Origin of the sequence: Bacillus daqingensis, from assembly GCF_042654445.1 — a bacterium.
Classification (GTDB): Bacteria; Bacillota; Bacilli; order Bacillales; family Salisediminibacteriaceae; genus Alkalicoccus; species Alkalicoccus luteus.
In genome coordinates this window covers 510334-567065 of the sequence record NZ_JBHSGK010000013.1, presented here as the reverse complement: position 1 = coordinate 567065, position 56732 = coordinate 510334, and the positions used below count along the sequence as shown (strand labels likewise).

62 protein-coding genes and 1 tRNA gene (2 of these 63 only partly in view) are annotated in these 56732 nt (G+C 50.3%); 44 read left to right on the top strand and 19 right to left on the bottom strand.

The window, feature by feature from the left end; translation table 11 throughout:
• From ACFO4L_RS14025 to ACFO4L_RS14015, 3 genes are all read left to right on the top strand, one after another.
• Positions 1–1389: the 3' portion of a long-chain fatty acid--CoA ligase gene (locus ACFO4L_RS14025; RefSeq protein WP_377910306.1), read on the top strand. It extends 225 nt beyond the left edge of the window; the window shows 1389 of its 1614 coding nt (coding positions 226–1614); its start codon lies off the left edge, out of view; its stop codon occupies positions 1387–1389.
• Between the two features lie 68 nt (positions 1390–1457).
• On the top strand, positions 1458–2630 hold the full coding sequence (locus tag ACFO4L_RS14020; RefSeq protein ID WP_377910305.1) for a ComEC/Rec2 family competence protein: 1173 nt from the start codon (positions 1458–1460) through the stop codon (positions 2628–2630).
• Positions 2631–2779: 149 nt separating this feature from the next.
• On the top strand, positions 2780–3073 hold the full coding sequence (locus tag ACFO4L_RS14015; RefSeq protein WP_377910303.1) for a DUF3006 domain-containing protein: 294 nt from the start codon (positions 2780–2782) through the stop codon (positions 3071–3073).
• A 162-nt stretch (positions 3074–3235) separates the two neighbouring features.
• Here ACFO4L_RS14015 and ACFO4L_RS14010 read toward each other — a convergent pair.
• Together ACFO4L_RS14010 and ACFO4L_RS14005 are read right to left on the bottom strand one after the other, a co-directional pair.
• A tRNA-Ala gene (locus ACFO4L_RS14010) sits at positions 3236–3311 on the bottom strand.
• 67 nt (positions 3312–3378) lie between these two features.
• Positions 3379–3537: a hypothetical protein gene (locus ACFO4L_RS14005; RefSeq protein ID WP_377910302.1), complete on the bottom strand. Its 159-nt coding sequence runs from the start codon at positions 3535–3537 to the stop codon at positions 3379–3381.
• A 105-nt stretch (positions 3538–3642) separates the two neighbouring features.
• Here ACFO4L_RS14005 and ACFO4L_RS14000 point away from each other — a divergent pair, with 105 nt between their 5' ends.
• The 9 genes from ACFO4L_RS14000 (at position 3643) to ACFO4L_RS13960 (ending at position 12148) form a co-directional block, all read left to right on the top strand.
• On the top strand, positions 3643–4257 hold the full coding sequence (locus ACFO4L_RS14000; protein ID WP_377910301.1) for a class I SAM-dependent methyltransferase: 615 nt from the start codon (positions 3643–3645) through the stop codon (positions 4255–4257).
• A 53-nt stretch (positions 4258–4310) separates the two neighbouring features.
• On the top strand, positions 4311–6149 hold the full coding sequence (locus ACFO4L_RS13995) for a UbiD family decarboxylase (RefSeq protein WP_377910299.1): 1839 nt from the start codon (positions 4311–4313) through the stop codon (positions 6147–6149).
• Positions 6146–6334: a hypothetical protein gene (locus ACFO4L_RS13990; RefSeq protein ID WP_377910298.1), complete on the top strand. Its 189-nt coding sequence runs from the start codon at positions 6146–6148 to the stop codon at positions 6332–6334. Before ACFO4L_RS13995 ends, ACFO4L_RS13990 begins: the two co-directional genes overlap by 4 nt.
• A gap of 3 nt (positions 6335–6337) precedes the next feature.
• Positions 6338–6658 (top strand): peroxiredoxin family protein, encoded by a 321-nt coding sequence (locus tag ACFO4L_RS13985; RefSeq protein ID WP_377910329.1) that lies wholly within the window; start codon positions 6338–6340, stop codon positions 6656–6658.
• Positions 6659–7057: 399 nt separating this feature from the next.
• Entirely contained in the window at positions 7058–7411 is a 354-nt protein-coding gene (locus ACFO4L_RS13980) for a hypothetical protein (RefSeq protein ID WP_377910297.1), read from the top strand.
• A 131-nt stretch (positions 7412–7542) separates the two neighbouring features.
• The gene (locus tag ACFO4L_RS13975; protein ID WP_377910296.1) at positions 7543–8136 is read left to right on the top strand and encodes a DJ-1/PfpI family protein; all 594 of its coding nucleotides are present in this window, start codon (positions 7543–7545) and stop codon (positions 8134–8136) included.
• Positions 8137–8141: 5 nt separating this feature from the next.
• Positions 8142–8765 (top strand): fumarylacetoacetate hydrolase family protein, encoded by a 624-nt coding sequence (locus ACFO4L_RS13970; RefSeq protein WP_377910295.1) that lies wholly within the window; start codon positions 8142–8144, stop codon positions 8763–8765.
• A gap of 96 nt (positions 8766–8861) precedes the next feature.
• Positions 8862–10502 carry a gamma-glutamyltransferase gene (gene ggt, locus ACFO4L_RS13965; RefSeq protein ID WP_377910293.1) on the top strand — a complete coding sequence of 547 codons (1641 nt, stop codon included), beginning with the start codon at positions 8862–8864 and terminating at the stop codon, positions 10500–10502.
• 35 nt (positions 10503–10537) lie between these two features.
• Positions 10538–12148, top strand: a complete 1611-nt coding sequence (locus ACFO4L_RS13960) for an L-lactate permease (RefSeq protein WP_377910292.1) — start codon at positions 10538–10540, stop codon at positions 12146–12148.
• A 94-nt stretch (positions 12149–12242) separates the two neighbouring features.
• On the opposite strand, the gene ACFO4L_RS13955 is transcribed toward ACFO4L_RS13960, so the two are convergent.
• The 7 genes from ACFO4L_RS13955 to ACFO4L_RS13925 all read right to left on the bottom strand — a co-directional run bounded on the left by ACFO4L_RS13955 (position 12243) and on the right by ACFO4L_RS13925 (position 20229).
• Positions 12243–12908, bottom strand: a complete 666-nt coding sequence (locus ACFO4L_RS13955; RefSeq protein ID WP_377910328.1) for a 3'-5' exonuclease — start codon at positions 12906–12908, stop codon at positions 12243–12245.
• Between the two features lie 36 nt (positions 12909–12944).
• Positions 12945–14861 (bottom strand): DUF294 nucleotidyltransferase-like domain-containing protein, encoded by a 1917-nt coding sequence (locus tag ACFO4L_RS13950; RefSeq protein ID WP_377910291.1) that lies wholly within the window; start codon positions 14859–14861, stop codon positions 12945–12947.
• A complete protein-coding gene (locus ACFO4L_RS13945) occupies positions 14842–16503 on the bottom strand; it encodes a sodium:solute symporter family protein (RefSeq protein WP_377910290.1) in 1662 nt (553 codons plus the stop codon). The genes ACFO4L_RS13950 and ACFO4L_RS13945 overlap by 20 nt, the downstream gene beginning before the upstream one ends.
• A 45-nt stretch (positions 16504–16548) precedes the next feature.
• Positions 16549–16854: a DUF4212 domain-containing protein gene (locus tag ACFO4L_RS13940; RefSeq protein WP_377910289.1), complete on the bottom strand. Its 306-nt coding sequence runs from the start codon at positions 16852–16854 to the stop codon at positions 16549–16551.
• Between the two features lie 80 nt (positions 16855–16934).
• A complete protein-coding gene (locus ACFO4L_RS13935; RefSeq protein WP_377910288.1) occupies positions 16935–17189 on the bottom strand; it encodes a hypothetical protein in 255 nt (84 codons plus the stop codon).
• A 19-nt stretch (positions 17190–17208) separates the two neighbouring features.
• Positions 17209–17391 carry a hypothetical protein gene (locus tag ACFO4L_RS13930; RefSeq protein WP_168008238.1) on the bottom strand — a complete coding sequence of 61 codons (183 nt, stop codon included), beginning with the start codon at positions 17389–17391 and terminating at the stop codon, positions 17209–17211.
• Positions 17392–18870: 1479 nt separating this feature from the next.
• Entirely contained in the window at positions 18871–20229 is a 1359-nt protein-coding gene (locus ACFO4L_RS13925; protein WP_377910287.1) for a sodium-dependent transporter, read from the bottom strand.
• Positions 20230–20439: 210 nt separating this feature from the next.
• Here ACFO4L_RS13925 and ACFO4L_RS13920 point away from each other — a divergent pair, with 210 nt between their 5' ends.
• From ACFO4L_RS13920 to ACFO4L_RS13900, 5 genes are all read left to right on the top strand, one after another.
• Positions 20440–22176, top strand: coding sequence for a PucR family transcriptional regulator (locus ACFO4L_RS13920; protein WP_377910286.1), 1737 nt, complete (start codon positions 20440–20442; stop codon positions 22174–22176).
• A 230-nt stretch (positions 22177–22406) separates the two neighbouring features.
• On the top strand, positions 22407–23615 hold the full coding sequence (locus ACFO4L_RS13915; protein WP_377910285.1) for a M24 family metallopeptidase: 1209 nt from the start codon (positions 22407–22409) through the stop codon (positions 23613–23615).
• 23 nt (positions 23616–23638) lie between these two features.
• Positions 23639–24841, top strand: a complete 1203-nt coding sequence (locus ACFO4L_RS13910) for a cystathionine gamma-synthase family protein (protein WP_377910284.1) — start codon at positions 23639–23641, stop codon at positions 24839–24841.
• Between the two features lie 24 nt (positions 24842–24865).
• Positions 24866–25915 carry a homoserine dehydrogenase gene (locus tag ACFO4L_RS13905; protein WP_377910283.1) on the top strand — a complete coding sequence of 350 codons (1050 nt, stop codon included), beginning with the start codon at positions 24866–24868 and terminating at the stop codon, positions 25913–25915.
• Positions 25916–25937: 22 nt separating this feature from the next.
• Positions 25938–27389 carry an aldehyde dehydrogenase family protein gene (locus tag ACFO4L_RS13900; RefSeq protein ID WP_377910282.1) on the top strand — a complete coding sequence of 484 codons (1452 nt, stop codon included), beginning with the start codon at positions 25938–25940 and terminating at the stop codon, positions 27387–27389.
• 206 nt (positions 27390–27595) lie between these two features.
• Here ACFO4L_RS13900 and ACFO4L_RS13895 read toward each other — a convergent pair whose 3' ends face one another.
• Positions 27596–28507, bottom strand: coding sequence for a DMT family transporter (locus ACFO4L_RS13895; RefSeq protein ID WP_377910281.1), 912 nt, complete (start codon positions 28505–28507; stop codon positions 27596–27598).
• 148 nt (positions 28508–28655) lie between these two features.
• Between ACFO4L_RS13895 and ACFO4L_RS13890 the strand changes: the two genes are divergently transcribed.
• The 17 genes from ACFO4L_RS13890 (at position 28656) to dcd (ending at position 43463) form a co-directional block, all read left to right on the top strand.
• Positions 28656–28832, top strand: a complete 177-nt coding sequence (locus ACFO4L_RS13890) for an antitoxin VbhA family protein (RefSeq protein WP_377910280.1) — start codon at positions 28656–28658, stop codon at positions 28830–28832.
• Positions 28825–29433 carry a Fic/DOC family protein gene (locus ACFO4L_RS13885; protein WP_377910279.1) on the top strand — a complete coding sequence of 203 codons (609 nt, stop codon included), beginning with the start codon at positions 28825–28827 and terminating at the stop codon, positions 29431–29433. The genes ACFO4L_RS13890 and ACFO4L_RS13885 overlap by 8 nt, the downstream gene beginning before the upstream one ends.
• A 356-nt stretch (positions 29434–29789) precedes the next feature.
• Entirely contained in the window at positions 29790–30566 is a 777-nt protein-coding gene (locus ACFO4L_RS13880) for an alpha/beta fold hydrolase (RefSeq protein ID WP_377910278.1), read from the top strand.
• Positions 30563–32158 (top strand): UDP-N-acetylmuramoyl-tripeptide--D-alanyl-D-alanine ligase, encoded by a 1596-nt coding sequence (locus tag ACFO4L_RS13875; protein WP_377910276.1) that lies wholly within the window; start codon positions 30563–30565, stop codon positions 32156–32158. Before ACFO4L_RS13880 ends, ACFO4L_RS13875 begins: the two co-directional genes overlap by 4 nt.
• Before the next feature lie 21 nt (positions 32159–32179).
• A complete protein-coding gene (locus tag ACFO4L_RS13870) occupies positions 32180–33385 on the top strand; it encodes a D-alanine--D-alanine ligase family protein (RefSeq protein ID WP_377910275.1) in 1206 nt (401 codons plus the stop codon).
• A 258-nt stretch (positions 33386–33643) separates the two neighbouring features.
• On the top strand, positions 33644–34867 hold the full coding sequence (locus tag ACFO4L_RS13865) for a PQQ-dependent sugar dehydrogenase (RefSeq protein ID WP_377910274.1): 1224 nt from the start codon (positions 33644–33646) through the stop codon (positions 34865–34867).
• A 201-nt stretch (positions 34868–35068) separates the two neighbouring features.
• Positions 35069–36100 carry a sensor histidine kinase gene (locus ACFO4L_RS13860; protein WP_377910273.1) on the top strand — a complete coding sequence of 344 codons (1032 nt, stop codon included), beginning with the start codon at positions 35069–35071 and terminating at the stop codon, positions 36098–36100.
• Positions 36075–36707: a response regulator transcription factor gene (locus tag ACFO4L_RS13855; protein WP_377910272.1), complete on the top strand. Its 633-nt coding sequence runs from the start codon at positions 36075–36077 to the stop codon at positions 36705–36707. Before ACFO4L_RS13860 ends, ACFO4L_RS13855 begins: the two co-directional genes overlap by 26 nt.
• Entirely contained in the window at positions 36704–37795 is a 1092-nt protein-coding gene (locus tag ACFO4L_RS13850; protein ID WP_377910271.1) for an HD-GYP domain-containing protein, read from the top strand. Before ACFO4L_RS13855 ends, ACFO4L_RS13850 begins: the two co-directional genes overlap by 4 nt.
• A gap of 159 nt (positions 37796–37954) precedes the next feature.
• Complete coding sequence (locus tag ACFO4L_RS13845; RefSeq protein WP_377910270.1) at positions 37955–38476, top strand: signal peptidase I; 522 nt, start codon at positions 37955–37957, stop codon at positions 38474–38476.
• Between the two features lie 26 nt (positions 38477–38502).
• On the top strand, positions 38503–39186 hold the full coding sequence (locus tag ACFO4L_RS13840; RefSeq protein WP_377910269.1) for a hypothetical protein: 684 nt from the start codon (positions 38503–38505) through the stop codon (positions 39184–39186).
• 60 nt (positions 39187–39246) lie between these two features.
• Positions 39247–40035, top strand: coding sequence for a hypothetical protein (locus ACFO4L_RS13835; RefSeq protein ID WP_377910268.1), 789 nt, complete (start codon positions 39247–39249; stop codon positions 40033–40035).
• 148 nt (positions 40036–40183) lie between these two features.
• On the top strand, positions 40184–40705 hold the full coding sequence (locus ACFO4L_RS13830; RefSeq protein ID WP_377910267.1) for a GNAT family N-acetyltransferase: 522 nt from the start codon (positions 40184–40186) through the stop codon (positions 40703–40705).
• Positions 40702–41739, top strand: coding sequence for a S66 family peptidase (locus ACFO4L_RS13825; protein ID WP_377910266.1), 1038 nt, complete (start codon positions 40702–40704; stop codon positions 41737–41739). Before ACFO4L_RS13830 ends, ACFO4L_RS13825 begins: the two co-directional genes overlap by 4 nt.
• Complete coding sequence (locus ACFO4L_RS13820; RefSeq protein WP_377910265.1) at positions 41726–42277, top strand: nucleotidyltransferase family protein; 552 nt, start codon at positions 41726–41728, stop codon at positions 42275–42277. Before ACFO4L_RS13825 ends, ACFO4L_RS13820 begins: the two co-directional genes overlap by 14 nt.
• On the top strand, positions 42274–42924 hold the full coding sequence (locus ACFO4L_RS13815) for an HAD family hydrolase (RefSeq protein ID WP_377910264.1): 651 nt from the start codon (positions 42274–42276) through the stop codon (positions 42922–42924). The genes ACFO4L_RS13820 and ACFO4L_RS13815 overlap by 4 nt, the downstream gene beginning before the upstream one ends.
• Complete coding sequence (gene dcd / locus ACFO4L_RS13810) at positions 42924–43463, top strand: dCTP deaminase (RefSeq protein ID WP_377910263.1); 540 nt, start codon at positions 42924–42926, stop codon at positions 43461–43463. Before ACFO4L_RS13815 ends, dcd begins: the two co-directional genes overlap by 1 nt.
• On the opposite strand, the gene ACFO4L_RS13805 is transcribed toward dcd, so the two are convergent.
• Positions 43456–43665: a hypothetical protein gene (locus ACFO4L_RS13805; protein ID WP_377910262.1), complete on the bottom strand. Its 210-nt coding sequence runs from the start codon at positions 43663–43665 to the stop codon at positions 43456–43458. The genes dcd and ACFO4L_RS13805 overlap by 8 nt on opposite strands.
• A 100-nt stretch (positions 43666–43765) precedes the next feature.
• Between ACFO4L_RS13805 and aac(6') the strand changes: the two genes are divergently transcribed.
• A complete protein-coding gene (gene aac(6') / locus ACFO4L_RS13800) occupies positions 43766–44206 on the top strand; it encodes an aminoglycoside 6'-N-acetyltransferase (protein ID WP_377910261.1) in 441 nt (146 codons plus the stop codon).
• On the opposite strand, the gene ACFO4L_RS13795 is transcribed toward aac(6'), so the two are convergent.
• Together ACFO4L_RS13795 and ACFO4L_RS13790 are read right to left on the bottom strand one after the other, a co-directional pair.
• Positions 44175–44429 (bottom strand): hypothetical protein, encoded by a 255-nt coding sequence (locus ACFO4L_RS13795; protein ID WP_377910260.1) that lies wholly within the window; start codon positions 44427–44429, stop codon positions 44175–44177. The genes aac(6') and ACFO4L_RS13795 overlap by 32 nt on opposite strands.
• Before the next feature lie 14 nt (positions 44430–44443).
• Positions 44444–44971: a sigma factor-like helix-turn-helix DNA-binding protein gene (locus tag ACFO4L_RS13790; protein ID WP_377910259.1), complete on the bottom strand. Its 528-nt coding sequence runs from the start codon at positions 44969–44971 to the stop codon at positions 44444–44446.
• A gap of 177 nt (positions 44972–45148) precedes the next feature.
• Here ACFO4L_RS13790 and ACFO4L_RS13785 point away from each other — a divergent pair, with 177 nt between their 5' ends.
• The 7 genes from ACFO4L_RS13785 to ACFO4L_RS13755 all read left to right on the top strand — a co-directional run bounded on the left by ACFO4L_RS13785 (position 45149) and on the right by ACFO4L_RS13755 (position 49753).
• Positions 45149–45289: a hypothetical protein gene (locus ACFO4L_RS13785; protein ID WP_377910258.1), complete on the top strand. Its 141-nt coding sequence runs from the start codon at positions 45149–45151 to the stop codon at positions 45287–45289.
• A 12-nt stretch (positions 45290–45301) separates the two neighbouring features.
• Complete coding sequence (locus ACFO4L_RS13780) at positions 45302–45820, top strand: MogA/MoaB family molybdenum cofactor biosynthesis protein (protein WP_377910257.1); 519 nt, start codon at positions 45302–45304, stop codon at positions 45818–45820.
• Positions 45817–46443, top strand: a complete 627-nt coding sequence (locus ACFO4L_RS13775) for an HAD family hydrolase (RefSeq protein WP_377910256.1) — start codon at positions 45817–45819, stop codon at positions 46441–46443. The genes ACFO4L_RS13780 and ACFO4L_RS13775 overlap by 4 nt, the downstream gene beginning before the upstream one ends.
• A gap of 110 nt (positions 46444–46553) precedes the next feature.
• On the top strand, positions 46554–46757 hold the full coding sequence (locus ACFO4L_RS13770; protein ID WP_377910255.1) for a hypothetical protein: 204 nt from the start codon (positions 46554–46556) through the stop codon (positions 46755–46757).
• A gap of 1 nt (position 46758) precedes the next feature.
• Entirely contained in the window at positions 46759–47232 is a 474-nt protein-coding gene (locus ACFO4L_RS13765; RefSeq protein WP_377910254.1) for a hypothetical protein, read from the top strand.
• Positions 47233–47607: 375 nt separating this feature from the next.
• Positions 47608–49020 carry an LVIVD repeat-containing protein gene (locus ACFO4L_RS13760; RefSeq protein ID WP_377910253.1) on the top strand — a complete coding sequence of 471 codons (1413 nt, stop codon included), beginning with the start codon at positions 47608–47610 and terminating at the stop codon, positions 49018–49020.
• A 175-nt stretch (positions 49021–49195) separates the two neighbouring features.
• A complete protein-coding gene (locus tag ACFO4L_RS13755; protein ID WP_377910252.1) occupies positions 49196–49753 on the top strand; it encodes a tetratricopeptide repeat protein in 558 nt (185 codons plus the stop codon).
• Positions 49754–49803: 50 nt separating this feature from the next.
• On the opposite strand, the gene ACFO4L_RS13750 is transcribed toward ACFO4L_RS13755, so the two are convergent.
• The 6 genes from ACFO4L_RS13750 to ACFO4L_RS13725 form a co-directional block, all read right to left on the bottom strand.
• Positions 49804–49992 carry a hypothetical protein gene (locus ACFO4L_RS13750; protein WP_377910251.1) on the bottom strand — a complete coding sequence of 63 codons (189 nt, stop codon included), beginning with the start codon at positions 49990–49992 and terminating at the stop codon, positions 49804–49806.
• A gap of 68 nt (positions 49993–50060) precedes the next feature.
• The gene (gene tatC / locus ACFO4L_RS13745; RefSeq protein WP_377910250.1) at positions 50061–50807 is read right to left on the bottom strand and encodes a twin-arginine translocase subunit TatC; all 747 of its coding nucleotides are present in this window, start codon (positions 50805–50807) and stop codon (positions 50061–50063) included.
• Positions 50794–51021 carry a twin-arginine translocase TatA/TatE family subunit gene (tatA, locus tag ACFO4L_RS13740; RefSeq protein ID WP_377910249.1) on the bottom strand — a complete coding sequence of 76 codons (228 nt, stop codon included), beginning with the start codon at positions 51019–51021 and terminating at the stop codon, positions 50794–50796. The genes tatC and tatA overlap by 14 nt, the downstream gene beginning before the upstream one ends.
• Positions 51022–51048: 27 nt before the next feature.
• The gene (locus tag ACFO4L_RS13735; RefSeq protein WP_377910248.1) at positions 51049–52788 is read right to left on the bottom strand and encodes a GMC family oxidoreductase; all 1740 of its coding nucleotides are present in this window, start codon (positions 52786–52788) and stop codon (positions 51049–51051) included.
• A 15-nt stretch (positions 52789–52803) separates the two neighbouring features.
• A complete protein-coding gene (locus ACFO4L_RS13730; protein WP_377910247.1) occupies positions 52804–53577 on the bottom strand; it encodes a gluconate 2-dehydrogenase subunit 3 family protein in 774 nt (257 codons plus the stop codon).
• A 117-nt stretch (positions 53578–53694) separates the two neighbouring features.
• Positions 53695–54417 (bottom strand): hypothetical protein, encoded by a 723-nt coding sequence (locus tag ACFO4L_RS13725; protein WP_377910246.1) that lies wholly within the window; start codon positions 54415–54417, stop codon positions 53695–53697.
• Positions 54418–54569: 152 nt separating this feature from the next.
• Here ACFO4L_RS13725 and ACFO4L_RS13720 point away from each other — a divergent pair, with 152 nt between their 5' ends.
• Complete coding sequence (locus ACFO4L_RS13720; RefSeq protein WP_377910245.1) at positions 54570–56321, top strand: methyl-accepting chemotaxis protein; 1752 nt, start codon at positions 54570–54572, stop codon at positions 56319–56321.
• A gap of 35 nt (positions 56322–56356) precedes the next feature.
• A protein-coding gene (locus ACFO4L_RS13715; protein ID WP_377910244.1) for an MOSC domain-containing protein crosses the window boundary here: on the top strand, positions 56357–56732 show its 5' portion. It continues 335 nt past the right edge of the window; 376 of the gene's 711 nt are visible here — the first part of the coding sequence; its start codon is at positions 56357–56359; the stop codon falls past the right edge of the window.

The following is a 56732-nucleotide window of genomic DNA, read 5'->3' as shown; positions in this document are numbered from 1 at the left end:
TACTTTGCTCTTCCGGCAGTTGGAGCGGTTGTACATACGATCAACATCCGTCTTTCACCGGAGCATATCGTCTATATTATCAATCACGCAGAAGACGAGCTTCTATTCGTAGATGCTGACATTCTGCCGCTCGTGGAAGCTGTCTATGACAAACTGACGACAGTAAAAGCAGTAATCGTCATGACGGACGAAGCCCTTCCTGAAACAAATATAAGCCCGGTTTATTCGTATGAGGAATGGATTGCGGACGGAGATCCGGAGTTTTCATTTCCAGACGATATTAAAGAAACAGATCCAGCCGGGATGTGCTTTACATCAGCTACGACCGGCAATCCAAAAGGCGTTGTCTATACGCACCGCTCCACCGTTTTGCACAGTATGAGCCTGTCGCTTGCTGATTCTGCAGCGCTGTCCGAATCGGACACCCTTTTGCCGGTTGTGCCAATGTTTCACGTCAATGCATGGGGACTGCCTTATGCATCGACATGGATGGGCGCAACACAGGTACTGCCGGGACCGCGTTTTACACCGGGTCTGTTAGCAGGAATGCTGCAGGACGAACAGGTCACTGTGACGGCTGGTGTGCCGACCATTTGGCTCGCTCTGCTGAAGGAGCTGGATGAAGGAAACTATGATGTTTCAGCGCTCCGGGCCGTCATTTGCGGCGGGTCCGCAGCTCCAGCCGGCATGATCCGTACATTCGAGGAAAAGTACGATGTCCCGTTCTTGCACGCATACGGAATGACGGAGACAAGTCCGCTCGTTACCGTATCACGATTAAAGAGCTATCAGCAGGATTTAACCGGAGACGACAGACTTGCCGTTCGGGCGAGACAAGGCCTGCTGGTTCCCGGCGTAGAAATGAAGGTGGTCGGCAGCGGAGGGACAGTCGCCTGGGATGATGAGGAAATGGGCGAACTGCTGCTGCGCGGGCCTTGGATCGCTGATTCCTATTACAAAGATGATCGATCAGATGATACGTTCCGGGACGGCTGGCTTCATACCGGTGACGTGTGTACGGTCGATAAGGAAGGGACGATTAAAATTGTCGACCGGACAAAGGATTTGATTAAGAGCGGAGGAGAATGGATCTCTTCTGTTGATCTGGAAAATGAGCTCATGGCCCATGAGGATGTGTTTGAAGCCTCTGTGGTGGCCGTACCAGATCCACAGTGGCAGGAGCGTCCGGTTGCATGCGTCGTGCTGCACGAAGGACGAGAGGAAAATAAAGAGGTACTGCTGCATCATTTGGAACAGCGTTTTGCAAAGTGGTGGCTTCCGGATGACGTGCTGTTCATGGAAGAGATTCCAAAAACGTCCGTCGGAAAGTTTTTAAAGCGGGAACTGCGCGACCAGGTCCAGCAGCGCTTAGAGGCAAAACGACGATAAAGCCGTCATTGGTCGGGCTGCCGTGGTACACTGAAGCCTACTAACCTATCGAAGGGGGAAGCGCAGACGTGGTTCGTTCATGGATCTTCTATTCAGCGTGTATACTGATAGCGGCAGGATGTGGAACGGAACAGCAAGGAGTAGAAGAAACGGACAATGCAGCTGAGGCAGAAAACGAAGACGTGCAGGCAGAAGAAGAAGCAGACAACGAATCCGAAGAAAATACAGACGAAGAAGCAGAGAACATAGCGGAAGAAAAGACAGACGACGAAACAAACAGCGGCGAAGGAAACGGAGACCTTGCAGAAAACAACTCAGCTGAGGAGGAGCATGAAGCGGATGACGGAGCACCGCCTGAACCAGCCGGAGAGCTTTCCATTCATTTTATCGATGTCGGCCAGGCGGATGCCACTCTCTTCAGCCATGAATACGACGGTGAAGCGTACCATGTCCTGTTTGATACCGGCGACTGGAACCGGTCGGATGCTCTTCATTATCTGCAGGAACAGCAGGTGGACGAGCTGCAGGTGATGATAGGTAGTCATCCGCACGCCGATCACATCGGACAGATGGACAAAATATTGGAGAGTGGTATTGCGGTAGAGGAAGTGTGGATGTCTGGAGATGAAGCGACCTCGGATACGTTTTTACGAGTGATGGATGCGATCGAACGGCACGTACCGGTTTATGATGAGCCGCGGGCAGGGGACTCCTTCGATATTGGAGCGCTGCAGGTGGACGTGCTTCATCCAGCGGAGCTGACCGGAGATCTGCACGACGGGTCTCTCACCGTCCACGTCACATATGGGGACGTTTCGGTCCTGTTAACCGGTGATGCAGAGGACAGCGCCGAGCAGATGATGCTGAATCGGGATGAAGACGTAGAAGCTGATATTCTGCAGCTGGGGCATCACGGATCAGATACATCGACGACGCAGCCCTTTTTAGAGGCAGTAGACCCGGAGACGGCTATTTATTCTGCTGGAGCAGCGAACAGCTATGGGCACCCGCACGACGAGGTGCTGCAGCGCGTGGAAGATCATGGGGCCGATGTATACGGCACCGATGTAAACGGTACGATTATTGTTACAACCGACGGAGAAACGTACGAGCTGGAAACGGAAAAAGACGGAGAGCCGGAAGCTGCTCCTGAAGAAGAAGCGGACACAGCTAATGAAACTGGAGACGAAACAGCCCCTGCAGATGGATGTATAAACATTAATGAAGCTGATTCGGAATAGCTGGAGGAGATTGTCCATATCGGACCGGAAAGAGCCACAGAACTGATTGAAAAACGGCCATTTTCGTCCCTGGAGGAGCTGGAGCAGATTAATGGCATTGCAGCCGGCAGACTGGCTGATATTAAAGAGGAAGGGTTGGCGTGTGTGCCATGACACTAACATGCAGAGGTGTTCTAGACCGCATTGTTGATGATAGAACGGCTGTTATCCTGCTGGAAGAGCAGCAGAGGCAGCTGAATCTGCCGCTTTTGCACCTGCCGGCAGGTGCAAAAGAAGGCGACAGGCTGCTCGTTGATCTGTCAGAGGCAGACGGCAGCGCAGGCCGGATAACCCTTGATCATGAAGCGACAAAAGCTTCCCGGGTGACCGCCTCTAAAGCGCGGAAGCGGCTGCTGAAAACGAAAGAGCGAAGCCGTTTTAAACGAAAGCAGACCCGGTCTTAACGGGTGCCGCCATTCTGACTGCTGGATAACGGAAGTCAGAATGGCTTATTTGTGTCTTTGTCACAGGGGCGGAAACGAACAAGACGTGCGCTCATAAAAGCGGTATGGCCATAAAAAAACAGAATTTCCACTGAAGGAAATCCTGCTTTAATAACGTATGTATGGTGGAGCATAGCGGGCTCGAACCGCTGACCTCCACGCTGCCAGCGTGGCGCTCTCCCAGCTGAGCTAATGCCCCTTGTTTTGCTCACAAAAATGATTATACGTCAGAAGCTTCAGCGGATGCAAGCCTTTTTTCATTTTTATTAAAAGATCACGAAAAGAATATACCAGACGATACCCGCGACGATGGAAGCAATCAGCCCGGAAATGACGTTTTCTTTCATCAGCTTCTTATGCTTAATGTAATCAAACAGCGTCCAGCCGATAAACATCGTAATTGTAAATATGAATGCACCAAGCATTTCATCAGCTCCTTTTAACTCTGCCGCCTATTTTAGCAGAAATCACCTGTAAAGGACAGACTGCAGGAATCTGGTATACTGGACGACAGAGAGGGGGGCGTCAGCGTGGCGATATTTGCGAAAGTGTACGATTTCATCATGCAGCCTGCAGATCAACTCATCGTGAAGGAGCTGCGAAAACGGCTCGTGAACCAGGCGGCTGGCCGTGTGCTTGAAATCGGCTCAGGAACAGGCCTGAACTTTGCCTACTATCCATCAGATCTGCAGGTAACGGCACTGGAGCCGGATGACGACCTCCGCAATCAATCGTTAAGCAGAATGATTAAAGCAGATGCGGACGTGAGCGTAGCGGCCGGAAAAGCAGAAGAGCTTCCGTTTGCATCTGCCAGTTTTGACACCGTCGTCTGTACCCTTGTGTTATGTACCGTTGAAAATCAGCCCCGGGCGGTCCGGGAAATCAGGCGGGTCTTGAAGCCAGAAGGAACATTGCTGCTCCTGGAGCATGTGCTGCCAGAGGACAAAGTAAGAAAATACGTCTTTACTCAAGCTGCACCGGTTTGGGAGAAAATGTGCGGGGGATGCAGACTGGACCGGCCGACAGAGAAGGTACTGGAGACATATGGATTTGAACCCGTTTCAAAACGGACGTTTGCAAGAGGGCTGGTGGTCGAGATGGCTGCAAAACCTGTAACGAAATTGTCGCAGGTAAAGAGCGGCTGATGCGCGGAAATCCGTTAAACTAGAAAGCAGAGAGAACAGAAAGGGGAGACAGCATGTATCAAAGCATGGAAGACGCTGTTCTTGATTTAGAAAAGCACGGACACTTAGTCCGGATTAAAGAAGAAGTAGATCCAAATCTGGAGATGGCATCCATCCACCTGAAAGTGTTTGAGCAGGGTGGCCCTGCTATTTTATTTGAACGTGTAAAAGGCAGTCCGTTTCCGGCGGTTTCCAATATGTTTGGAACGATGGAGAGGTGCCGGTTTTTGTTTCGCAGCACGCTCGGAAGCGTGCAGAACGTCATGCAGGTCCGTCATGATCCAGCGGCTGCTCTGAAAAAGCCGTGGAAGCATGTGACGTCGGGAATCGCTGCGACAAATGCGCTTCCACTGAAGCGAAAAACGCTTGAGCCAGTCGGATTTCAGAAAATCTCTATAGATGAGCTTCCGCTGATTCGCCATTGGCCGGAGGATGGCGGAGCTTTTGTCACGTTGCCGCAGGTGTACTCGGAGGATCCTGAACAGCCAGGGATTATGAACGCAAATCTCGGCATGTACCGGGTACAGCTGAGCGGAAATGAGTTCGAGTTGAATAAAGAGGCAGGCATGCATTATCAGATTCATCGTGGAATCGGGGTGCATCAGTCGAAGGCTGTAAAGAAAGGCGAACCGCTTAAAGTTAGTATTTTTATCGGCGGACCTCCGGCACATACACTTTCTGCCGTGATGCCTTTGCCGGAAGGCCTGAGTGAAATGACGTTTGCAGGACTGCTTGCAGGCAGGCGGTTCCGCTACAGCTACGACAGCGGTGGATATGCTATCAGCAATGACGCTGATTTTGTCATTACCGGAGATATTTTTCCGGATGAAACGAAGCCGGAGGGGCCGTTTGGCGATCATCTCGGCTATTACAGCCTGACTCACGACTTTCCGCTGATGCGTATTCAAAACGTCTATGCACGCGAGAATGCCATCTGGCCGTTTACCGTCGTCGGACGACCGCCGCAGGAAGATACGGCGTTTGGCGCGATGATCCACGAACTGACCGGAGACGCGGTTCGTCAGGAAATTCCGGGAGTCAAAGAAGTGCACGCGGTTGATGCGGCAGGAGTACATCCGCTATTGTTTGCGATTGGAAGCGAACGCTACACGCCGTACCAGAAAACAAAACGGCCGGCAGAGCTTTTGACGATTGCGAACCGCATCCTCGGAACCGGTCAGCTCAGCCTGGCAAAGTATTTATTTATTACAGCGGGTGACGATGCCGTTTCGACGCATGACGAGGCAGGCTTCCTGAACTATGTGCTGGAGAGAATCGATCTGCAGCGGGATCTGCATTTTCAAACCGAAACGACAATCGACACTCTCGATTACAGCGGTACAGGGTTGAATACGGGCAGCAAGGTGATTGCAGCTGCTTATAGTGATAAACGCCGAGAGCTGGCTCAGGCAGTACCGTCTGCGCTGAAGCGGCAGGAGCTGATTGAAAAGACAGCGTTCGTTCAGCCTGGAGTAGCAGCGGTTGAAATCGGCAGCTATGCAGACGGTTCTGATGCAGAGCTGCTTGCCGAACAGCTGACAAAAGCAGGTGCAGATGATACACTGCCGATGATTGTCATCGTCGACGATGCAGACTTTACCGCTGCACAAACGAGTAATTTCCTTTGGTCCGTTTTTACGCGCAGCAATCCATCGCATGATATAAGCGGTGTCAATGAGCAATACCGCTTTAAACACTGGGGATGCGATCAAATGATTATCGATGCAAGGAAAAAGCCTCATCACGCACCACCGCTCGTAAAAGATGAAGCAGTTGAACGACGCACGGCCCGCTTTTTTGAACCTGGCGGAGTCCTGCATCACCTGCAATCGAAAGGAGACGCGAACGAATGAAAAAGCTGACAGCTATGTTTGCCGCTTTAGGATTAACAGCAGCCTGCTCTGCTGATAATCCGGATACCGAATCCTACAGTCCGGATGATTATCAGCTTGCTTTCCCGTCGACAGACGGAAGTGAAACGGAGATTTTCACTGACGACCGGGCAGATCTCTATTATTACTTTACCGGAGTCAATTGAAGTATCTGCCTCTCTCAGCTAGTTGAGCTGAACGAATCATTGGATGAAATTGAAGACGCTGGGTTTACCCTCTATGCGATAAGCCCTGATCCTGCTGAAAACCATCAGGTTATCGCCGATCAATATGACCTGGATTTTGACATTCTCACAGATGTACAAGGAGAATTCGGGTTCACTCATGAGTTCATTGAAGAAGACCAGACCATTTACCGTGGATATGTAGCGGCTAATCCGGATTCAAACGAACTCGCGAAAGAAATCGACTACCTCCCTGGAGAAAATATCGAGGAAGTTCTAGACGTGCTTGAATCGATGCAGGATTAACTTGAAAAGACGTGCCTGGCTTGGATCCGAACTGGCCAGGCCTTTTTATGTACAAGGACGGGGAACTGCCGCATTCGCGAAGGTTGACAGCAGAAGCGCTCTGGGAACGTGAAGCAGCGAAGAAGCAATCATAAGTAGCGACATGTCCATATGGAGGAGAATAAAGGAATCGGCAGCCTTCCTTTTCATTCAGTTATTCTCTCATAGGCAACCATTAACGATGAGCGCAAATTGGACAACTGCCGCCCGTAAACGCTGTCTCTAACCTAATATATACTGCTCATCATGCAGGCAGCTCGATTCAACGAAGTGTCTGGAAGCAGCTCATTTCCCGGGAAATAGTTTTGAACAGGGCAATGCTGGGAAAAGGTTGATAATGATGCAGAAAGGGTGACGAGAATGACGATAAAAATGTCGGTTTACTTTCAAAACGAGAACGATGCTGAATCGCTGTCTGCAAGCTTAAAAAAGTTCGGGATTAATAATGAACGCGTGGAGCGTGTGCCGGAGGACGGGAGTAAAGAAATTGTCGTTATTCCTGCGGCCGGAATCAGCGGTGGATCGGCCACAGGCCAAGGCGGTCATCCGGGCATTTTTCAATCGCTCTCGAATTTACGCGAGACCATGACAGCTGATCATGGCTCACATGCTGACTATGTACTGGAATTTGAAGCGCCTGAAGAGAACAAGCAAGACATTATAGATGAGATTAAACAGACAGAGGGTTACGTTACAAAGGAGATGACGGAATAGCCTGCTGCTGACACACAATGACGAAACCCGCCGGCTCGGCCATTCCTAAAGAGAACCGGAGGCGGGCTTTTTGTCATTTCATAAGAGGCACTAATGAAGCGGCACATCGCTGCTGAGAGGGAGGTGCCGCGATGACGCGGAAATGGAAGGTTGGCATTTACCTGTTTGAAGACGTGGAAGTGCTGGATTTTGCAGGGCCATATGAGGTTTTTTCGCTGGCTGAAGATGAGGACGGCGATAAGTTGTTTGATGTAATTACGCTCTCGTACCGCGGCGGGCTGACGGCTGCTAAAAACGGACTTCGAATCGAAACGGAAAAATCGATTCAAGCCTGTCCTTCGCTCGACATTCTGATTGTGCCAGGTGGTCACGGAGCAACAACGAATGAAGTGTACAACAAAGATCTGCTTACTTTCGTGAAGCAGCAGGCGAAAACAGCCGAGCTGGTGATGTCCGTCTGCACAGGAGCGTTTATTTTGGCGGAGGCTGAGCTCCTCAATGGGCGTGAAGCGGTGACGCACTGGATGGATCGTGACGATCTGCAGCGCGCTTTTCCGGATGTCACCGTCCTGAAAGATACACGTTTCGTAGACGAAGGGCCTGTACTGACAGCCGCCGGCATTTCAGCAGGCATCGATGCTTCATTGTATACAGTTGGCCGGTTTGCCGGAGAGCAGGCAAAGCTGCGCACCGCGAAACGAATGGAATACGAAATCAGGGAGTGAGGCTTGTGGATATCCGTAACATCTACTGTGTAGGCAGAAACTACGCTGATCATGCGAAGGAGCTCGGAAATGAGGTGCCGGACGCACCAATGCTGTTTATGAAGCCGACACATGCTCTGGCTCACGGTGCAGATAAAACGCTTGACCTGCCTGAGGATGCCGGAGAGGTTCATTATGAAACAGAGCTTGTCGTCCTTTTTAAAGATACGTACAGCCCGGATAAATCTCTTCAGGAAATGATTGGGCAGACAGCAGTAGGAATTGATTTCACGTTGAGGGACCGTCAGGAAAAATTAAAGCAGAAGCGGCATCCCTGGCTTGCAGCAAAAGGATTTAAATATTCGGCTGCAGTCGGTCCGTTTTTTCCGTTTGATGAGAAGCAGTGGCAGCACACAACCTTCCGATTAGAAAAGAATCATGAGGTAGTCCAGGAAGGATCACCTGCTCAAATGATCTTTTCCCTGCGTGAGCTTGTCGACTTTACTGGTCCGCTTCTTGGCATCGGTCCGGGGGATCTGCTCTATACGGGTACCCCGGAAGGAGTCGGGAAAGTGCAAAAAGGGGATGAACTAGTCCTCTTTTACAACAACCAAAAAGCGGGTACATTTCGGATTCAGTCAAGCGAATAGAATAAAAATGGAACTTGAGGTGGGATAAAGCATGTTTATCCCACTTTTTTAATGGGAAGATTGGCTTTACATGAAATCTTAAAGGAGGATGGTTGCATGCAGCATTACACAGGAGCTAATGCGCCTTATTTTGATACTGGCAGAAAACCTGTTCAAGGAGTCAGAGGAGCAGTGACATCGCCGAACTATCTCGCTACTCAGGCAGGCGAGCAGATTTTGCGCCGCGGTGGTCACGCCGTGGAAGGGGCGATTGCAGTCAATACCGTTCTATGTGTCGTTTACCCTCACATGGCCGGCCTTGGCGGAGATTTGTTTGCACTCGTTAAAAATAAAGATGAAGACGTTCAAGCCTTAAACGGCAGCGGCCGTGCCGGGGAAAATGCCTCACGCCGCTTTTATACTGACCAGGGCTATGAAGAAATCCCCGATCGTGGTCCGCTTGCAGCAAACACAGTTCCTGGAACGGTGGCAGCCTGGCAGGAGCTGCATCAAGCTTACGGCAACTTAACGTGGCCGGAATTGTTTGAGGAAGCGATTTATTTTGCAGAATCAGGATTTACCGTGACAGAAAAGTTCAGCCGGTTTTTGTTTGAAAAGCAAGAGGTCATTAACCAGCATGATAAAGCTGCCGCGATTCTGCTTCCAGGCGGGAACGTGCCTCAGCCAGGCGAGATCGTCAAGCAGCCGGAGCTTGCAGAGACGCTGCGCCGCATTGCGGAGGAAGGGGCAGAAGCGTTTTATTCAGGACCTATTGCAGAGCAGGTAACCGCATCGCTTCAGCAGGCCGGTGGACTGCTGACAATGGACGACATGCGCTCGCATGAATCCACATGGGAGACTCCGCTTTCTACAACGTATCATGAAGCATATGAAGTGTTTGAAATGCGTCCAAATACACAAGGGATTGCCACTCTCATGATGCTGAACATCCTGGAATATTTCCCTGTAGCCGCACTTGGAGACAACACGAAAGAATATTACCATGTGATGGCGGAAGCAGCAAAAGTAGCATTTACGTATCGTGATCAGTGGGTGACTGACCCGGCGTATGAACAAGTGCCGATTGAGTCGCTTCTTTCTGATGCACATACGAAAAAAATGGTCGATCAGATTGATTTACACAAGGCATACCCGGTTGCAGATCTGCCGCGGCTTCCGGAGCTTTCCGTTAATAAAGATACAACATTCTTTGCAGCCGTTGATGCGGAAGGAAATGCTGTCTCAATGATTCAAAGCATTTATCATGAATTCGGTTCCGGCTTTATGGCTGATGGAGGATTTCTGCTTCAGAACCGAGGCTCTTTCTTCAGCCTGGATGACGATCATCCGAATCGGCTGGAGCCGGGAAAACGAACATTCCATACGATTATTCCGGCACTCGCTTTAAAAGACGGAGATCCGTTCCTTCTGTTCGGGACAATGGGAGGAGAAGGACAGCCTCAAACACAATGCGCACTGCTGACAAGAATTGTTGACTTCGGCTACAATGTCCAGCAGGCGATTGAAGCACCTCGCTGGCTGTACGGAAGAACGTGGGGCGAAAACAGCTCTTCTCTCAAAATGGAAAAGCGGATTCCGGACAGTATCTTAACGGCGCTTGGCGACCTTGGCCACGAAATAGAAATTACGCCCGGCTATTCGCAGCAAATGGGCCATGCGCAGGCTGTATTATTCCGTCCAACGTGCTATGAGGCGGGAGCAGACCCCCGTGGAGACGGCATCGCACTTAGCTGGTAACACATGAAGCACGATAGATGAAAGGAGAGATTATCATGGAGGGAAATCTTCCTCTGGACTTGCTTCACTGGGGAGCAGCGGCTTTGCCGCTCGTTCTCCTGCTGATTATGCTGGTCGTTCTGCGCTGGTCGGGTCCACGGTCCGGCTGGATCGCAATGGGGATTGCAACGCTGATTGCGTTCACGCTTTATCAGGCACCGTTTGATGCGGTGGCGGTCGGATTCGGGAAAGGGCTTTGGGAAGCATTCTTTATTTTACTTGTCGTTTGGCCTGCTCTGCTTCTCTATCAGGTAACGAAGGAGGCAGGTGCGTTTACGGTTATCCGTGAGGAAATCCAGGAACATAGCCAGAACTACCTTTTTCTTATTCTCGCCTTCGGTTGGGTTTTCGCCTCCTTCCTGCAGGGGATAGCAGGCTTCGGCGCACCTATTGCAGTTGTAGCACCGCTGCTGATCGGGATCGGTGTAAAGCCGGTTACCGCTGTCGTGATCCCGTTGATTGGTCATGCTTGGGCCAACATGTTCGGAACGCTTGCAGTCGGCTGGATTGCAACGATTAACGCGGTAGAAATTCAGGAGCAGGCACTAACGCTGTTCTACACATCTATTCTGCTTTGGATTCCGAACCTGCTGGCCGGACTAATGATCTGCTACTTATTTGCAAAATGGAAGGGTGTAAAAGAAGGATTTTGGGTGGTTGTTATCATTTCCCTGATTCATGGCGGCGGCCAGCTTGCTTTGACACAGGTAAATGCTACACTGTCCACCTTTATCCCGGCAACGCTTGCAATGGTGGTGCTGCTCTTATTTGCCCGCCGTAAAAAATACAGTGAGCGTACGGAGCTCGAAGATGAAACGGATGTGTTGGAAGAGGAGCATCAAAGCACGTCTGAAAAACCGAAAATTTCCTTGCATAAAGCATTTATGCCGTATTATGTACTGACGGTTGTTTCGGTGCTTGCTCTAGGTATTCCTCAGGTAAACGAGTTTTTGGAGCAGTTTGAATTCGGCTTCCCGTTCCCGGCAACTGAAACGGGGTATGGTTTTGAGGAAGAGGCGGAAGGCATGTATTCACCGATCGCTCCGCTCACTCATCCGGGAACATATTTGCTGCTTGCATCGATCTTTGCTGTTTTCTATTATCGAAAGCTGAAGCTCTTCAGTGATGATGCAACGAAAGAAATCCGCAAAGGACTGCTCGGTAACGCAATTGGAGCATCACTCGCGATATCCGGGTTCTTAACAATGACAGAAATTATGGGTACATCCGGACAAACGACGGTTATTGCACTTGGCATCGCCACCGTTTCTACTCCGCCCGTGTATGTGGCGCTCGCAAATATTATCGGTATTATCGGGGCCTTTATGACCTCGTCCAATACCTCTTCAAACGTTCTGTTCGCACCACTGCATGGAAACGTGGCGGAATCGATGGATGGCCTGGGTCTTGCTGCGACGATTGCAGCACAGTCAACAGGCGGTGCAATCGGTAACTCGATCGCCCCTGCCAACGTTGTCTTAGGGACGAGTACGGCAGGCATTCAAGGGAAGGATGCAGAGGTATTTAAGCCGACGCTTGTCTTCTGCCTTATTGCAGGAATTGCCGTGTCTGCAACAGCCGTACTACTGCATCTCATAGGAGCATAAAAGACAGAAGACCGCATCTTCCTTTACAGGAGATGCGGTCTTCGCTTGTACTATTTGCAGGATCAAGCGTTGATCAGCAAGCGATGAAACTGATTCAGCGTTGAAAAGCGGAATTGCCGTTCTCTCCCTGGGTGATATCAATCAGGTCGGCGAGGGTTCGTTTGCCGCGGTCCTCTAAATAATGCAGTAGCTCTACAAGCAGATGGGCCGTTGTCAGTGCGTCACCGACCGCACTGTGTCGTTCAAATATTTTCGTGCCGAAGCTTAGTGCGTAATGCTCCAGATCGCGCATATCCCAGGATGGAGCCAGGTAGCCAATGAGGTCGAGCGTATCGAAATAGAGCGGTTCATCAAACGTATACTTGTGCCGGAGCAGCTCTTTTTTCAAAACGAGTACATCAAACGCAAGATAATGACCAACCCAGCCGCCGCTTTCATGCTTTTCAATGTACTCGTAAAAACGTTCAATGGCTTCCAGCGAATCAGGCGCGTCCTTCACATGATCATCGGTGATGCCTGTCAATTCCGTAATCCGCTCTGGAATAGCGCGTCCGGGATTCACGTACGTCTGAAACGTATCGTCGGTTACTTTCAGACGTTCCACGTGGACGGCACCAATTTCAATCAGCCGGTCGTGGCTGCCGACAGAAAAACCGGTAGCTTCCGTATCGAACACCGTAAACGAGAGCTCGCTGATCGGCGTATTCAGCGGCTGATCCTGAACGAGCTGGTAGTGAAGCTTCTTTTTCTTCCAGAACATCATCATGGGAAGCGCTCCTTTATGCTGGATTCACACTTACATTATTCCGAATGAGGCAAGCATCTGATTTTGAAGGGAGCGGACTGCTTTGAGAGCAATAATCAGCTCCTCTTTCTCCCTCGTTTTCATGTGCACGAACTGGACTTCGCTTGATGACTCTTCGCCGCGCTGGTAGCGGCTCCACGACTGAGAAACCCGGACCGCGAGCAGGACTTCATAGGCGAACATAATCTCGTCCGTAAACTGTTCGCTGAAGACCTTTCGTCTGCGAAGCGCCCGTATCGCTTCGGCAGGTGTTGCTTCTACGATTTCATGCTGGGCGCTTAGCAGCTGCAGAGAGTGATACAACGGAAACAGGGCCTCTTTCTTAATATCGAGCTTATCGCGCTTCATACGGAACAAAGCCCGGATTGGGTGATCAAGCGTCGGCACCAGCGCCTGTTTCTCGTTTTCCGCGGCCCGGTACAAAAAGATGCGCGACTTGGTCATCTGCTGCTTGACCATGGACGTAAACGAATCGCGCAATACCTCGTCTCCGTAAAGAAAACGGAAGGCGAGAAAGTTGTGTCCGAGCAGAATGTTGTCGTTAGTAGCTCTCAGGCCCCACGTGCGTATCCGTTCTTCCCAGCGATTGATAGACCCGCGCCACTGCTTGAATTCTGCCATCATATCGCCGTCACAGCGCTTGTAGCCGGCTGTTTCAAGAAAAGAGGTAATAACGGCACCGAGCCTTTCAAAATAACGGTCTGCTTCTTTCTGCTGATCAGCCGGAACGTTTTCGTAAACGAGAAAATGATCCTGGTCGGTGAGCAGGAATTGTTCTGCTCTTCCGGCACTGCCCATTACAAAGAAACCAAATGCGCAGGGCGGTTCTCCTTCATCGTCAGCTTTCATCTCCTCAAGTGCAAGCTCGATACAGTGACGAATGAGCCTGTCATAGAGGCTGGTGATAACGCTGAGAACGTGCTTAATTGGAATGCCATCTTCAAGGAGCTTGCCGAGAACGCCGTAAATGGCAGTTCTCACTTCGGGCAGCTTTTCCGGTGAGGAAGCTTCAATCTCCTGCAAAATATCAAACGTCCCCCGGTTTTTGCTGCGAAGCAGATCGGAAAGCGTAACGATCCCGGCAGGTTCCGTTCCGGAGACGACAGGCAGGTGTTTAATGCCATTGACGAGAAAGGTGGACAGTGCCTGATAATAGTAGGCGGATCTGCCGATTACAACCGGATCCGGCGTCATAATGTCTTTCACAGTGCCGTCGGATTTGCCGGGAGCGACGAACCGGTTTACGATGTCTTTTTCCGTCATGATGCCTGTAATACCGCCGCTTTCATTGACGATGATCAGCGAGCTTACAGCATGCTGTTCCATCTTCACCGCCGCTTCTTTGACCGGGGTGGATTCCGGAAGCGTCACAGGCGGGGCATTCATCAAGTCCTGCACTCGACGGATGAATGGCTCGCTTTCTCCCCACTGCCTGGAAAGACGAACTTGTTCAGCAAGTGACGCATAAATCTCACGCAGTCTTACCGCCACCTGACGCATCACATAGTCGCGAACTGTTTCATCATGCCATCTGGCTTCGAGAACTGAATACGGGATATGCAGGCAGGAGGTTTCTTCCGCCGCGCGAACCTCGACGGTGTAGGACTCCTCATGCTCGTTTGGTTCTCCGAGAAAGTCAGCAAGACTTGAAAAGCCAAGCATTTCACCGGCTTCCAGTACTTCCAGCACCTCCTGCGAGGCCGAGCCATCCGTATCTACAAACACTTCTGTCACTCCTTCAAGAATAAGGAGCAGACCTTCCCGTGCTGTTTTCGCATATAGTATTTTCTCACCGCGACTGTAGGCCACCTGCTCACACTGATCGATCAGCTCCTCCGCTTCAGCAGAGTTAAGCCCGCTGAAGAGAGGATGCCGTCGAATCGATTCCTTACTTGTCGGCTGAGTCATTCATCCAGACCTCGCCATCTTTATACGTCATCTGCTCCGGATAGCGAAGATCCATCGCTTCATCCTGAAGGTGCTGAGCAGGAGGCGGTGTCAGCAGCGACACGATAATGACGAGCAGAAGGTTTGCGGTAACCCCGAAGACCCCTGCGCCTGTATCCTGAATACCGAACAGCATGATACCGTTCATAGACAGGAAGATATAACCGAGCGTCACACCGAGTCCGCCAAGCATGCCGGCGATAGCGCCCTGTGCGTTCATTCGCTTCCACCAGACACCAAGGAACAATACCGGGAAGAAGGTTCCGCCTGCTAAACCGAATGCCCAGGCAATGATCTGCGTAATAACCCCTGGCGGATCAAGAGCTACAATACCTGCAGCTACGGTGGCAAGCACGATCGCAATTCGTCCGGCCTTCAGACGCTTTGCATCGGTTGCATCAGGCTTCAGAAGCCGATAGTAAATGTCGTGTGCAAATGAGGACGAAATCGTAATCAAGAGACCGCCGGCAGTTGACAGAGCAGCTGCCATGGCGCCGGCTGCAATGAGACCGACGACAAAGACGCCAAGGTTCGCGATTTCCGGCGTTGCCATCACGACAATATCCGGATTGATGACAAGGTCCTCCCATTCAAGAATACCGTCGCCGCCGGTGTCAGCTATTTCCAGAAGCCCGGTATTGACCCACGGTTCTGTCCAGGCGGGAAGTTCATCAATCGGCTGACCGACGACCTGCGTCATAATGATAAAGCGCGAAAACGCTGCATAGGCCGGCGCAGAGAGATAGAGAAGGGCAATAAAGAGAAGTGCCCAGGCACCGCTCCATCTGGCAGCCTTCATCGTCGTTACCGTGTAAAAGCGGACAATTACGTGCGGCAGGGCAGCTGTACCGACCATAAGCGTAAAGAGCAGAGCCAGGAACTGGCTTCTGTCGCTCTCAGTAAATGGCGCAAAGTATTCCGATATACCAAGCTCCCGGTCGATTGCACCGAGCTCATTTACGATGTTTCCGTACGTCAGCCATGGCAGCGGGTTGCCCGTCACTTGAAGCGACATAAAGATAATCGGTATGATGTAGGCCGTAATTAATATCAAATACTGAGCGACCTGGGTCCAGGTGACCCCTTTCATCCCGCCGAGGGAGGCGTAAATCGCAATAACGACAACCCCGATCATAACCCCCGTTGATGCCGGCAGGTTTAAGAGTCGTCCGATCACGACACCGGATCCTGACAGCTGTCCGATGATATAGGTGAAACTGATGATGATCGTCGCAATCGCAGCGATCAGACGGGCGACGTTGCTGTCGAATCTGTCGCCGATAAATTCCGGTACGGTAAAACGGCCGTATTTACGGAGCTGCGGAGCGAGCAGGAAGGTCAGGAGCAAATAGCCTCCCGTCCAGCCCATTATGTAAGCGAGCCCGTCGTAGCCGAGAATCATAACTGTACCGGCCATGCCGATAAATGAGGCGGCACTCATCCAGTCGCCGCCAATGGCCATCCCGTTCCATACCGGCGGGATGCCGCGGCTTGCTACATAGAAATCCGAAGTGACTTTAGCACGGTTGTAAACAGAAATTCCGATGTATAAGGCAAATGTTAATAGAATAAGCGTAAGTGACACAATTGACTGCTGGTCCAAGAAAGTTCCCTCCTTCGCAATGATAGAAGCGGCGGTTCAAGATGATTAATGGTCAGAAGCTCCGCCGCTTATTTGTTCGTTTTGCTTCTCATCAATACCAAACGCCTTATCGACACGGTCGCTGATCATAGCGTTCAGAAAGAGCAGTACAACGAACGTAATAACTGCTCCCTGTGCCCCCATATAATAGTGGGCAGGCATTCCGAGAATGAGAGCGCCGCCTTCGTAAATGCTTTCAGCGAAGAACGCAACCCCGAAGGATACAGAAAAACCGATGGCGAGAAAAATAATGACCATCATCGTACGGATTCGAAAGTATTTGTCTGCAGTCGCTTTTTCAACTTTTCGCATGTCTGTCACTCCTTCTTAGTATGTCTTGAACTGCCGGTGCTCGGAGCCTCACCTCCTTTAATGGTGTAATCGCTTTCAAATTAGCGCGTCTGATGCTGAGCTTCACGGGTTGTTCGTCTGCAGGAACGGCAGATCATCATTGGCGTCTTGCGCCTGGCGATGAGGTCGTTTGTAAGCAGAATAGCCGGAATAAACAGCAGGAACAGCGGTGTAAACAGGATGCCGACTGCAGTTGTTACAACAACTGGCAGGACAGACATCATAAACATATACTGCCAGCGCTCAATGACCTTAACGTCACGGCTGCGGCACGAAGGACAGCGTACTTCACTCATTGTCTGATCCCTCCGTCATTCAGCGCATACTGAAGATGAATTTCAGCGTGTCCCAAAACGGCATTGGGACCATGGCAACCTGCACGAATACGAAACCGATGATGGCAAAAAACGGCACGGTGAGCAGGAGCGGTTTTTTGTAGCGGATCGTTCCGATCACGGCTGCAAGCGCGAGCGTCCAAAATAAAATAAGCATCCACATGGTACGAAACCCTCCTTCAAACATATCGGAAGCGGTCAGACCACCCCGAGTATACGAGGCTCTATTACAAATCAGTATGGTAGAAAAACATCTGACGTATAACAGAACCGGGTAACAAATGTCTCTTTTACAATTCACTGTAAAAAGAGACACCTTTGATTATTTCAAATTTTCAGACTTGAAGCAACTTATTTGCCAAAAAAAGGCGTAATGTACTACCGCTTTGAAGCAACAAAGTCCCTGAATGAAAGGGATAGCGCTTCATTATCTTTTTTTTAAAATGATGGTACCGCGGATGCACCGAATAAAGACAGCAGAATAACAGCTTGAACCTTCAGCGTACAAACGAGCTCAGCAGCCGCTGGTACAACCGGACTGCGGGTGGAGCTGGGCTGCATCAGTACGGGCGCAAGAGCAGAAATTTGCCGGATAGTGAATAACGCATTTCCCCCGTTACCGCTTTGGAGCAGAAGCACGGAGCGGTTTCCGATCGTTTTTCTAATGGTCGATGGTATTGCCCGCTGAAAAGCGAGAGCTGTTTTTACGAGCTCTTCTTCGACAAAGCAGGTATGTTTTTGACTGCAAAAAACCGGCGATCCTTCATGAGGATCGCCGGCACAGGCTGTTGAAAAAGTCTTTCCACTTACATGCTTATTCGTTTGCTTGTCTTTCCCCTCTGCTTATCGAGCCTGTCGTGGGCTGGCCTTCAGCTATTTCTCAGGGTGACCCCCTTTCTGCAGGGAGGATGGCGCGGCTTCACTCGGATTCAGGCTTCTCACAAGAAGCCTTCAAGACCTAGTCCGGCTCCACTCGCACTTTTCATACCGTTCAAGATCGAACGGCGATGAGGCTTCACTCGGACACAGGCTTCTCACGGGAAGCCTTCAAGACCCAGTCCGGCTCCGCTCGCGCTTTTCATGCCGTTCAAGATCGAACGGCGATGAGGCTTCACTCGGACACAGGCTTCTCACGAGAAGCCTTCAAAAGCCAGTCCGGCTCCGCTCGTGCGTGGATACCGTTCGCAGATCTGAACGGCACGGCATCTTCAGGCTGCGCGGCTTCCACGTCCCCGCCGGACACAAAGGGGAAATGGATTTGTTTATAGAGAAAAACGTCCCAATCGCTGGACGCTGCGGCTTTTTTTAGTGGATACGTTGACGTTCATCCCGATTCGACATCGAAGCGTTGCCTAACGAAAGGTTCCCTCTAGATGGAACAAGCTCGTGTGAATCATCACCAGGGTTTCAACCGGACAGCCAGCTGCTAAATCGGAGGACCTCGACTCCGAGAGGATCAGAACGAGGCGAAGATCCGGCGGACGAAAGGAAGAAGCGGTTAGCTGAGACCGTTCCCTCCGGAAAGCGGGGGGTCCGCAGATACAGGCAGATACCATCTTATTCACCTGAAATGACGTTATCAACACGATGAACCGGCGATCCTTCATAAGGATCGCCGGCAGCGTGACCGCTTATACGATTTTTAGAACGTCCAAATGCCTGTTGAATAAATGAAAACGAGCAGGATACCAACTGGTGCGAAGACTCGCAGCAGCCAGATCCAGATGTTTCCGAGCAGCGTGTCTCCAAAATCTGAAGCTTCGAACGCATCGGCTTTTTTCCATCCCCATCCGATAAAGAGGGCGATAATCATTCCGCCGAGCGGAAGGAAGATGTACGAAGCCAGGAAGTCCATCGAATCGAATATATCCCGTCCGCCGATCAGCGTGATGTCTGACCAGACACCGAGACCGAGGGAGGCTGGAATACCAAGCAAAAAGATAATGGAGCCGATGATGAGAGCGGCCTTCTGTCTGGACCATTCAAACTGGCGCATGAAGTAGGCGACAGCAACTTCCAACAGGGAAACTCCGGAAGAAATAGCCGCAGCAGAAAGCAGGAAAAAGAAGGTCAATCCATATACGGTTCCAAGCGACATGCTGGAGAAAATCTCCGGCAGCGTAATGAAAACGAGTCCTGGTCCGGAGTCAGGCGCAATACCGAACGTAAAGACGGCCGGAAAAATCATAAGACCTGCGACGATCGCGAACAGTGAGTCCATGGATGCTACGCCGACAGCTGCTCCAGGCAGCTTTTCTTTTTTGGATAAATAGGATCCGTAGGTAATCAATGCCCCCATTCCCAGGCTGAGGGAGAAAAAGGCCTGACTCATAGCTGCCAGATAAATGGCCGGATCGGTAAGGGCGCTCCAGTCAGGAGAGAACAGGAAGCTCAACGCTTCACCTGCGCCGTTAAGTGTCATGCTGTACCCGGCCAAAACAAGAACGAGTATGGCCAGGAGCGGCATCAGAAACTTGTTGGACGCCTCAATGCCTTTTTTTACTCCGACAAATACAATTCCGGTGACGGTTGCCATAAAGGCAAACTGCCAGAACAGCGGATGAATCGGCGACGTGTGAAAATTCACAAAGAAATCTGCCGAAGCGCCTTCCGCTGCGACATTCAGTCCGCCAAATACATATTGGAAGAAGTAAAAGAGCGACCAGCCGGCTGCAACGCCGTAAAAGGCCAAAATAATAAATGCAGATGCGACTCCCATAAAGCCGGCAATAACCCAGGGTTTGCCAGGCGCGAGTGATTGAAACGAGCCGACGACATCAAGCTGTGCCCGGCGTCCGATTGTAAATTCTGCCATTAAAATCGGCAGACCAATTGCAATAATACATAAGATATAAATAAGTAAGAATGCAGCACCGCCGCTTTCTCCGGCAACATATGAGAAACGCCAGATGTTCCCGAGTCCGACAGCAGAACCGAGCGCTGCGAGCATAAAGCCGAGCCGCGATCCCCACTGTTCTCTGGCTGGTTGTTGCGATACCATAAAATGTGCTCCCCCTTTAAAACGTTGAAGTGTAAAAGTTTTAGAATTTTACTATAACACATTATGAAAAAATGAAAACAGTTATTTTTTCATATTTTCAGAAAAAGTCGAAGCTCACCGTGATTTTCCATGAAACGGATAGGTTGCCAAGGTGTGCAACCCGTGCGACACTATAATCAGAATAGAAAGAAAACAGATGGGGTGAACGGTATGGGAGTATTTGCAGAGCAGATTATTCACGCTCCGCTGTTTGCAACGGCGCAGGTCCGGGCGGGTGAGAGTCGGCTGAAACAGAACGAGGTGGAATGGGTGTCTGTAATGGAGACCCCGGTAGAGAATTTCATTCGGGAAAAAGAGTTTGTGCTGACGACGGGCATCGGCATTGGTGAAGATGCCGACCTGCTTGAAAAATTTGTTTCAGATGTTATTCATTCCGGCGCTTCCATGCTCGGAATCGCAACCGGCCGGCACATATTTGATATTCCGGACCGGGTGCTGCAGCTGGCGGAGGACCACGGCTTTATTATTGTAGATCTTCCCTGGGACATTCGTTTCGGCGATGTCATTTCCACCGTTTTAGATGAAATTAACAAGAGCAAGCAGGAGGAGCGGCAGGTGTCGGAGGAAATCAGGCTGGATTTTTTGAATCAAGTGCTCCAGGAAGGGGATTTACAGGAGATTGCCGAACTGTTGCACCGTCATACGCGTATGCCGGCGATGATCACGGAGTTCGATGGAACAATGCGGGCGTATTATGATGTTTCGGATGAGGTGCTCACTGCAGTAGAGGCGAAACAGTGGACTCGTCCGAAGGCGTATGAAATTGAGCAGCATTTAGGTGCTGCATTCAGCGAACACAGGCTGCATCCGCACATATTTGTATATGATACAGCTGGAGAGCGCTGGTGCCGCGTCCTGATTCATACGAAGCACCGAAAGCAGGGATTTGTCTGGTTCAGGCTTCCAGATGGTAAGCCGATGACGTGGTTTACGATGAACGTATTAGAACATGCGGTCACCGCGTGCGCTCTTTTCTTTATTAAAGAAGATGCAGTAGAGGCGCGTGAGATTAAAGTAAAAGACAGCTTTATTTTGCAGCTGGCCAAAGAAGAACCGGATGACTTCGGAGTTATTCGTTCCAAGGCGGAGCTTCTCGGCTATGATCTTGATCTGCCATACGTCTGCATCGTAGGAAGAATTCATCTTAGAGAAGATGAATCGGAATTTCCGTCGTTCCATAAAGACAATCCGCCGACCTCCTCTCTGCAAAATGTGAACTATTACATTCAAAAAGAAATCAACAGTGCAGCGAGGTTCATTGGCAGGCGGGCTATGGCTACGTTCGATGAGGATGAAGTCATTGTATTTCTCGAAGCAGCCTACGATGTTTATACAGAAACGGCGAATCAATTTCTCGACTATATTGAGCGCAGGCTCTCCGACATGCTCACGGAAATTGGACTGCGCTGGGGCATTTCGGTTAAAAAAGAAGAGGCGAATGGATTTCACCTAAGCTACCGTGAAGCCTATACTGCGCTCGAAATTGGCATTCGCAAGGCAGAAGAGACGAGCCGGACGTTTTATAAAGATACGAGAATTAACCGGGTGCTGCTTGCTATGTCTGCCAACCACGACATTCAGTCGCTCGTGCATGAAATTGTTAAACCGCTCGCCGACTATGATGAAAAACGTCAGACTGATTTGATTCATACATTTATGACCTACAACCGCTACAGTGGAAATGTGAGCCAGACGGCCCGCGCGCTGCACCTTCACAGGCAGTCGCTGCTCTACCGGCTTCGTAATATTGAATCCCTCACCGGACTGTCGCTCCTCGAGGCTGACGATGTATTCCTGTTAGAGCTTACCATTCGGCTTTGGCAGCTTAAAGATTTGCAGCGTCCGGCACTGGGTATTCAAAACGATCGGAGCCGAGGATGGACGTAAGCTGCTTCCTACAAATGTCTTCTGGACTTCTAACAGTCCGGAAGCTTTTTTTGTGAGGAAATATAACGGTTTAAAAGGCTTAAAGAGCTTGATGCAAAGCCATTTGTTGAAAGTGTATAAACCGGGTAGATAAATGTTCATACAGTTTGTACATCACATAAATGATGCTGAGCGTCTATGATGAAAAGTAAGAACAATCAAAACTTTCAAACGAAAGAGGGTGGATAGACATGCTTCCTTTTGATATTCAGGAATATCAGGAGCGCCTATTGAAAACAAAAGAGAAAATGGCCGAGCGGGACATCGAAGTGCTGCTTGTAACCGATCCGGCGAATATGAATTACCTGACTGGATATGATGCATGGTCTTTTTACGTACACCAGATGGTTGTCATTATTATCGATGAGCCGCAGCCTCTTTGGATCGGCCGCTATCTTGATGCCAATGGCGCTAGAGTGACCACCTGGATTTACGACGAAAATATCATCGCCTACCCGGACTACTACGTTCACTCCGACGTGTACCATCCAATGTCATTTATCGGAGAGATCTTAACGCAGATTGGTCATGGAAACCGACGAACCGGAGTAGAGATGGACAGCTACTACTTCAGCGCGAAAGCGTTTATGAAATTACAGCAGGCACTGCCAAACGCCGTCTTTACAGATGGAGATCTCGTCGTCAACCGCGTTCGCATCGTCAAATCCACCCAGGAGATTGCATACATGGAGCGTGCAGCGCAAATTGCCGATAAGGCGATGAGCAGCGGCGTGGACAATATCCGGATCGGCAGCAGGGAAAATGATGCTGCAGCTCATATTTATTACAGCATGATCAGCGGCACAGACGATTACGGCGGGGATTATCCGTCCATTGTTCCGCTCATTCCTTCCGGAAAAAATACCGGTGTTCCGCATTTGACGTGGAGCGAGCGTCCTTTTGAGGATGGGGATTCCACGATTATCGAACTTGCAGGCTGCTACAAGCGCTACCACGTTCCGCTTGCGAGAACGGTGACGATTGGCACACCCGATGACCGGCTTCAGCAGCTGCAGCCGATTGTACAGGAAGGAATTGCATCGGTGCTCGATGCAGCGAAGCCAGGTACCACCTGCTCTGATATGGAAGAAGCGTGGCGCAAGTCGATCGGACGCTACGGCATTGAAAAGGAAGCAAGGCTCGGTTACTCTGTCGGTCTCGGCTATCCGCCGGACTGGGGCGAGCATACAGCAAGCATCCGCCGGGGCGATGAAACGGTGCTGGAGCCGAACATGACATTCCATCTGATTCCGGCACTCTGGTTTGATCAGTACGGCATTGAAATATCGGAAACACTTCGGATTACGGAAACAGGCTGTACGACGTTCTCCAACTATCCGCGGGAGCTGATCGTAAAGCACCCTTTTTTGATGAATCAGCAGAGCGGTGAAATTTCGTAAAATTTGTGAGGGAGGTTTTTACTATGAACAAAGAGACAAAGATGGGAACAAAAGCAATCTGGGCAGGAGAGCAGGACTATTTGGCATTCGGAGCGACACAAGTGCCGGTCGTACACAGCGTGTCCTACGGATATGAAGATATGGACGAATGGTATGAGGTAGCGGTAGGAAATAAAAAGGGACACATCTACGGCCGAAACACGAATCCGACAGTCGAGGCGTTTGAACAGAAGGTAAAAATTCTCGAGGGAGCGGAGCACGCAACAAGCTTTTCTACAGGAATGGCAGCGATCAGCAACACGCTCAGCACCTTCCTCCGTCCTGGAGACAGAATCGTATCCATTAAAGATACGTACGGCGGAACGAACAAGATTTTCACAGAGTTTCTGCCACAAATGAATATTGATGTGGAGCTTTGCGATACAGGGGATCATGAAGCAATTGAGCGCGAAGTGGAAAAAGGCTGTAAAGTGCTGTATCTGGAAACACCGACGAATCCCACGGTGAAAATTACCGATATTGCGCGTATGGCAAAAGCAGGTAAAAAAGCTGGGGCACTAGTCATCGTAGACAACACGTTTGCTACGCCGATCAACCAGAATCCGCTCGAAATGGGCGTCGATCTTGTGCTGCACAGTGCCACAAAATTTCTGGGAGGACACGCAGATGCTCTCGGCGGCGTGCTTGTCGGCTCGCATGAGCTTGTTGAAAAGGTGTATCATTACCGGGAAATTAATGGAGCAACGCTTGATCCGATGGCGGCATACCTGCTTCTGCGCGGCATGAAGACATTGAAGCTGCGTGTTGAGCGTCAAAACGAGAACGCCCAGAAGGTAGCTGAATATTTGCAGACAATTGATATGGTCGAGAGCGTCTTTTATCCGGGACTGGAAGAGCACCCGCATCACAACATTGCCAAAGAGCAGATGAAAGGCTTTGGCGGTATGCTCAGCTTCAGCGTAAAGGGCGGGGTGGATACAGTCCGCCACCTCCTGCCGAAGCTCCAGTTTGCGAACCGGGCTGCGAACCTTGGTGCGGTGGAAACGATCGTCGGACCGTCTAGAACGACAAGCCACGTAGAGTGTACACCGGAAGAGCGCGCTGCCATGGGTATTCCGGAAGGTCTGATCCGCTACTCAGCGGGTATAGAGGATATCGAGGACCTGATCGGCGATTTGGAACAAGCATTTCAGTCGCTGCCAAAGGAGCTCTACACAAGCGTGTAACAACATGACAAGGAGGCGGCTTGTATGGCAGTCAAACTAGCATTTATCGGATTCGGAGGGGTCGGCCAGGCACTCTTGAGAATCCTGCTCGACAAGGAAGCACAGCTTCGCGATGAAGAAGGAATGGAAACGAAAGTGGTGGCAGTATCTGATGTAATGAAAGGGGCAGTCTATCACCCGGACGGGCTGGACGGACGGCAGCTGCTTGAACTCGTTTCCAGCGGTAAAAAGCTGGATGAATACGAAGGGCAGGGCGTCACGTACGGACTGGACAGCATGGATTCGATCCGGAACACAAATGCGGATACGATCGTGGAAGTAACGTTTACAGACGTGAAAACAGGACAGCCGGCAGCAGACCACTGCCGGGCCGCTTTTGAGCTTGGGAAGAACGTTGTCACGACGAATAAAGGTCCTGTCGCGGTAGCTTACCGGGAGCTGCAGGAGCTTGCTGATAAAAACGGTGCGTTTTGGGGCTTTGAGGGAACCGTCATGAGCGGAACTCCGGCACTGCGGCTGCCGCAGGAAACGCTTCGCGGCAACACGATCAGCCGAATCAGCGGGATTTTAAACGGAACAACGAACTATATGCTGACAGAAATGGAAAAGGGACTTTCCTATGAAGAAGCGCTGGAGCAAGCGCAGGCGAACGGCTATGCAGAGGCCGATCCGACAAGCGATGTAGAAGGATACGATGCGAGGTACAAAGCGGTTATTCTTTCCAACGTCGTCCTCGGGGTTCCGCTCGCAGCAGGCGATGTGACCTGTACAGGCATTACCGGCATTAAAAAAGAAGATCTTGACCGTGCCAAAGCAGCAGGAAAACGGCTTCGTCTCGTGGCATCCATTGAGCGGACGGCCAGCGGGGTGAAAGCATCCGTTGAACCGGTCGAGCTGGAGGAGGACAATCCGCTGGCAGCCGTTCGGGGAGCAGTGAATGCCATTTTGTATGAATGTGATTTATCCGGACCAATCTTTTTAAGCGGTGCAGGCGCCGGCCTCGCCGAGACCGGATTCTCCCTGTTGATTGATTTGATTCACGCAGAACGGATGAAACAAAAAGTGAAACAGTAAAGAGAGAAAGGCGGTGCTGCTTGTGCAGACGAAAGTGCTCTCAGCAAAAATGTATGCCCTCGGTGACTGGGTCAGCCAGGAGGAAACGTTTGAGGTGATGGACCCTCAAAATAATGAGGTTATTGCAGTTGTACCAAAGGCTTCGAAAGAAACGGTCCGAACGATTATTGACGGTGCTGACGAGGCGTTTAAGGCCATTTCCTCATGGCCGGTGCACGAACGCATCCGCGTCATTCAGCGAGCAGCAGATTATGTGGAGAAAAACCACGAGCGTTTCGCTTATACGATCGCACGGGAAGGATCCAAAACGATCACGGAGGCACGGGGAGAGGCGAGTCGGGCGATTCAAACGCTTCGTATCAGTGCCGAAGAAGCCCGCCGAGTAAAAGGGGAAACCATTAATTTCGACCAGCGTGAAGGAAGTGAGAACCGGACCGGCTATTATTTCCGTTTTCCAATCGGAGTCGTAGCGGCGATTACACCGTTCAACGATCCGCTTAATCTCGTCGCGCATAAGGTAGGTCCGGCGCTTGCAGCCGGCAACGCAGTCGTCGTGAAGCCAGCTTCGGTTACACCGCTTAGTGCGCTGCTGCTGGCAGAAGCATTTGATGCAGCGGGTGTTCCAAGAGGATTCCTGTCCGTTGTGACGGGCTCCGGCAGGGAGCTTGGAGACGAGCTGGTGTCGCATCCAGCTGTCAAGATGGTTTCATTTACCGGCGGCTCATCAGCCGGGGATCGTATCGCAGAAAAGGCAGGACGGAAAAAGCTGGGGATGGAGCTTGGGTCTAATTCACCTGTCATCGTGCTGAATGATGCCGATCTCCACGATGCAGTAAGATCGACAGTTTCTGGCGCATTTGCTGCAGCCGGGCAAAACTGTATCGGCGTGCAGCGGGTATTCATTCAGGATGAGCTGTATGAGGATTTCACCGATTTATTTGTCGAGCGGACGAAGGAGCTTCAGACTGGAGATAAACTGTCTGAATGGACGGATATGGGACCGCTCATCCAAGAGTCGGAAGCAGAGCGGGTCGAGCAGTGGGTGAACGAAGCAGTAGCAGCAGGAGCGGTCATTCTGCAGGGCGGCAAACGAAACGGTGCCTTCTACGAGCCGACAGTGCTTGCTGACGTTCCGCACAGCTGCCGGGTCTATTATGAGGAGATATTCGGACCAGTCGTTATTCTTGAGAAGACGGCAGGGCTGCAGGAGGCGGTTGCAGCGGCAAATGACGTAGATTATGGTCTCCACGCCGGCATTTTCACTTCCAGTATTGACCATGCCTTTTATGCGGTTCATCACCTGCATGTCGGAGGCGTGATGGTAAACGACAGCAGTGACTACCGCATTGACGAAATGCCGTTTGGCGGTGTGAAGCAGTCTGGTTTAGGACGCGAAGGCGTCGCTCACGCCATTCAGGAAATGACGGAGCCGCGCGTCGTTTGTTTTAAGCTGACACAGCCATGGTCCGTGTAAATGCAGCAGGAAGAAGAAAAGCGCTTCAGGATCTACAAGTCCTGAGGCGCTTTTTATAAGTTGTCTGATAAACGAAAATAGTACGTTTCCAGAACTTCAGCTTTCGGCCTTTACACTGAAAAACCTTTTCAGTAAATTCGACGCTGGCGTGATTTTCTCATCATGAGCTCCGGCTGAGATTCTGATCCTGAGGTGCTTTTCGTTGTTCAGGCAGAGCCTTTCCACTTTTGAGCCATCGGATGCGTTCGTTTTTGTCGTTTAACTGTCAACAGGACGGAGCCTATTACGAGCGCCATACCTGCTCCCTGCCACACGGTAATCACTTCCCCGTAAACGAGCAGTCCGATGATAATCGCGACGACAGGTTCTACAGTCGACAGAATCGCAGCTCTTCCTGATTCAATCCAGCGGAGTCCAGCTGTATACAAAATGTAAGCAGCAACCGTCGCAAAAAGAGCGAGGCCGAGTCCGGAAAGGATGACGCCGCCGGTAAAGAGCTCTGCTTTCTCCCAAAGCCTGCTCGTCGGCAGCAGAAACAGACTTCCAAATACCATCGAATACGTCGTAATGGTCATGGCATGGTAGCGGCCGCTGACGTATTTTCCGAAGATGCTGTAAAGCGCATAAAAGAAGCCGGAAAGAACGCCAAATACAATCATCGTGCCAGACGTTGATAACGAACCTGCCGGAAGCAGGCCGACGGTAAACACACAGCCAAGCAGCATCAGGACCAGTGCTGCGCTTTTACGGGCCGTGAACGGTTCCTTAAAGGTCAAACGGGAAATGAGTGCGACAAACACCGGGCCCGTATAGAGTAAGACGACCGCCAGCGAAATGGAGGCTCCCTCAATTACAGAGAAAAAGAAGTAATTGAAAAACGCTATGCTGACGATGCCGGTCCCGACGAAGAAAGGAAGATCCTTCAGTTTTACATATAAAAGGCTTCTGTCATACACCGAAAGAAAGGCGAGCAGAAGTGCAGCAGAAAAGGAGAGGCGGATTCCGACTACCTCCCAAGGTGTAAAGCCTGCGGCGTTTAGTTCATTTACGAATAAACCGGTCGTGCCCCAGAGGGCAGCCCCGGCCATAACAAGTAAATAAGCGGTTTTGGAAGTCATTGGCATCCCTCCTGCACGCTCCTCATTTTAATACGCGCAAAGCAAAAAGAAAAGCCTTATGTTAAGGCGAAAACACCCCAGCTGAAAGGTGAAAAGACGAACAATATATAGTATAATAGAAGTAGCTTAAAACGGAGGCGATGTATCAGTGTCAAGGAGCAATAAAGAAATCAAGTCAGCATTTCAATCTGCCCGGGCATCCCTGGCAGTAGAGGGAATGACGCTTTCGGCTAAGCAGGAGGCTCTCGTGATGGACCAGCTTTCAGGAAGAATGAGTGAAGAAGCTTTCGTTGAGCGTGCCCTGGAACTTTCCCGTCATGAGTAAATACCGGTCAGGACCGTCTAGGTACTGTTATCCCGGAACAGAAACACTTCGCAATTATTTTCATATACGCCGGGAAGAACAGCTTCAGCGTCTCGATGCCATGTTAACGTCTAAACGTCTGGCAGAGCTATCATTGAAGCCACTTCAAGGCGGCTGGGATTTTGCCCATTTGTGCCGGATTCACGCTTGGATTTTTCAGGACTTGTATCCATTTGCCGGCAAGGTGCGCCAGGAGAATATCTCGAAGGACGGCTTCACGTTTGCTCAGGCAGCCCACATTGAGCAGAGTGCAGCTGCCCTTTTTTCTGCGCTTCAGCAGGAAAAATGGCAGAATATGGACCGTGAAACGCTGGCAAAGAAGCTTGCCTGGTATTTCGCAGAAATGAACGTGCTGCATCCATTTCGAGACGGAAACGGCCGCAGCATCCGTGAATTTATTCGGGCCCTTTCTTACGATGCAGGCTTTGAGCTGAACTGGGCGGAAGCCGATAAGTCAGAAGTGCTGGAAGCTTCGATCCGCTCGGTTACGGACCCGGTCCCGCTTGAAGATGTATTATACCGGCTGCTGAAACCGATGGGAAAATCGGCTGATGCAACCTGAGCCGCGGTGGAGATCATCCGCCGCTTTTTTTATGGAAGATAACGGCCGGACCTCATTTGACGCAGGGAGAGGCTGTTGAGAGCGAAAGGCAGAGGCCTTCAGCTCTAAAAACGCTGCAGTAGTTCGCGTACCGTTCTGAGTAAAATACGTTGCACGTTTTCCATCCCCTTTTTCCCGGGTATGAGGATAGGCAGAAAGGATATGCGAAAAAAGAAAAATCCTTGTCTATAGAGCGTAACGGACAGCTTCTTTACGGCGTCCAACTATGGTAGAATAGACAATTGGAAAACGCACAGAAAAGAAGCACCTGAATCGAATCGTATCAGTGCTGACCTGCAGAGAGGAAGTAATGCATCATGTACATAGATTTAGCACACGGGCGTCTGCACTATCATGAATCCGGCGAAGGCCGCCCTGTCATTTTACTGCACGGCTGGGGTGCAGAAGTGAAGACGATGATGCCGGTACATAAAGCGTTGGAGCCATTTTTTCACGTGTACACGCTGGATCTGCCAGGATTCGGTGAAAGCGACGAGCCTGATAAACCGTGGGACACCACGGACTACAGCCGTGCGCTTCGCGAGTTTATAGAGAAAACAGGCATTAAACAGCCGATTATCGCCGGCCACTCCCACGGCGGGAGAACGGCGATTCATTATGCAGCCGAATACGGCGATGTGCATAAGCTGATTTTAATTGATGCAGCGGGGATTAAGCCGAAACGGAAGCCCTCCTACTATGCCAAGGTATACTCTTACAAAACAGCGAAGCATTTGCTGAAGCTGCCTGGATTGAACCGCTACCGGGAGGACATTTTAAACAAAATGAAAGGACGTGTCGGCTCGGCGGACTATAAAAACGTGAGCGGCACGATGCAGCAGACGCTCGTGAAGGTCGTCAACGATGATTTTCAGCACTTGATGCCGTCCATTCAAGCGTCGACGCTGCTCATCTTTGGCGAGCAGGATACGGCGACCCCGGTCAGCCATGGTCAGCAGATGGAGAAGCTGATTCCGGATGCCGGGCTTGTGGTGTTAAAAAACGCCGGGCATTTCGCCTACCTCGATCAGCCGCAGCAGTTTAATGCGGTGCTTCATTCATTTTTAGAGAACGATAAAAGGAGCAGCTCATGATTTCAACTATTATTTTCTTTGTAGTCGTCCTGACAGCCTGGATTTTGCCTGTCACCTTGAAAGTAAAGCGCAGCGTACATATGCTGCAGCTGAATTCGTACAGGAATGAACGATACGCCAAATGGATGTCAGAAAACAGCAGCAAAGTTTACTCACCGGCTGAGATGCTCTATCTCGTTCCGGTTGTGATCCTGTTGTTTTCCAATTCAGACATTTTAATTTTAGCAGTTGCCTCTGCTGTATTCGTACTCGTGTTTGCGGCTTTTTATGCAGCACGCAAACCGGAAAAGAAAAAGCTCGTTTACACGCAGCGTGTGCAGCGTCTGTTCGGCGTCACGTATCTGATGTACGGGCTGATTGCAGCGGTTGCTACGGGGCTTGGAGCTTTTGTCAACATGGGCTTCGCCGTCGTCATTCTGCTCGTAACAGCCGTCTTCCCATTCAGTCTTGTGAAGCTTACCAACCTGATCAATGAGCCGATCGAGCGCAGCATCAACCAGCGGTTTGTGGATGATGCCAAGCGGCTGATTCAGTCTTCACCTGATTTGAAAGTAGTCGGGATCACCGGCAGCTACGGAAAGACAAGCGTGAAGCATTTTGTGGAGGCGATCCTGTCATCGAAGTACAACGTGTTGATGACACCGGAAAGCTACAACACTCGTCTTGGGGTAACCCGGACGATTAATGAACAGCTGAAGCCCTATCATGAAATTTTCATCGCAGAGATGGGGGCTAAGCAGACGGGAGATATTCAGGACGTCTGTGAAATCGTCAACCAGCAGTACGGTATTCTTACAGCGATCGGTCCGCAGCATCTGGATACGTTCAAAACACTCGATAATATAAAAAAGACGAAGCATGAAATCGTGGAAACACTGCCGGAAGGCGGCGTAGCAGTCTTGAATAAGGACGACGAAAACATCATGTCCTACGAGGCTAAAAATCCGGCCCGCCGCGTTTATTACGGCGTTGAGCGGACAGATGTAGACATTCATGCCGGAGATATTGGATACAGCTCAAAAGGGATGACGTTTACTGTCACCCTGAAAGATGGCACAACCGAGCACTTCCGCACACGGCTGCTCGGAAAACACAACATTTACAACGTGCTCGCAGCCATCGCGATCGGGCTGGAAATGGGCATGACCCTGCAGCAGATGACGGTGCCTGTCAAAAACCTGCCCCCAGTTAAACACCGGTTGGAGCTGAAGCCGGCGAACGGCAATATTACGATTATTGACGACAGCTTTAACTCCAACCCGGTCGGTTCCAAAATGGCCGTAGAAGTACTTGGGAAAATGGACGGCTTCCGCATGCTCGTAACACCGGGAATGATCGAGCTTGGCGATCAGGAGTATGAGCTGAATAAAACGCTCGCGCTGCATGCTGCCGAGAATTGCGATTACGTCATTCTCGTCGGTAAAAAGCAGACAAAGCCGCTTCAGGATGGTCTTGCTGAAGCGAACTATCCGGAATCGCAGTTTTATGTCGCAGCTGATTTAAATGACGCGATCCAGCACATGCATGAAAAGGCACAGGCAGATACGATCGTGCTGCTGGAAAACGATCTGCCGGACACTTTTAATGAATAGACGAAGATGGGGGATGCAAGGATGAAAACACGCGTAGCGGTTATATTCGGCGGCGTATCCGTCGAGCACGAAGTATCAGTTATCTCAGCCCTGCAGGCTATTCAAAACATGGATGAATCCAAATACGACATCACGCCGATCTACATTTCCAAAGATCGCGTCTGGTATACGGGAGATAACCTGCTCGATATTGAGAATTACAAGGATCTGAAAAAGCTGCTTCAGGACGCGCAGAACATGTCCTTGCAGCGGACTACAGACGGAAGGGTCATCGTGAATAAGGAGCCTCGTCCCCGCTTTGGGAAAGCAGAAATTGCTGAAATTGACGTGGCGTTCCCTGTCATTCATGGAACGTTCGGCGAAGACGGGGTGCTGCAAGGCTACCTGGAGCTTCTGAATCTGCCGTACGTCGGCTGTGATGTCATGAGTTCCGGATCAGGCATGGACAAAGTGCAGATGAAGCGGATCTACCGGGACGCCGGACTTCCTGTTCTTGATTTTGTCACGTTTTATTCGACCCAGTGGAACGAGGAAACGTCCGTCTGGCTGGAACGGATTGAATCAAGCATTCCGTATCCGGTGATCGTAAAGCCGGCAAACCTCGGGTCAAGCGTCGGCATCAGCAAAGCTGCCGACCGGGAAGAGCTTGAAGAAGCAGTCGACCTGGCTCAGCGGTTCGCACAAAAAATTGTCGTGGAACCAATGGTGCAGAACATGACGGAGGTAAACTGTTCCGTCGTCGGAGATACAGAACACGTCGAGTCTTCTGTGTGCGAGCAGGTGCTCGGGTCGGATGAATTTCTGTCGTATGAGGATAAATACGCTGGAAGCAGCTCGAAAAACGGCGGTGCCAGCAAGGGGATGGAATCGACGAACCGAATCATTCCTGCCGAAATCGGTGACAGCATGACCGCTGAAGTGAAGCGGCTTGCAGAGGAATCGTTCCGTACACTCGGAGCGAGCGGTGTTTCCCGGATCGACTTCATCATCGACAACGATCAGAAAAAAGTATACATCAATGAAATCAATACAATTCCCGGCTCCCTTTCCTTCTATTTATGGGAGCCGGCAGGAAAATCGTACCGCCAGCTGACCGATCAGCTGATCCAGCTCGCACTGAAGCGCGAGCGGGAACGCGGACGCCTCATGTTTTCCATCGATTCCAATCTGTTCTCTTTGCAGCAGGGCGGATCGAAAGGCAGCAAAGGCGGCTCGTCCAAACGATAAAAGTAAATCAGCTGAAACCGTCCGGTTCCCCGGGCGGTTTTTTCGAATTCTCGATCCTGTTGTTATGGCTGAATACCCTTGCATCTACTAACACTCGCTTTTCGGAGGGAACGTCCTCCGCTTTTCCTTTTTCAATGCGCCGGATTTTTACCTCGTTCTGATTCGCTCGAGAGCCGTTCACTTTGCTTCATCTGCTTTTCTTTTGATCAGGGTCGAAATCGGGTAAAGAAACACAGATACAGATAAAGGAGTGTTTGCATGAGAAAAGCGTGGGTCATGTCAGCCGTTGTGCTTCTTGCTGCCTGTCAGGGCGGGGAGGAGAACGATGTGACGATCAATGATGATACTGAAATCGAGAATGAGAACGGCAATGCAGCAGAAAATACCGAGCCGGAAAACAGCGAAATCGAAAATGATGAAAACAATGAGAATGAAGCCAATGAAGATAACGAAGCAGATGAGGAAGCAGAGACCGCCGGTGATGGCGCTGATCAAATATCCCTGCTCGGTACGGGTACAGAGGACTGGAACGTTGAAATCGTCGCAGACAACCTGGACAGCCCCTGGTCGATCGCTGTTTATGACGAAGAGAATTTTATGCTTACAAGCCGGGAAGGAGCGCTGCTGGACATTTCAGATGGCAGCGTAACGGAAGTAGAGCTTGATACATCGGATGCAATCGTACAGGAAGGAGAAGGAGGGCTGCTCGGATTTGTTCCGTCTGAATCTGATGACGACAGCGCCTTTATTTACTATACGTATGAGAGCGGCGGCGAGCTGTTGAATAAAATTGCGCAAATAGAACGCACCGGGGATAACTGGGAGGAGACAGAGGTCCTGCTGGACGAAATTGAAGGAGCCAGGACACATAACGGAGGCAGACTGGCGATCGGACCAGACGACATGCTTTACGCAACGACAGGGGATGCGGAAGTAACCGAATGGTCACAGGATCCGGACGTGCTTGCAGGAAGCATTCTGCGTATGACGCTTGAAGGCGAGGTCCCGGAGGATAATCCGATGGACGACTCCTACGTTTACAGCTACGGTCATCGAAATCCGCAAGGCCTGGCCTGGGCCGCAGATGACACGATGTACAGCTCGGAACACGGAGCGCAGGCGCTGGACGAAATCAACATCATTGAAGCCGGAAACAACTATGGCTGGCCTGTTATAGAAGGAGATGAAACGGAAGAAGGTATGGAAGAGCCGCTTCTTCATTCCGGAGACGATACGTGGGCACCATCCGGCACGGCGATGTGGCAGGAAGAAGAGCTTGTCATGACGGGGCTCAGGGGGCAGAGCCTGTATGTCCTGAATGAGGAAAGCGAAGAAGTGGAAGTCGTATTCGACGGGGAAGGAAGGCTGCGCGATGTTCTTTATCACGACGGCGCCTTATACGTGCTGACAAACAATACCGACGGCCGGGGCGACCCGGCAGAGGATGATGATCGTCTGCTGCGGCTGACACCCGGGCAGTAAAGGTACGAGTGAGCTGCAAGCTGCCTCACTTATACCCGACGAAGAGCCGTGCATAACGGCTCTTTTTTTATGAAATAAAAAGCACAATCATAGAATGTTTCATATTTTGAGTCGAAGTGCTTAAAGGAGTTTGGGACAATCCTATTGAACAGGTCCCTTGTTCCTGCTAAAATTTAGAAAGACGAAAAACAGGAGGTCCTCATGCTGTCAACCGTTCAGAAGCAGGTCGTGCAGCAGCTGCAGCTTGCTCATTCAAAAAAAGGGCTGATGGCTGTGTTTCAAGCTTACATCGATGCTACATTCCCGGCCGGAGAGCCGGTTCTCACTGCTCCCCTGCATCAAAGCGCTCCGCTTCACTCTGACGCCTATTTTTATCGAACCGCCCTGGACGACCATCCATCCGGCAAGCCTGCGGTTGTGCAGGTGAAAGACCGGACTGGGGACGACACACGATTTCAGATCATCCCGCTCTACGAACCGGACGGGACCAGGTGGGAGGTGTTGACCCGTTCAACGAGCTGGTATCCGGTCGTTCGTTGGAAGCAGTATCAGCTGCAGCAAATGGCCGATGTTTTTTTTCTGAGAATGCAGGCTGTAGAGGATCGGGAACGAGCCGTAAAAAAGGCAGAGGATGCAGCCTTGATTCGAGCATCCCAGGCGGTACACGATACGATTTCACAAAAGCTGTTCTTCTTATCGGCGCTCCTGTTTCAACTGAAGCTGCAGGAGCAGCCGGATACAGCAACGATGGAAAAGCGGCTGCAGGAGCTGCAAAAGGAGGCGCGGGATCTCATCGCTGATCTGCGCGGTGATAAGGAACGGCTCGACCCCGCACTGCTGCTGAAGCAGACGCTTGAAACGATCTGCGCAGATCAGCAGCTGATGCCCGTTTTTTCGGCAGAGGGAACAGCGGTGCGGGAACGTCCGGAAATCAAGGAAGCTGTTTTTTACATAGGAGAAGAACTCATGGCCAACGCGGCAAAGCACAGCGGAGCTGGCACGCTGCACGTTACGGTGACAGTAAACCCGGTGCAGTGGGAGCTTGTTGTGCGGGATGATGGACGAGGGATACGCAACCGGGACGGAGCCGGATACGGGCTAACCGGAATTCGGCAGAGACTCGAGAAGCTCGGTGGAACGCTGAAGCTGGAACATCACGACGGCACCGCAGCTTTTGTAACCATACCAAGAAGAGGGGGGACCTGGCATGTGCAGACTGCTTTTAGCGGATGACCATCAGGTTGTACGGGACGGAATGAAGATGATTGTGGAGTCCAGAGAGGGATTTACAACAGTCGGAGAAGCGGCTGACGGCGCCGAGCTTTTAGAAAAGGCGCTGATTGTTAAGCCGGATGTGATTTTATCTGATTTAAAAATGCCGGGTCCTTCTGTCATTGACAATGCCTTAAAACTAAAGGCAGCCCTCCCCGACGTGAAGCTGATCGTGCTGACCGCTTATGATGAACAGGGCGATGTGTCCCGTGCCATGCAGAATCAGATTGACGGCTACATTATGAAGGATACGCCGCCGGATCGGATTTTATCGACAGTGGAAATGGTGCTCAACGGCTTTACCTGCTTTCAGCCGCAGGTAGAGAAGCTGCAGGAAACAGAAACTCTCTCGTTTACACCGAGAGAGAAAGAAGTGTTTGCCTGTATTGTAGAAAATTATTCCAATCAGGAAATAGCAGAAAAGCTGTTTGTCTCTGAAACGACAGTGAAAAGCCACGTCAGGCAAGTGCTGAAAAAGACCGGCCAGCCGAATCGCTCTCAGGCCGTTCTTCACGTATTGAAGCACAACCTGATCGATTTTGACCGGCTGAGAGAGAATGCCGGATGATTCGAAAAGCAAATGAAGAGCTGCGTTTGAAAATTATCTTCTGGGGAGCCTTGCTTGTCACAATCGCGTCAGGGCTCATTGCAGCAGAGAGGCTGTTTACGGAGACTCGTGACGTTTCCGGACGGGAGCTTCTGCTCGTTACCGGTCTTTCCTGGGGAGCAGCCCTGCTATACCGCTCTGCAGCACGTACAGCCTGGTCTGTTTATTTTTATCCCGCTGTTCTGCTCAGCTACTTTAAACTGATTATGCATCTGGAGCCGTTTCCGGACCATGCAGTATGGGTTTACCTGCCGTTATTTCCGCTTATCGCGGCACTTGGATTAACGGCCCGGCCGTTCTGGATCTGGACTTCTGTGTATGCAGTCTTTTACGGCCTCTATGCTTTTTATGAAGCACCGGCTGTTTTAGGCGGTCACGCCGCCTACTTGGTTTTGTTTCTGATCAGCACCGTGCTTGGCCGCATTATCGTACATAAGATGGACTGCCTGCAGGATCGCTTTCGGGAATCGGTTATTTCTGAGAAAAACACGTTCGTACTGGCATTGTTTGAGAATTTGATTCCGACTGTTGAGCAGCGGACACAGGTGCCGAGGTCGGAAATCAGACAAATGGCGCTGATGCTGCATGGCATGCAGACGAAGGAAACGCCGCTGCAGTGGTGGGAAGCAGATTTCATTGCACATGCCCACTATGCGAGCAGGCTTGCACTGCCGGATTACCTGTATGAAAAAAAGGGTGCGCTCTCCGATCAGGAGCAGCTTGTCGTGCAGGAACACGTCCACTTTGCCGTGGATATGATGCCGGCAGAAGAGCGGATGCAGAATGTGCGTGCCGTACTGCTTCAGCACCATGAACGAATTGACGGCAGCGGATACCCGCATGCGCTGACAGAAAGGGAAATAGATGAGCGTGCTCAGATGCTCGGATTGATTGAAACCTATCTGTCCATGCGAAACGGGCGTGCCTACCGCGCTCCGATGACAGAAGCAGACGCTGTCCGGACCGTTTGCAAAGAGTTAGACGGCAAACTAAACGGCCGACTGCTCCGCACCTTTCAAGAGAACATGAAGAAGCAAGCCTCTGCCTGAAATTAGGCAGAGGCTTTTTTTACGGCTGCTCATCCTGAAGGAGGAGGAAAAGTTCATGCTGAAAGGTCGTTTAAATACTACCCGGGAAGAATAGGAAAAAATTCCCGATTATCATATTCTATAAACAGAACATCACACAACAGCGGGGAGGTGCACAACATGAAGCAGATAGGCAGTTGGATTGTAACAGCTGGAATTCTGGCAGCAGTAATACTAGCGTGGCCGTTCTACATACTGAACGACGATCGAAGCAACCTGTCGTTATTCGGCTATCAGACGCTTACCGTGCTATCAAACAGCATGGAGCCGGAATTTACGACCCAGGATATGATCATTATCGGCGAACAGGAGCAGTATGCGGAAGGTGATATTATCACCGTCAACACCGGATCGGAGCTCGTGACGCACCGGATTGTGGAAACCGTTCCGGAAGGCTTTCACACGATGGGCGATGCAAATGCCACCGTGGATTCCACACTGGCCGAGCCGGGGATGATCGAAGGCGGACATGTTCTGACCATTCCATACGCAGGATTTGTCGTCCATTTCATCACATCACTGCCAGGGTTCCTGCTTCTGATCGTGCTGCCTGTCACCGCTGTCGTGACGATGAGTTTGATGAAGCGGCTCAGCCGCTCAGCTAAAAAGGATGACAATCCGGAAGGAGCCTCATCCACCTAAAAAAACAATACTAGGGGGAAACGAACGTGAACAAAGTACAAAAAGGTCTGATCGGCACAGCCGTCACCGCAACCGTCGTAGCAGCAGTAGGATTTGGGACATATTCAGCTTTTGATGATGAGAGCGCTATTGGTGAGGACTTGAACCTGGAAAACTCTACAGCTGTGATCGACGCAGGAATTTATGACTCAGAAGGTGAGCTTGTAGCTAACGGAGAAGGCGGAGCGATTCAGCTGTTTACTGATGAAGATGGATTGGATCTTCTGCCAGGTGAAGAGTGGGCTTCAGAAACATTCACCATTAGAAATGATGGGACACGTGCGTTTGACATGACTCATGATGCGCAAACTACCAAGGGTACGAGGTTTTTGTTTGATAGCACAATGTTTGATAGATGGGCAGACCGAGATAATGACATTTTCGATCATTTATATATTCAAGTAGATTATGAATTCTCAAACGGTCTTAAAGAACAGGTTAAGGGACCATTTACAAGCTCAATATTAGATAATGTTTTATCTAAAGGTCAAGCTCAACGAAATGGGGACAATCCCCTTTATGAAAACCCAACGCTGCTTCCAGAAGAAGAAATTGAAATCAGCCTTTCCATCGGTCTAGATGAAGATGCAGGGAATGAATTTCAAGGTCAGCAGTTTGCTGCAGGATTCCACCTGGAAGTTGAACAGAACAACGAAGCGGACCGTAACTAATATCCATACAGGGCTGTCTCTTTTGGAGGCAGCCTGTTTGATGCAAAGGGGGCAGGCTAGATGAAAATGGTGGCGGCAGCGGTGCTGCTGATTGTAATGATTGCCTCAGCAATTCCGGCTGCTGCAGGCGGTTTTTCTGATTCCTCCTCGACTGCTCTGGGCGGTTTTACGACGGCTTCGTCTGAGGATATCCTCCAAATTGATGTAGAAGAGACGGTATACGAGGAAGACGGTTCAGCTGTCGTTCACGTACTCGTGAAAAACGTCAGTCACGCTTCCGTGCCGGTATCGATTGACGGCGAGAGCGTGCATGCAGAGCCTGGTGAAACGATCGAAACGCTGTTCTCATTTGAAGCGGTGGATAGAACGGAACCGATCGAACAAACCGTAACGATCAAAGCGTTTGATTCGTTCGTGGAAGAGACCGTTTCCTTCACAGTGAAAGCATTTGAGGAGCCGGAAGAGAAAGAGCGCGGTAAATCAGAGGAAAAGAAGCCGGATCATGCTGGCGGAGATCGAGGCCGCGAGAAGCGAGAAGAAAACAGTCACCGTCACGGCGAGGATGAACCGAAAGAAGATGAAGAAGCGTTAGAAGAAAAAGCAGACAAAGAAGACGATCAAGAAGAGGCAGCAGCGAAAGAGACTGACTCCAAAGAAAAAGAAGAGACGAAAACGAAGGATGAAACAAAGCCGGAAGCGGAGAGCGAAACAACTTCCGACTCTGACAAACCATCTGATGAAGAGGAATCCAATGAGCAAGTGGAGGAGGAAGAACCGAAAGAAAAAGCCTCCGATGAACACGAAGAAGAGCTTTCTGATGAAGAAGAGGAAGCCGAAGAAGACGTATAGTGCTGCCCGAGCAGAACGCGAAGGCCCTTGGTTAGTATCCATTGCTGATCAAGGGTCTTTCTGTTTAGCTGCGCAGGCCCTCCCCTTCTATCTGGGAAATACTCTCCAGTTCTGCTATGCTGATAGAAAGCGGAAAGGGGGAGCCCGGATGTACATAGAACAGCTGAATGAAACGCATGCACCGATGCTGGCAGAGGTTATGCACACAGTGGAACAAGAAGCAGATTTCATGATGATGGCTCCGGGAGAGCGAAACGTGACGCCGATAAAAATAGCAGAGCAGCTTAAGCGAATGGAAAAACAGGCCTCCTCAGCTGTGTTTGCTGCAGCAGGAAATGATCAGTTTGCTGGCTATGGCTTCGTTTTCGGCAGCAGCACGGAGAGAACGAAACACCGTGCTTATCTTGTCATGGGTGTAAGAAAAAGCAGTCAGGGGCAGGGGATTGGTTCCCGTCTCCTGGAGCATATGATCAGCTGGTGCGGTGAAAACGGCGTCATGCGGATCGAGTTGACGACCGTCTGCCGGAATAAAGAGGCGGTCAGGCTATATGAAAAGTTCGGTTTCCAGGTGGAAGGAAAGAAGCAAGCTTCTCTCATCATTAATGATAAACCGGAGGACGAATATATGATGGCCCGGGTGGAAGATGAGGAAAGGAGCGAATGCGAATGATTCTGTGGCCTAGATTTCAACAAGGAGATCCGATTGCTGTCACTGCTCCATCATCCGGCGTCCCGGAGGAGCTGCATCATTTACTGACAGATACGAAAAACCGGCAGGAACAGCGCGGTTTTCCAGTGACGATTTATCCGACCGCCTGGAAGCAGAAAAAATCGGTGTCTGCCCCGGCAGAGGAACGGGCAGCCGAGTTTAACCGAATTATGAAGGATGAGTCACCGAAAGCGATTATTCCCCCGTGGGGAGGAGAAAGGCTGCTCGAAATGCTTCCGCTGCTGGACTATTCTGCTCCAATCCCAAAGTGGATACTGGGCTATTCGGATACGAGCGCGCTCTTGTTTGCCTGGACGATCAAAACAGGGATCGCAACGGCACACGGAACGAACATCGTCGATATAAGAGGGGCTGAGATGGATCCGGTCACAGCAGCGTGGGAAAAGGTGCTCGCCTGGGAAGGCGGAAAGACGATTACTCAGAGCAGCTCGGAGCTTTATCAGCCTGAATGGAAGTTTGATGAGGTTTCAGACGTTGTGTTTCATTTAACGGAGCCGACAGAGTGGAAAACGGTGAGCGGCAAGCCTGAAAGAGTGGAAGGAAGGTTACTCGGAGGCTGTATCGATGTGATTACCCACCTTGTTGGCACGCCTTATGGAAAGGTACGGGAATTCCAGCGGAACAAGCTGCATGACGAGCCGATCCTCTGGTATTTTGAAAACTGCGACATGAATCCGAATGAAATGAAGCGCTGCTTAAAGCAGATGGAGTATGCTGGCTGGTTTGAAAACAGCGCCGGCTTTCTATTTGGCAGAAGTGCAGCCGTTTCCGAGGCCGACGGATATACCGCTGTCGACGTGTATCAGGACCTTGCACAAGACACCGGCCTGCCAGTTATCTATGATATCGACTGCGGACACGTACCGCCGCAGTTGACATTTGTCAATGGAGCCTGGGCAGCTGCTGCCTGCAGCAATGGAAAGGGTACACTGACAATGCAGGTTCCCGAGGAGGCAGACGATGCTGAAGCATAAAGCAGAGCTGATCCGCTTTTTAGGCTCAGACAGCTGGCTGATGGAGCTGCTGGAGGCAGTAGAATCAGAAAACCTTCCGGATGCCTGGGTCTGTGCAGGCGTGATCCGCAGACTCGTCTGGGACAGGCAGACCGGGCGTCATACGACGGACAAGCTGGATGACGTGGATGTCGTCTGCTTTGATGCATCCGATGTGTCAGAAGAATGGGAAAAAGCTGCTGAACAACGTCTGCGGCTCAGGCTTCCGCAAGTGCCATGGTCGGTTAAAAACCAGGCGCGGATGCATCACAAGAACGGTCTTCCGCCGTTTCGATCGACGCTCGACGGTGTCGCCTCCTTTCCAGAAACGTGCACAGCTGTCGCGGCAAGGCTCGAACACGGACGGCTTCGACTGGCTGCGCCCTACGGGGTTGAAGCACTGCTGAACATGACCATCACCCCGACACCTTTGTATCGAAGCGGAGCGAAGCATCATATATACCGCACGAGGCTGCGGGAGAAAAACTGGAAATCAGAGTGGCCGGAGGTGAGAGAATGATGCAGGCTGTTTTATTTGATCTGGATGGCACACTGCATGACCGGCAAAGAACCCTGCGGCACTTTCTGCAGTGGCAGTATGAGAAGCATGCGTCCAGTTGGGGAACATTTTCGAAAGAGACCTTTATGCAGCAGTTCGAAGCATATGATCAAGGCGGAATGGTCTGGAAGGATCAAGTATACCGGCAGCTGAAAGAAGAGCTGCATGTTTCGGAGCATCCTGACGAGCTTCTGGAAGAGTACGTTGAGCATGTCGCAGATCACGCTGTTTGGATGGAGGGTGCACAAGAAGCACTGGCAGCCTGCAGACATAAAGGGTTAAAAACCGGCTTGATTACGAACGGAAGAAGCACCTTGCAGCGTCATGTAATTGGCGCGCTTCAGCTGGAGCAGAAAATGGATGTGATACTCATCTCCGAGGAAGAGGATATCCGCAAGCCAGAAGCCGACATCTTTCTCCGGGCTGCGGACCAGCTGCAGCTGGAGCCGGAAGCATGCTTGTTTGTAGGAGATTCTCTTGAAACAGATGCAAAAGGGGCGGCGTCTGCCGGGATGAGAAGCCTTTGGCTGCATGGGGAAATGAACTGCGGAGCACGGGTGCTGCCTGCTTATGAACAGCTTATCTCATATTTGGAGGAGGAAATGTGATGATTTTATCCGGCAAGGAAGTAAAACGACGCGTGGAAAACGGCGAGATGGGTATTACGCCGCTCGTGGACGAACAAATACAGCCCGCTTCGATCGATATGCATCTCGGCACGCACTTTTCAGCCATCGAGGAGCACGAACAGCAGCTTATTTCACTGGAAGCGCCGGCGAAAACGAGAGATATTTATACAGAAGACCGAATCGTTCTGCCGCCGCAGTCCTTTCTGCTTGCGACTACAAAAGAAACGATCCGGCTTCCTGCGGACGTGACAGCATTTGTAGAGGGACGCAGTTCCATCGGCCGGCTCGGCTTATTCATTCAAAATGCAGGCTGGGTCGATCCCGGCTTTCAAGGACAGATTACGCTGGAATTATTCAATGCGAACCGGCTTCCGATCGAACTGATCCCGGGACGCAGGCTGTGCCAGCTTGTCTTTGCTGAAGTCACTCCCGGAGCTGAACCGTACAGCGGCAAATACGTGAACCAAAAAGGTGCCGTTGCCAGCCGCGTTTATGACGACAGCGAAAATATTACTTAAGCTTTTTAAACAAGTCAAAAATGCTGAAGGACGTTTTTTTGTAAACTTTGTTGTAAACGGCTTTCTTTGGGTTTTTCACGTAGCCCATGCCCTTTTTGCCATATCCGGGAGTGACGGCTTTTTTGACGGTCCGCTTCGCTCGTCCGGTCGTTCGCGCCTTTAATGAACGTTTCAGACTTGGTTTTCGCACACCAAACTTCACAGGAAGGCCCCCTTTTAGTCGTTATAACTGGAAAATGATACCTTATCCCATAGTTTAACATAGTTACAGTCGTCTTGAAACGAAAGCCGGGAGGTGTGTAATGGATATTCAGCGTGTCACGACAGCGAGTCAGCTGACTGCCTGCGCAGAACTTGCCGCAGCTTTATATAAACATGAATCTGCAGAAGCCATGCTGGCTGAGTTTCAATCGCTTCCCACGACGAACAGTTTGTTCCTGGCAAGATCTGCTTCTGATGCAGCCGGTTTTATTCACTTGTCGCTTCGGCAAGACTATGTGGAGGGGACAGCTTCGAGTCCGGTTCTTTATTTAGAAGGAATTTATGTAAAAGAGGCGTACCGTTTTTCCGGTACGGCCTCTGCCCTGCTCAAAGCCGGTGAAAGCTGGGGCAGATCGCAGGGCTGCAAGGAAATGGGATCAGACACGGTGCTTACGAATGAAAGTGGTGCTGCTTTTCATGAGAAGGCTGGATTCACAGAAGTGAACCGAATCATCTGCTTTGCAAAGCGGCTGGACAGCTGAGGTGTTCGGCTGCCATCCAGAGGATAAATCCTGGTGCCGGGTGGAGATCCAACTTACGCAGAATCAACAGGGCTTCAACCAGAAGTTCCTGACGGACATCTTCACGGATCGTATTCTGGCAATAGTGGAGCTGCTGTTCGATCAGCGGCAGAAGCAGCTCGATCGCCTCTTCTTCGGCTTCACGGCTGCCGGTCTGTATATCATATAATTGCTGTTTCCACATGTTGCTTCCTCCTTTCAATCCGAACGAAGCCGTTTTAGAGCAGCATGGTGTGAGGCGGAAACGGCCTGCTGCGTGATGCCGAGCCTGCGGCCTGCCTCATGCAGAAGCAGGTCTTCTTCATAAAGCAGACGAAGAACGTCGAGCTGCCGCTTCGTCAGTCGTTTTGCGGCGTCCTCCGGAAGGCTGAAGCCGGGATCAGGTACAAGCTCCGGCTTTGGCTCCGGCACGTCTGCAGAAGGAATGGACCGCTGCTGCAGGCGGCGATGCTCCTGGTCGGCGCGAATGGCCTTCCAGTAAAGGCTTGTTCTCATATAGCGGAGAAACTGCCGGTTTTCAACATGGATACGAAAGGCGTGATCCAGCGCGGCTTTATGAAGAAACAGATCGGAGCATACGCCGAGATAAAACTGCTCCCGCTGCTTTGAGTCCCTTAGAAAGGAAGCAGTAAGTCCGTGGCGGAACAAGCCGGGTAATGCTGTTCGTATACGGCCAAGCTCCCGGCAGCCGCCGGGAATTCGGCAGTAAGGGCATCGATAAGTCATTGTCTCAGCCTCCTTTCATAGAATAGAAAGACAATATATGTTCGATTATACAACTAAAAAGCGAACATTAGTTCGTATTTACCCATTTTACATGAGAAAGTCCTTTTCTGCGATCATCATTTGTATCGAGGGTTCCTTTTCGTCTTTCCTTTTGATAAGAAAGGAGATGAGGGTACCGTGACAGAATGGACGATTTTTGCTGAAAATGTCGGACTGCCGGGCCTTATAATGATTTATATCCTGGCAAGGTTTGAACGAAAGCTTGATAGACTGACAAAGGAAGTTCGCAGACAAGGCATATCTGCGAAAGATAAATAAGGAGGCGGTTAGATGAGCGTAGAAGAGCATAAAAAGCAGGCACCGAACGTGGCGGCGGTGATGATCGTCACAGTGAGCGATACGAGAACAGAGGCAGACGATAAAAGCGGAAAGCTGATTCGTGAGCTGCTTGAGCAGGACGGTCACCAGATTGTGGCTAAACGGATTGTGCCGGATGAGAAGAAGCAGATTCAAGAAGCCGTACAAGCAGGGATGAAGGAGAAGGCGGTTGAAGCAGTTATCATCAATGGCGGAACGGGGATCGCAGCGAGAGATGTGACGATCGAAGCCGTAGAACCGTTGTTTGACAAAGAAATTCCCGGATTTGGAGAGATTTTTCGCATGCTGAGCTATACGGATGATATAGGTTCTGCAGCTATCATGAGCCGCGCAGCTGCCGGTACCGCAGAGGGAACCGCAGTTTTCGCCGTACCAGGCTCGAGCGGAGCGGTGAAGCTTGCGATGACCAGGCTCATTTGTCCGGAGCTCACTCACGTTATCCGGGAGCTGCGAAAGGACCGCCCGTCATGAAAAACGTTCTTCTTTTTGACTTTGATGGCACGCTCGCCGATTCCCTGCCGCTCTGTCTCGATGCATTTGAACATGCATTTGCTGAAGCTGGTGTCTTCCTTACACGAGAACAGATTCAGGAGCTGCTCGGACCTCCCGAGACCGACGTTATCCGGACACAAACGTCCGATCCTCGGGCAGTCGATGCGTTTTATTCATTCTACGAACAGCGCCTGGATCAAATTAAAGCACTGCCCGGACTAAAGGATAAGCTGCAGCAGCTGATACAAGACGGTTTCCAGCTCGGCATCATCAGCGGAAAAGCATCCAGAAGCCTTACAGTGTCAATGGAGCACCTGCAGATTGCCGACTGCTTTGCATTTACCGCAGCCGGAGATGTTTATACGCCCAAGCCGGATCCGGAAGCGCTGCAAGCTGCTGCGAAACAGTTCGGTGCGGAAATCGGCCAGCTGCTGATGATTGGCGATACGGATGCGGATATCGGAGCGGCTGCGGCGGCGGGTGCGACAGGAGCGGCCGTGGACTGGTTTCCGGATTATGAGCCAGAGCCCCTCAAGCAGCAGCCGGACGTCGTGTTTCACTCTTGGGATGATCTGATAACATATGTCACTCGAAACCGATAAATCGGAAGGCACAGCTGATGCAGCTGTGCTTTTCTAATTCACATAATACGAACGTTTGTTCTTGTAATGAGGCGGGAAATACGATATAGTAAAAGCAGGAGGAATGACACATGAAAAAGATGGAACCAGATGTCGTTCATATTGGAGCTTGTTTATTGAAAAGCCGCGCGTTCTCTGTACCGGTGACAGTAAAGTTGACTGATGGAGAACGCATTTGCGGAGTTGTGGAAACAGTGGATCGAAGCAGTGCGGTTTTTTATATGAATGGGAGAAGGCTGAAGCTGTGGGAAATGACAGGCGTTGAGGAGGGATAACATGAAAAATCAGCATGTGAATCAGCACTGCCGCTATTGTGAAGGGAATCTGCTTCTCCATAGAAAGCGATTTTACTGCCCGTTTTGCAAAATGTATGCTTCCAGGGCAGCAAGGGAAGTCAAACAGGTCAGGCCGGTTCGGATGATGGAGACACATTTGACGAAGCCGACTCCGGAACTGATGAAAAGAAGCACGTATGAACTGCTTCAGCTGCTGGCCCTCTCCAGAAGAGAGCTTGCGGATATGGGGAGGGTGCTTGAGCAGATCATCCGCCTGCAGGAACAGACGGAGCTGCCCGAAACAACCGTCCGTACAGCAGTAAGAGAAGAACAGAAGATGGCGCGAAAAGTGAAGGCAATTGAAACATTGCTGAAACAGCGACTCGATTTTGTACCAGGCATTGTGACAGAAGAAATGCTTCAACGCTACGAAGAACGAATTTATGATGAAGACGCTGCTGCTGCGCTCTTATAAAAAAGCCTTCTAACAAAAGGATTTAGAACTAGTCTATTCGGCTTTCATGATTCGATCGTCATGTAATTATGCAGGACATGCTTCTATAGTTTGCATGTTCAGCTGGTGTAGGCAGTCTATCCCAAGGCCTTTTGAATGATTTTTACGGCTTTTTTGAAATATCGGGAGCAAATTCGACACTTTGCGACAGGAATTCCAATGGAAGCAGGAGCAAAAACAGTAAAAAGTTTCTAATTTATCTGAAGTGTCTAAATTTTAGGGTAGCGAAAGATGTCTGCATCCTCCTATAATTAAGAACTAGAAGGACTATCATTCAGCTTGCTGCGCCCGGGCCGCTGCTGAAGCAGTTCTCATCTTGAAGGAGGATGATGCAACGTGAAGAAAAAGATCCTGTTAACCTCGATTCTGGCTGGAGGCATGCTTACGGCAGCGACCGCAGCCTATGCACATGATGCGATGGAAGAGGAAGGTATCAATAAAGAGGAACGAGCTCCTTTTGATCATGACGCGATTGAACAGCTAGGTGAGCCTGAGCTTTCAGGCGGCAAGAACCTGAAGAACCTGCATGAGGTTGCGGCAGAGCAGATTGCTGAGATCGATGGTGTTCAAAACAATACGGCAGACGTATATGCGCACCAGGGATTTGCTTATTTAGGTACACATACTGCCAACGGTGCGAATGGCGGAGTGCGTATTTTCGATCTGCAAAATCCTGCTAACCCGCAAGAAATTGGGCAGATTGCAGCTGATATACCTCACACATGGCAGGAAAAAGTAATCGTGAAACGAGTAAACACACCTGATTTTAAAGGAGATCTTGCAGTTGTCAGTCTGCAGCAGACCTCACGTAACAATGCAAATCGCCCTGACAGCGTCGGCGGCGCGCTGCTTTATGATGTTACTGATCCGTACAATCCTGAACGTCTCGGGTTTTACGAGCTCGACCGCGCCATCACCGGCACGCATGAGCTGTATTTGACGACACAGGGAAATCAGGCGCTCATGCTGCTCTCAAATCCTTACGCCGATTATTACACGAATGGGGCGGAAAAGGATTTTCAGATCATTGATGTGAGCAATCCTGCTGAGCCGGAAAAGCTGTGGGAATTTGATCCGCGCATGCTGCCGGAAGTAGACGAATCGTTCAACGGCTATCACTGGGATGCTCCGGATGGGCACACACGTCCGGTCTTTAATCACAGTGTGATTACTGACAACAACGGTCAGTATGCGTATGTCTCCATGTGGGATCTTGGAACGGTCATTTTTGATATCCGCAACCCGGAAGAGCCGGTGTATCTGGGAAGAACGGAATATGCCGATAATCAAAAGGGGGCTGCACACTCTGCAGCGGTTGCAAGAGGAGGCAACATTCTGATTGAGACCCGGGAAATTGCCAACCCGCACGGTGAAGGATTTGAGGATGCATATGGATATACACGTATCTTTGATATCTCGGATAAATCCAACCCGGAGCTGCTGAGTGAATTTACAACAGAGCTGACGTTCGATTTCGTCGGAACAACGTTTGCCAACACGGTTCATGATCCAAAGGTGCACGGCAATACCTTATATTTATCGTATTATGCAGGCGGGGTCATCGCAGTAGACATTACGAATCCATCAGAACCGAAGGAAATTGCACGCTACACACCTGATGAATCAAACGTCTGGGGCGTTTTCGTTGATCGAAACTATGTGCTAGCTTCCGATATGGGACAGGGACTGAAGGTTCTTCAAAAAAATAACGGAAATGGAAATCCAGGAAACGCGCAGCGTCAAAATTAAATATCAACAAGATACTTAGCCGGTCTTCGAGGAAGACCGGCTTGTACCTGTTGAGAAATGCGAAATCCTGTCACCGTAAAAAGATCATCAACTGATGAAATTCTGCAACATTCTGAATTTTATAATAACATTTGTTGAATGTATGATAAACTGTTCATAGAAAAGGAGGGAGCTTATGGAAAAAAGGTGGGAAACAGAAGTCCGCGATCTGATCGAGCACACGAATTACAATCCCGATAACTGGATGAGGGAGGAGGTCCGTGATAAAGAGAAAGCGGCCGAACTGCTGATGGAAGCGGAAGGCTATGTACCAAAGGATGGAAAAACGGCACTTCTCTGTGCTTCACTGCTGAGAATAAGCGGACGGGCAGAAGAGGCACTCCCGCTTTTTCATGAGCTCCTCGGAGAAGCAAGACGGCAAGCCTGTCCGAGAAAAGAAAGTGCCGCACTCATTCGGCTTGGCGAGGCGATGAAGTACAGCGGAACGCACGTTGGTGCTGTAACTTGCTTCAAGCAAGCACTCTCGTTAAAACGGCTGGCCCCTGAGTACGAGGATTTTGCCTGGCAGCACCTCGGCAAGGTTCAGTGGGAAATGGGGGATACAAAGTCGGCTGAGGAGAGCTTGGAGCAGGCCCTTCGTCTCCGGCGGCGAAAAAAGGATGAAAGTCTTATTACTTCAACACTCGAGGCACTTTGTGCACTTAGAAATGATATGTGGTCTCAGGAGGCATAACGCACAAAAAAGGTCGCTCCGAATAAACGGAGCGACCTTTTTTCTTTCCGTTACTCTTGTTCGTAGCTGACCATTTCTGCGTCCGGGTCTTCCGTTTCCTTGCGCAGCGTTTCTTCAACAAACGCGCGGTCGTTAAACTTGTTTTCTGGAATTTCTGTTACAATAACTCCCGGAATAGGGGTGTCGGTAATCTGACCGTCTACTTGCTTACTAGCTTTATAATCAATTTTTACTCTCATTTGCTTCACTCCTTCAACAGCCTTTATAAAAGTCTGATTACCGTTGGCTTCATCTTCTAAACATCTGATTATGAAGCCGCCTGCTGAGCGGTTTCTTTTTCCATACGGGTATATGTCCTTTTGGAAAGCCAGACACCAACCTCATACAAACCGACAAGCGGCAGGATCAATAGCAAATCGGAAATAAAGTCGGGCGGGGTAATCACGACAGAAATAACAATCAGACCGAAATAGGCGTACCGCCTCGATTTTCGAAGCGTATCAGGCGTGAGCAAGCCAAGAGAAGTAAGGAACATAATAACCAGCGGAAGCTCAAAAATGAACCCGAGCGGGAGTGTTGACATCAGCAGGAAATGAAAGTATTCCCGGGCGGTGATCATCATATCAAAATGAATGCCGCCTACGGCCATCAGAAACTGATAGGCTACCGGAAATACAACGTAATAGCCAAACGCCAAACCGACGATAAAACATCCAAAAACAGCTGGAATGTATCCAAGCGTGAGCTTGGCTTCCCGTTCAGTCAGGGCAGGCTTTACGAAACGCCATACTTCAAACGTCACGTAAGGAATAGACAAACCGGCAGAAATGCTTAAAGCAACGATAAAATAAATACCGAGCACGTCCATTGGCCCGAGCATCACGAGTCTGCCATCGACAATTAATTGAGGAATAAGCTGATGTACGAAAACGAGTGTACCGACGAGCATGACAAGAAAAAAAATCACACAGCGGATGATCGTGCTTCGCAAGGCGGTATAGTGTTCGATCGCAGACTGCCGTTCCAGCTCTTCAACCGATTTAGGCCCCGGCATCTTTTTTCCTGCTTTCCTCCGTTTCAGAAGTTGATTTCTTTTCCTCCTCTTCCGGATCGTCGCTGATGATTTCTCTTGTTGATTTTTTAAACTCGTGCAGCGTTTTACCAAATGCAGAGCCAATTTCCGGCAGCTTTTTTGGTCCGAAAATAATCAGCGCAATAATCAGGATCAGAATCAATCCCGGAATACCAATAGATCCGATGGAACCCATACTAACTCCTCCTATCTAATACATGCATCAGGCTTTCGTTCGCTTTTTAGCTTCCACGAGCTGACCCGAACCGTTATCAAGAAACTGCTGAATGCCTTCTGCACATCGATATGCGAGGGCACCGACGGTTCCTGTCGGATTGAAGCCGCTGTTGTGGGCAAATGCTGAGGCTCCGGTTACGAAAATGTTGTCATAATCCCACATCTGGTTGTAGTTGTTAACAGCTGACGTATCCGGATCGTCGCCCATAATAACGCCGCCTGTGTTGTGGGTGGTCTGATAAGGTACGATGTCGTAATCACCGATCTCATTGTCTACTTCCACTTGATCAGCACCCATTTCTTCAAGGACATCGCGAAGAACGGCTCCGCAGTATTCAGCCATATTGCGGTCCTGCTCTGTAAAATTGTACGTCATTCGCAGGAGTGGATCGCCGTACTGATCTGTATAAGTCGGATCCAAATCCAGGTAGTTGTTTTGCGACGGAAGAGACGAGCCCTGCAGGCGAAGGTTCAACGAGCGGTTAAAGTAACGCAGTGACTGCTCTTTAAACTCCTGTCCCCAGGCGGGCGTGCCATCCGGCACCGGATTATTATTAATTGGCCGCCGGCCCGTTTGTGTAATCGCAATTTCACCACCATGCAGAAAATCAAGCTCCGAATGATCAAAATTATCTCCGTTAAAATCATTGAATGCAGCCCCAAGAGCGCCTGCTCCCATAAATGTATTGAATTTTTCTTCCTCAAAAAAACCAGTCGCAGATCCCATTACTTGATAACAATAATTTTTACCGATAACGCCTTCGCCGGTTTCCGGGTCATAAGGAGTTCCAATTTCGGAGGTCAGCAGCAGCCGTACATTGTTCAGCACGTAGCTGGTAACGGCGACGACACTTGCCGGCTGAAAGAATTCTTCCCCGGTCTGCGTATCCACGAAAATAACTCCGGTGGCTTCGCCGTCTTCTTCGATAATCCGGGTGACATTTGAGTGCTGTCGGATTTCGAAGTTGCCCGTGTCCTTAGCGGTCGGAATGACGGTCATAATAGGATCAGCTTTTGCGCCGTAGTCGCAGCCAAAGCGTTCGCAGAAAGCACAGTACTGGCATTCATTCATTTGCTGCCCGTCCGGATTCTCGTACGCGGAGGTTAAATTTGCGGAAGGCATCTGGATTGGATTGTAGCCAAGCTCCCTGGAAGCGTCTTTAAACATACGAATCATTTTAGTTTCAACCATTGGTTCCAGCGGATAGCTGTCGGAGCGAAAGCCACCCATTGGATCCTCTTCGCCTGCGATGCCGCACGTTTTTTCAAACTGATCAAAATACGGCTCCATTTCCTCGTAGGAAATCCCCCAGTCCTGAAGCGTCATATAATCGGGGATTTTGTCTTCTCCGTAACGCTCGACAGTCTGCGAATAAATCTCAAAGTCATATGGAAGGAAGCGGTAAGTTTGACCGTTCCAGTGCACACCCGATCCGCCAAGATCCGTTCCGAGAAGGAATGATCCGTGCCGTCTCATCGGCAAAGCTGTCATGGAATCATCGTTACGAAATGTAATTGTTTCTTTGGAAAGGTCCTGCATCATTTCATAACGCAGAGCATAGCGCAGTTCATCTTTCTGGTGCTGATAATCTGCCAGTGTCTTTTCCTGGCCGCGTTCGAGCCCCTTCACAGTGTAACCTGCTTTTGTAAGCTCGGCGGCGATTATGCCGGCCGTCCAGCCGACACCGATTGTGACAACGTCTACCGGATCTAATTCTGTTGGCATCAAAAGCCTCCTTTATTAACTGTGGTGGTCGTGCAGGCTGACAGGATCCATGGCGTGAAATTCATCATCTTCAATGACGTTAATGTATGCCATCTGAGCACCGGGAAATTCTTTCATCTGCCATCCCTGCATGCCGCGGTTCCCGCCGTAAACCGGATCGCAATAGGCGCCTTCCATGGTGGCAACGATCATCGTTTGTAAAAATTCACTTGCTGTAAAGCCAGGCATGCTTATGTCGTCGTTTTCCAGTGCCTGCAGGATTTCATTTTGCTGCTCAGCATCTTCCAGATCATAAAAGCTTGTGTCGAATCGCGACTGGCTTTCAGCATTAATGCGTCGCAAGCCGATCAGGAACATATCGCCGCGGGGGACCCTGGTCTGAGAGCCCTGTGTGGCTTCGCCTTCCTGAAATGGTCCATCCATGTATTCCTTTGCGTTGAGTCCCCATGGTCCGGCAAGCTGACGGTCAATGTAATAAGGAACACCGAGCTCGATTGCACCCGGGCCGTTATCGTCCTCTGGAAAAATCCGCTCCGTCGCAGAACGCAGCACATCAAAATCCTGCTGGCGCTTAAAGAATACCCTTGCTTCCTGATGGGTTTCCGTATCGCCGTTCGTACCGTTGGCGTTATTCTCATTTCCTGCCGTGTTATCATCCATCGTTTCCGTATCGGTCTGAGAACCAATCACACCGCCAAGGATTCCTCCGCCGATTGCCCCGCCTAATACGAGACCGGTATTTTGAATAAACTTCCGCCTCGTCATCCCGTCCTGATTTTCTTCAGCCATTTAGTCACCTCCAAAAAATAATAGACGTTTATCATGACTACACATGATAAACGTCTATTTCCGTTTTTACCCATATTAAAACGAGTTTTTTCATAATTTAGATAAATGGGAAAAATTTTACCATTCCAAAACAAGCTTCAGTAAAACCGTTACAGCTGAATAAACAAACGCTGCTGACACGAACGTCGGCAAATGTGCAGATTCCTCCGAGGGAAGCTCGTGCTTAATGACATTAAACATGATGGCACCTGAAACAAACGAGAATACAATGGAAAGTGCTATGGCAGAATATGGCGTTATTGTCGCAATTAAATAACCGATGAAGATCCCGCCTGCGAGCATGAAACGCCCATACTGCCGATATTTCGACTCGTTTTCCCGAAACAGATCGTGTGCGACAGTCATGAAGTGAAGTCCTACGGCGACGCTGTAGAAAATGAGCTGTTCAAGCGACTGGTCCGCAGCAAACATAATGTAGGAGATCAGCATGTTGTACATAAAAAACAAACACGTCTGAACAAAAAAGAATCGGTCCTCCACGCTTGCACCGCTTTTATAGCGGTGTCTTTCAGCTGCTTTTGTAAGTGTATAAAACACAACAATCCCTACGAGGCCAAACAAATACAGCTCTGACTCCATCGCCAGCTCAAACGCTGTATCCCCGAACTCCTCCTGCTCGTGATGAAGAGAGGGCAGTATGTAAACGAAAATATAAGAAACAGCGATTCCTCCGGCAAGAGAGACCCATTTAATTTTGCCGAGTGACGAGCTTGAAATGATTTTATTCGCAAATACTTGCACCGCAAGAAAAGCGGCGACAACAAACATTGGTCCCAGCATGAGAACACCCCCCGTCCCTAGTTTCTATACCCGTAAAGCAGTGACTCTACAACCTTGTATCTGCCGGAACAGCACAAAGCAAAGGAAAACAATAAAGGGCCTATGTTCATGGTACTAAAGTTCTGGTAAAGTCAGCGTATCTAGTAAAAGGAGTGCTGAAGGTGAAACGATTATCGATAAAGTACTGGAAAACAGCTACAAAATTAAATGTGTTAGTATTTACGATTCTAGCTCTTATTTCAGGGCTGCTTGCGTTTGTTGTTTATGTTCAAGTCGAGGAAGGAGTGCAGTCTGCGGCAGCTGAAAAAGCAGCTTCCGATCTTCGCACAACGTATGCCTACATTGATTCTGCTTATCCTGGAGAATGGGAACTCGCAGGCGGAGAGCTTCTTAAAGGCGGAGAAGTGATGACTGCCAATAATGAACTTGTTGATCTTGCTGCAGAGTGGACAGATGGCACCGTTACCTTATTTCAGGGAGACACAAGGACCGCTACCAATGTCATGGTGGATGGAGAGAGAGCCGTCGGCACGCAAGCGTCTGAAGAAGTAACGCAAGCTGTGCTGGAGAACGGGAACGTCTTTTACGGGGAGGCGGATGTACTTGGATCACGTTATCAAACTGCTTATATGCCGCTTGTAAATGGGAGCGGAGAAGCGGTGGGCATGTGGTATGTCGGAGCTTCGGAAGCACTCGTATCCGAAACGATATCGGGTATTATGGTCAGCTTCGGACTTGTCACAGCAGGCGTGGTGGCGGCTGCTGCAATCATGATCAGCTTGTTTTCGCGCAGGCTGAAAAAGCAGCTCAGCAGCCTGGAGGAAGTGATGGATGCAGCTGGAAACGGGGATTTTTCCTCAACCGTTGAAACAACGTCACATGATGAGATAGGGGCAGTCATGAGAAGCTTTAATCAAATGCGCAATCAGCTGAAAGAACTGCTGGAAAATATGCAGACAGCAGCAGAAGAAACGGCAGCAGCGTCCGGTCAGCTGTCAGCAAGTTCAAGTGAGACGACATCCGCTACCGATTTAATATCCCAATCGATTCAGGATATCGCAGCAGATTCTGAAAACCAGCTTGAACTGACGGAAGAAGCAGCGGAAATGATGAAACAGGTAAAACAGCAGCTCGAAGATACAGCCGTACAGGTGATGCAAATGGCAAGTGATTCTGAGGAGATGGGAAAGGCTGCTTCAAATGGAACAGCGGTTATTGAAACCGGTGTAGAAAAGATGAAGCAAATCGGTACTCAGTCAGGAGAAATGGAAGTCCAGCTGGAGGAGCTCGTAGCAAAAGCGGAAGAAGCTGGTGAAGTCATCCGCCTGATCACCACTGTAGCCGAGCAGACTAATTTACTCGCCCTGAACGCTGCAATTGAAGCAGCAAGAGCCGGTGAGCATGGCAAGGGATTCGCGGTTGTGGCTGATGAGGTACGCAAGCTTGCTGAGCAGTCGAGTCAGTCAGCACGGCACATCGAACAAATGATTCATGCGATGCAGGAAAATGTGACAGTTGCTAAAACGAAAATGGATGATACGAAAGAAGTTGTTCTTGAAGGGGAATCATCGATTCAGTCAGCTGGAGAGAGCTTTTCACAAATAGCAGCGCTGATTCAACAGGCAAATGAAAGCACAAGACAAGTGACTGGATCGGTTTACAGCATGGAACAAGCTGTAGAAAAGGGCGCAGCTTCCGTCCGGAAATCTCAGGAGACAGCAGAAGCTTCTGCCGGACACACGCAGAATATTGCAGCCTCCGCAGAAGAACAGCTCGCATCTATGGAGGAAGTTTTATCCTCTTCGGAATCTCTCAGCTCAATGGCAGATAAAATGAAAGAAGAAGCAGGCACGTTTCGCTTCAGCCAGGCTTCTGCCATACTGGATCAACATCGAAGAGACTGATACGATATAGAGAAAACAGTTTCCGGGAGGATCTTATGAGAGTAAACGCTTTATACCGGCATCCGGTTAAATCAATGCAGGGAGAGCAGGTAGAACAGACAATGATCATGCCGTACGGCTTTTACGGAGACCGAAGCCACACGTTTAAGCGGGAAGACGGACGGTATTTAACGATCACCCAGCTTCCGCAGATGGCTGTCTTTCAGGCGTCGTTTCAGGGAGAAGAATCATTCCATAAGTATCCCCCGGTGCAGGTGGTGTCGCCTTCCGGAAAATCTTATTCGTATGAGGAGGAGAGGCTCCGGGAAGAGCTGGAGCAGCTTTGGGGAGGCCCGTTGACAAAAGAGGTGTACCAGCCGGGAAACGTGCCTCTGGGGGCGATCGAGGAAGAGGCGGTGCTGCTCATTACTG

Bases quoted from the DNA above. Each gene is read 5' to 3' on its own strand.
- ACFO4L_RS14015 (WP_377910303.1), top strand. From the start codon at position 2,780: ATGACACTAACATGCAGAGGTGTTCTAGACCGCATTGTTGATGATAGA.
- ACFO4L_RS14005 (WP_377910302.1), bottom strand. From the start codon at position 3,537: ATGCTTGGTGCATTCATATTTACAATTACGATGTTTATCGGCTGGACG.
- ACFO4L_RS13995 (WP_377910299.1), top strand. From the start codon at position 4,311: ATGTATCAAAGCATGGAAGACGCTGTTCTTGATTTAGAAAAGCACGGA.
- ACFO4L_RS13990 (WP_377910298.1), top strand. From the start codon at position 6,146: ATGAAAAAGCTGACAGCTATGTTTGCCGCTTTAGGATTAACAGCAGCC.
- ACFO4L_RS13980 (WP_377910297.1), top strand. From the start codon at position 7,058: ATGACGATAAAAATGTCGGTTTACTTTCAAAACGAGAACGATGCTGAA.
- ACFO4L_RS13975 (WP_377910296.1), top strand. From the start codon at position 7,543: ATGACGCGGAAATGGAAGGTTGGCATTTACCTGTTTGAAGACGTGGAA.
- ggt (WP_377910293.1), top strand. From the start codon at position 8,862: ATGCAGCATTACACAGGAGCTAATGCGCCTTATTTTGATACTGGCAGA.
- ACFO4L_RS13960 (WP_377910292.1), top strand. From the start codon at position 10,538: ATGGAGGGAAATCTTCCTCTGGACTTGCTTCACTGGGGAGCAGCGGCT.
- ACFO4L_RS13955 (WP_377910328.1), bottom strand. From the start codon at position 12,908: ATGTTCTGGAAGAAAAAGAAGCTTCACTACCAGCTCGTTCAGGATCAG.
- ACFO4L_RS13950 (WP_377910291.1), bottom strand. From the start codon at position 14,861: ATGACTCAGCCGACAAGTAAGGAATCGATTCGACGGCATCCTCTCTTC.
- ACFO4L_RS13940 (WP_377910289.1), bottom strand. From the start codon at position 16,854: ATGCGAAAAGTTGAAAAAGCGACTGCAGACAAATACTTTCGAATCCGT.
- ACFO4L_RS13935 (WP_377910288.1), bottom strand. From the start codon at position 17,189: ATGAGTGAAGTACGCTGTCCTTCGTGCCGCAGCCGTGACGTTAAGGTC.
- ACFO4L_RS13930 (WP_168008238.1), bottom strand. From the start codon at position 17,391: ATGTGGATGCTTATTTTATTTTGGACGCTCGCGCTTGCAGCCGTGATC.
- ACFO4L_RS13925 (WP_377910287.1), bottom strand. From the start codon at position 20,229: ATGGTATCGCAACAACCAGCCAGAGAACAGTGGGGATCGCGGCTCGGC.
- ACFO4L_RS13920 (WP_377910286.1), top strand. From the start codon at position 20,440: ATGGGAGTATTTGCAGAGCAGATTATTCACGCTCCGCTGTTTGCAACG.
- ACFO4L_RS13915 (WP_377910285.1), top strand. From the start codon at position 22,407: ATGCTTCCTTTTGATATTCAGGAATATCAGGAGCGCCTATTGAAAACA.
- ACFO4L_RS13910 (WP_377910284.1), top strand. From the start codon at position 23,639: ATGAACAAAGAGACAAAGATGGGAACAAAAGCAATCTGGGCAGGAGAG.
- ACFO4L_RS13905 (WP_377910283.1), top strand. From the start codon at position 24,866: ATGGCAGTCAAACTAGCATTTATCGGATTCGGAGGGGTCGGCCAGGCA.
- ACFO4L_RS13895 (WP_377910281.1), bottom strand. From the start codon at position 28,507: ATGACTTCCAAAACCGCTTATTTACTTGTTATGGCCGGGGCTGCCCTC.
- ACFO4L_RS13885 (WP_377910279.1), top strand. From the start codon at position 28,825: ATGAGTAAATACCGGTCAGGACCGTCTAGGTACTGTTATCCCGGAACA.
- ACFO4L_RS13880 (WP_377910278.1), top strand. From the start codon at position 29,790: ATGTACATAGATTTAGCACACGGGCGTCTGCACTATCATGAATCCGGC.
- ACFO4L_RS13875 (WP_377910276.1), top strand. From the start codon at position 30,563: ATGATTTCAACTATTATTTTCTTTGTAGTCGTCCTGACAGCCTGGATT.
- ACFO4L_RS13870 (WP_377910275.1), top strand. From the start codon at position 32,180: ATGAAAACACGCGTAGCGGTTATATTCGGCGGCGTATCCGTCGAGCAC.
- ACFO4L_RS13865 (WP_377910274.1), top strand. From the start codon at position 33,644: ATGAGAAAAGCGTGGGTCATGTCAGCCGTTGTGCTTCTTGCTGCCTGT.
- ACFO4L_RS13860 (WP_377910273.1), top strand. From the start codon at position 35,069: ATGCTGTCAACCGTTCAGAAGCAGGTCGTGCAGCAGCTGCAGCTTGCT.
- ACFO4L_RS13855 (WP_377910272.1), top strand. From the start codon at position 36,075: ATGTGCAGACTGCTTTTAGCGGATGACCATCAGGTTGTACGGGACGGA.
- ACFO4L_RS13850 (WP_377910271.1), top strand. From the start codon at position 36,704: ATGATTCGAAAAGCAAATGAAGAGCTGCGTTTGAAAATTATCTTCTGG.
- ACFO4L_RS13845 (WP_377910270.1), top strand. From the start codon at position 37,955: ATGAAGCAGATAGGCAGTTGGATTGTAACAGCTGGAATTCTGGCAGCA.
- ACFO4L_RS13835 (WP_377910268.1), top strand. From the start codon at position 39,247: ATGAAAATGGTGGCGGCAGCGGTGCTGCTGATTGTAATGATTGCCTCA.
- ACFO4L_RS13830 (WP_377910267.1), top strand. From the start codon at position 40,184: ATGTACATAGAACAGCTGAATGAAACGCATGCACCGATGCTGGCAGAG.
- ACFO4L_RS13825 (WP_377910266.1), top strand. From the start codon at position 40,702: ATGATTCTGTGGCCTAGATTTCAACAAGGAGATCCGATTGCTGTCACT.
- ACFO4L_RS13820 (WP_377910265.1), top strand. From the start codon at position 41,726: ATGCTGAAGCATAAAGCAGAGCTGATCCGCTTTTTAGGCTCAGACAGC.
- ACFO4L_RS13815 (WP_377910264.1), top strand. From the start codon at position 42,274: ATGATGCAGGCTGTTTTATTTGATCTGGATGGCACACTGCATGACCGG.
- dcd (WP_377910263.1), top strand. From the start codon at position 42,924: ATGATTTTATCCGGCAAGGAAGTAAAACGACGCGTGGAAAACGGCGAG.
- ACFO4L_RS13795 (WP_377910260.1), bottom strand. From the start codon at position 44,429: ATGTGGAAACAGCAATTATATGATATACAGACCGGCAGCCGTGAAGCC.
- ACFO4L_RS13790 (WP_377910259.1), bottom strand. From the start codon at position 44,971: ATGACTTATCGATGCCCTTACTGCCGAATTCCCGGCGGCTGCCGGGAG.
- ACFO4L_RS13780 (WP_377910257.1), top strand. From the start codon at position 45,302: ATGAGCGTAGAAGAGCATAAAAAGCAGGCACCGAACGTGGCGGCGGTG.
- ACFO4L_RS13775 (WP_377910256.1), top strand. From the start codon at position 45,817: ATGAAAAACGTTCTTCTTTTTGACTTTGATGGCACGCTCGCCGATTCC.
- ACFO4L_RS13770 (WP_377910255.1), top strand. From the start codon at position 46,554: ATGAAAAAGATGGAACCAGATGTCGTTCATATTGGAGCTTGTTTATTG.
- ACFO4L_RS13765 (WP_377910254.1), top strand. From the start codon at position 46,759: ATGAAAAATCAGCATGTGAATCAGCACTGCCGCTATTGTGAAGGGAAT.
- ACFO4L_RS13755 (WP_377910252.1), top strand. From the start codon at position 49,196: ATGGAAAAAAGGTGGGAAACAGAAGTCCGCGATCTGATCGAGCACACG.
- ACFO4L_RS13750 (WP_377910251.1), bottom strand. From the start codon at position 49,992: ATGAGAGTAAAAATTGATTATAAAGCTAGTAAGCAAGTAGACGGTCAG.
- tatC (WP_377910250.1), bottom strand. From the start codon at position 50,807: ATGCCGGGGCCTAAATCGGTTGAAGAGCTGGAACGGCAGTCTGCGATC.
- tatA (WP_377910249.1), bottom strand. From the start codon at position 51,021: ATGGGTTCCATCGGATCTATTGGTATTCCGGGATTGATTCTGATCCTG.
- ACFO4L_RS13735 (WP_377910248.1), bottom strand. From the start codon at position 52,788: ATGCCAACAGAATTAGATCCGGTAGACGTTGTCACAATCGGTGTCGGC.
- ACFO4L_RS13730 (WP_377910247.1), bottom strand. From the start codon at position 53,577: ATGGCTGAAGAAAATCAGGACGGGATGACGAGGCGGAAGTTTATTCAA.
- ACFO4L_RS13725 (WP_377910246.1), bottom strand. From the start codon at position 54,417: ATGCTGGGACCAATGTTTGTTGTCGCCGCTTTTCTTGCGGTGCAAGTA.